At 35.8% G+C, this 57,671-nt stretch carries 47 protein-coding genes, 1 tRNA gene and 3 pseudogenes (1 of these 51 only partly in view); 28 read left to right on the plus strand and 23 right to left on the minus strand.

What is annotated here, in order from left to right; all coding sequences use genetic code 11:
• The 3 genes from P700755_RS08170 to P700755_RS08180 form a co-directional block, all read right to left on the minus strand.
• Positions 1-1,750 carry the 5' portion of a TonB-dependent receptor gene (locus P700755_RS08170; RefSeq protein WP_015024219.1) on the minus strand. 605 nt of this gene lie to the left of the window's left edge, so 1,750 of the gene's 2,355 nt are visible here — the first part of the coding sequence; the start codon lies at positions 1,748-1,750; its stop codon lies off the left edge, out of view.
• Between the two features lie 74 nt (positions 1,751-1,824).
• The gene (locus P700755_RS08175; protein ID WP_015024220.1) at positions 1,825-2,274 is read right to left on the minus strand and encodes a hypothetical protein; all 450 of its coding nucleotides are present in this window, start codon (positions 2,272-2,274) and stop codon (positions 1,825-1,827) included.
• 3 nt (positions 2,275-2,277) lie between these two features.
• Complete coding sequence (locus P700755_RS08180; RefSeq protein ID WP_015024221.1) at positions 2,278-2,865, minus strand: superoxide dismutase; 588 nt, start codon at positions 2,863-2,865, stop codon at positions 2,278-2,280.
• 296 nt (positions 2,866-3,161) lie between these two features.
• Between P700755_RS08180 and P700755_RS18725 the strand changes: the two genes are divergently transcribed.
• Entirely contained in the window at positions 3,162-3,635 is a 474-nt protein-coding gene (locus P700755_RS18725) for a metal-dependent transcriptional regulator (protein WP_281015275.1), read from the plus strand.
• Between the two features lie 599 nt (positions 3,636-4,234).
• Here P700755_RS18725 and P700755_RS08190 read toward each other — a convergent pair.
• Positions 4,235-5,473: pseudogene (locus tag P700755_RS08190) on the minus strand (IS4-like element ISPto3 family transposase); the annotation flags it as partial.
• A 40-nt stretch (positions 5,474-5,513) separates the two neighbouring features.
• Here P700755_RS08190 and P700755_RS08195 point away from each other — a divergent pair.
• Complete coding sequence (locus tag P700755_RS08195) at positions 5,514-6,545, plus strand: IS1595-like element ISPto1 family transposase (protein ID WP_015022784.1); 1,032 nt, start codon at positions 5,514-5,516, stop codon at positions 6,543-6,545.
• Positions 6,546-6,553: 8 nt separating this feature from the next.
• On the opposite strand, the pseudogene P700755_RS08200 reads toward P700755_RS08195, so the two are convergent.
• A pseudogene (locus tag P700755_RS08200) lies at positions 6,554-6,757 on the minus strand (IS4 family transposase); the annotation flags it as partial.
• 116 nt (positions 6,758-6,873) lie between these two features.
• Positions 6,874-6,975 (minus strand): annotated as a pseudogene (locus P700755_RS21260) (IS30 family transposase); the annotation flags it as partial.
• Between the two features lie 225 nt (positions 6,976-7,200).
• On the opposite strand from P700755_RS21260, the gene P700755_RS08210 reads away from it, so the two are divergent.
• Entirely contained in the window at positions 7,201-7,542 is a 342-nt protein-coding gene (locus P700755_RS08210; protein ID WP_015024223.1) for a hypothetical protein, read from the plus strand.
• Between the two features lie 50 nt (positions 7,543-7,592).
• On the opposite strand, the gene P700755_RS08215 is transcribed toward P700755_RS08210, so the two are convergent.
• The 4 genes from P700755_RS08215 to folB all read right to left on the minus strand — a co-directional run bounded on the left by P700755_RS08215 (position 7,593) and on the right by folB (position 12,449).
• Entirely contained in the window at positions 7,593-9,026 is a 1,434-nt protein-coding gene (locus P700755_RS08215; RefSeq protein ID WP_015022725.1) for an IS4-like element ISPto3 family transposase, read from the minus strand.
• Positions 9,027-9,731: 705 nt separating this feature from the next.
• Positions 9,732-11,525: a BspA family leucine-rich repeat surface protein gene (locus P700755_RS08220; protein ID WP_015024224.1), complete on the minus strand. Its 1,794-nt coding sequence runs from the start codon at positions 11,523-11,525 to the stop codon at positions 9,732-9,734.
• A 397-nt stretch (positions 11,526-11,922) separates the two neighbouring features.
• Positions 11,923-11,993, minus strand: a tRNA-Cys gene (locus P700755_RS08225).
• A 63-nt stretch (positions 11,994-12,056) separates the two neighbouring features.
• On the minus strand, positions 12,057-12,449 hold the full coding sequence (gene folB, locus P700755_RS08230; RefSeq protein ID WP_015024225.1) for a dihydroneopterin aldolase: 393 nt from the start codon (positions 12,447-12,449) through the stop codon (positions 12,057-12,059).
• A gap of 123 nt (positions 12,450-12,572) precedes the next feature.
• Here folB and P700755_RS08235 point away from each other — a divergent pair, with 123 nt between their 5' ends.
• From P700755_RS08235 to tsaB, 6 genes are read left to right on the plus strand one after another with little or no spacing between them, the layout of a single operon-like run.
• Positions 12,573-13,274, plus strand: coding sequence for an ABC transporter ATP-binding protein (locus P700755_RS08235; protein WP_041758256.1), 702 nt, complete (start codon positions 12,573-12,575; stop codon positions 13,272-13,274).
• Positions 13,267-14,508 (plus strand): ABC transporter permease, encoded by a 1,242-nt coding sequence (locus P700755_RS08240; RefSeq protein ID WP_015024227.1) that lies wholly within the window; start codon positions 13,267-13,269, stop codon positions 14,506-14,508. The genes P700755_RS08235 and P700755_RS08240 overlap by 8 nt, the downstream gene beginning before the upstream one ends.
• A gap of 1 nt (position 14,509) precedes the next feature.
• A complete protein-coding gene (locus P700755_RS08245) occupies positions 14,510-15,769 on the plus strand; it encodes an ABC transporter permease (RefSeq protein WP_015024228.1) in 1,260 nt (419 codons plus the stop codon).
• A gap of 29 nt (positions 15,770-15,798) precedes the next feature.
• Positions 15,799-16,920 (plus strand): efflux RND transporter periplasmic adaptor subunit, encoded by a 1,122-nt coding sequence (locus P700755_RS08250; protein ID WP_015024229.1) that lies wholly within the window; start codon positions 15,799-15,801, stop codon positions 16,918-16,920.
• 9 nt (positions 16,921-16,929) lie between these two features.
• A complete protein-coding gene (locus tag P700755_RS08255) occupies positions 16,930-18,381 on the plus strand; it encodes a TolC family protein (RefSeq protein WP_015024230.1) in 1,452 nt (483 codons plus the stop codon).
• A gap of 11 nt (positions 18,382-18,392) precedes the next feature.
• Complete coding sequence (gene tsaB / locus P700755_RS08260) at positions 18,393-19,055, plus strand: tRNA (adenosine(37)-N6)-threonylcarbamoyltransferase complex dimerization subunit type 1 TsaB (protein ID WP_015024231.1); 663 nt, start codon at positions 18,393-18,395, stop codon at positions 19,053-19,055.
• Positions 19,056-19,059: 4 nt separating this feature from the next.
• Here tsaB and P700755_RS08265 read toward each other — a convergent pair whose 3' ends face one another.
• From P700755_RS08265 to metG, 3 genes are read right to left on the minus strand one after another with little or no spacing between them, the layout of a single operon-like run.
• The gene (locus P700755_RS08265) at positions 19,060-19,818 is read right to left on the minus strand and encodes a hypothetical protein (RefSeq protein ID WP_015024232.1); all 759 of its coding nucleotides are present in this window, start codon (positions 19,816-19,818) and stop codon (positions 19,060-19,062) included.
• A 32-nt stretch (positions 19,819-19,850) separates the two neighbouring features.
• Positions 19,851-20,696 carry a mechanosensitive ion channel family protein gene (locus tag P700755_RS08270; protein WP_015024233.1) on the minus strand — a complete coding sequence of 282 codons (846 nt, stop codon included), beginning with the start codon at positions 20,694-20,696 and terminating at the stop codon, positions 19,851-19,853.
• A gap of 30 nt (positions 20,697-20,726) precedes the next feature.
• The gene (gene metG, locus P700755_RS08275) at positions 20,727-22,787 is read right to left on the minus strand and encodes a methionine--tRNA ligase (protein ID WP_015024234.1); all 2,061 of its coding nucleotides are present in this window, start codon (positions 22,785-22,787) and stop codon (positions 20,727-20,729) included.
• Between the two features lie 138 nt (positions 22,788-22,925).
• Here metG and P700755_RS08280 point away from each other — a divergent pair, with 138 nt between their 5' ends.
• The 9 genes from P700755_RS08280 to P700755_RS08320 all read left to right on the plus strand — a co-directional run bounded on the left by P700755_RS08280 (position 22,926) and on the right by P700755_RS08320 (position 29,054).
• Positions 22,926-23,441 (plus strand): hypothetical protein, encoded by a 516-nt coding sequence (locus tag P700755_RS08280; protein WP_015024235.1) that lies wholly within the window; start codon positions 22,926-22,928, stop codon positions 23,439-23,441.
• A 76-nt stretch (positions 23,442-23,517) separates the two neighbouring features.
• Positions 23,518-24,129 (plus strand): hypothetical protein, encoded by a 612-nt coding sequence (locus P700755_RS08285; protein WP_015024236.1) that lies wholly within the window; start codon positions 23,518-23,520, stop codon positions 24,127-24,129.
• A 106-nt stretch (positions 24,130-24,235) separates the two neighbouring features.
• Positions 24,236-25,132 carry a S66 peptidase family protein gene (locus tag P700755_RS08290; RefSeq protein ID WP_015024237.1) on the plus strand — a complete coding sequence of 299 codons (897 nt, stop codon included), beginning with the start codon at positions 24,236-24,238 and terminating at the stop codon, positions 25,130-25,132.
• Positions 25,133-25,134: 2 nt separating this feature from the next.
• On the plus strand, positions 25,135-25,497 hold the full coding sequence (locus P700755_RS08295) for a YraN family protein (protein WP_015024238.1): 363 nt from the start codon (positions 25,135-25,137) through the stop codon (positions 25,495-25,497).
• Between the two features lie 13 nt (positions 25,498-25,510).
• Positions 25,511-26,530 carry a pirin family protein gene (locus P700755_RS08300; protein WP_015024239.1) on the plus strand — a complete coding sequence of 340 codons (1,020 nt, stop codon included), beginning with the start codon at positions 25,511-25,513 and terminating at the stop codon, positions 26,528-26,530.
• A 109-nt stretch (positions 26,531-26,639) separates the two neighbouring features.
• Positions 26,640-27,035: a hypothetical protein gene (locus P700755_RS08305; RefSeq protein ID WP_015024240.1), complete on the plus strand. Its 396-nt coding sequence runs from the start codon at positions 26,640-26,642 to the stop codon at positions 27,033-27,035.
• A gap of 175 nt (positions 27,036-27,210) precedes the next feature.
• Complete coding sequence (locus P700755_RS08310; protein WP_015024241.1) at positions 27,211-27,999, plus strand: TIGR04255 family protein; 789 nt, start codon at positions 27,211-27,213, stop codon at positions 27,997-27,999.
• A gap of 2 nt (positions 28,000-28,001) precedes the next feature.
• Positions 28,002-28,505, plus strand: a complete 504-nt coding sequence (locus P700755_RS08315) for a hypothetical protein (protein ID WP_015024242.1) — start codon at positions 28,002-28,004, stop codon at positions 28,503-28,505.
• The gene (locus tag P700755_RS08320; protein ID WP_015024243.1) at positions 28,506-29,054 is read left to right on the plus strand and encodes a hypothetical protein; all 549 of its coding nucleotides are present in this window, start codon (positions 28,506-28,508) and stop codon (positions 29,052-29,054) included.
• Positions 29,055-29,159: 105 nt separating this feature from the next.
• Here P700755_RS08320 and P700755_RS08325 read toward each other — a convergent pair whose 3' ends face one another.
• Positions 29,160-30,833: a glutamine--tRNA ligase/YqeY domain fusion protein gene (locus P700755_RS08325; RefSeq protein WP_015024244.1), complete on the minus strand. Its 1,674-nt coding sequence runs from the start codon at positions 30,831-30,833 to the stop codon at positions 29,160-29,162.
• A 253-nt stretch (positions 30,834-31,086) separates the two neighbouring features.
• On the opposite strand from P700755_RS08325, the gene P700755_RS08330 reads away from it, so the two are divergent.
• The gene (locus P700755_RS08330) at positions 31,087-32,040 is read left to right on the plus strand and encodes a S41 family peptidase (protein WP_245536027.1); all 954 of its coding nucleotides are present in this window, start codon (positions 31,087-31,089) and stop codon (positions 32,038-32,040) included.
• Between the two features lie 343 nt (positions 32,041-32,383).
• Here P700755_RS08330 and P700755_RS08335 read toward each other — a convergent pair whose 3' ends face one another.
• Positions 32,384-33,136 (minus strand): DeoR/GlpR family DNA-binding transcription regulator, encoded by a 753-nt coding sequence (locus P700755_RS08335; protein ID WP_015024246.1) that lies wholly within the window; start codon positions 33,134-33,136, stop codon positions 32,384-32,386.
• Positions 33,137-33,332: 196 nt separating this feature from the next.
• Between P700755_RS08335 and P700755_RS08340 the strand changes: the two genes are divergently transcribed.
• From P700755_RS08340 to P700755_RS08355, 4 genes are read left to right on the plus strand one after another with little or no spacing between them, the layout of a single operon-like run.
• The gene (locus tag P700755_RS08340) at positions 33,333-34,910 is read left to right on the plus strand and encodes a glycerol-3-phosphate dehydrogenase/oxidase (RefSeq protein ID WP_015024247.1); all 1,578 of its coding nucleotides are present in this window, start codon (positions 33,333-33,335) and stop codon (positions 34,908-34,910) included.
• A 57-nt stretch (positions 34,911-34,967) separates the two neighbouring features.
• On the plus strand, positions 34,968-36,464 hold the full coding sequence (gene glpK, locus P700755_RS08345; RefSeq protein ID WP_015024248.1) for a glycerol kinase GlpK: 1,497 nt from the start codon (positions 34,968-34,970) through the stop codon (positions 36,462-36,464).
• Positions 36,465-36,466: 2 nt separating this feature from the next.
• Positions 36,467-37,198 (plus strand): MIP/aquaporin family protein, encoded by a 732-nt coding sequence (locus P700755_RS08350; protein WP_015024249.1) that lies wholly within the window; start codon positions 36,467-36,469, stop codon positions 37,196-37,198.
• A gap of 11 nt (positions 37,199-37,209) precedes the next feature.
• The gene (locus P700755_RS08355; RefSeq protein ID WP_015024250.1) at positions 37,210-38,007 is read left to right on the plus strand and encodes a hypothetical protein; all 798 of its coding nucleotides are present in this window, start codon (positions 37,210-37,212) and stop codon (positions 38,005-38,007) included.
• 254 nt (positions 38,008-38,261) lie between these two features.
• Here the strand turns inward: P700755_RS08355 and P700755_RS08360 are convergent, their stop codons facing one another.
• The 6 genes from P700755_RS08360 to P700755_RS08385 all read right to left on the minus strand — a co-directional run bounded on the left by P700755_RS08360 (position 38,262) and on the right by P700755_RS08385 (position 47,816).
• On the minus strand, positions 38,262-41,714 hold the full coding sequence (locus P700755_RS08360) for a pyruvate carboxylase (protein ID WP_015024251.1): 3,453 nt from the start codon (positions 41,712-41,714) through the stop codon (positions 38,262-38,264).
• 851 nt (positions 41,715-42,565) lie between these two features.
• Positions 42,566-43,369 carry a 3-keto-disaccharide hydrolase gene (locus P700755_RS08365; protein WP_015024252.1) on the minus strand — a complete coding sequence of 268 codons (804 nt, stop codon included), beginning with the start codon at positions 43,367-43,369 and terminating at the stop codon, positions 42,566-42,568.
• 22 nt (positions 43,370-43,391) lie between these two features.
• The gene (locus tag P700755_RS08370) at positions 43,392-44,447 is read right to left on the minus strand and encodes a sugar phosphate isomerase/epimerase family protein (protein WP_015024253.1); all 1,056 of its coding nucleotides are present in this window, start codon (positions 44,445-44,447) and stop codon (positions 43,392-43,394) included.
• Positions 44,448-44,449: 2 nt separating this feature from the next.
• The gene (locus P700755_RS08375; RefSeq protein ID WP_015024254.1) at positions 44,450-45,592 is read right to left on the minus strand and encodes a Gfo/Idh/MocA family protein; all 1,143 of its coding nucleotides are present in this window, start codon (positions 45,590-45,592) and stop codon (positions 44,450-44,452) included.
• A gap of 3 nt (positions 45,593-45,595) precedes the next feature.
• Complete coding sequence (locus tag P700755_RS08380) at positions 45,596-46,822, minus strand: MFS transporter (protein ID WP_015024255.1); 1,227 nt, start codon at positions 46,820-46,822, stop codon at positions 45,596-45,598.
• Between the two features lie 16 nt (positions 46,823-46,838).
• Positions 46,839-47,816 carry a sugar phosphate isomerase/epimerase family protein gene (locus tag P700755_RS08385; RefSeq protein WP_015024256.1) on the minus strand — a complete coding sequence of 326 codons (978 nt, stop codon included), beginning with the start codon at positions 47,814-47,816 and terminating at the stop codon, positions 46,839-46,841.
• Positions 47,817-48,030: 214 nt separating this feature from the next.
• Between P700755_RS08385 and P700755_RS08390 the strand changes: the two genes are divergently transcribed.
• The gene (locus P700755_RS08390; protein ID WP_015024257.1) at positions 48,031-49,785 is read left to right on the plus strand and encodes a GMC oxidoreductase; all 1,755 of its coding nucleotides are present in this window, start codon (positions 48,031-48,033) and stop codon (positions 49,783-49,785) included.
• Positions 49,782-50,384: a gluconate 2-dehydrogenase subunit 3 family protein gene (locus P700755_RS08395; RefSeq protein ID WP_015024258.1), complete on the plus strand. Its 603-nt coding sequence runs from the start codon at positions 49,782-49,784 to the stop codon at positions 50,382-50,384. The genes P700755_RS08390 and P700755_RS08395 overlap by 4 nt, the downstream gene beginning before the upstream one ends.
• A 17-nt stretch (positions 50,385-50,401) precedes the next feature.
• Here P700755_RS08395 and P700755_RS08400 read toward each other — a convergent pair whose 3' ends face one another.
• A complete protein-coding gene (locus P700755_RS08400) occupies positions 50,402-50,650 on the minus strand; it encodes a hypothetical protein (protein ID WP_015024259.1) in 249 nt (82 codons plus the stop codon).
• A 261-nt stretch (positions 50,651-50,911) separates the two neighbouring features.
• A complete protein-coding gene (locus P700755_RS08405) occupies positions 50,912-51,868 on the minus strand; it encodes an NAD-dependent epimerase/dehydratase family protein (protein ID WP_015024260.1) in 957 nt (318 codons plus the stop codon).
• 114 nt (positions 51,869-51,982) lie between these two features.
• On the opposite strand from P700755_RS08405, the gene P700755_RS08410 reads away from it, so the two are divergent.
• From P700755_RS08410 to P700755_RS08420, 3 genes are all read left to right on the plus strand, one after another.
• Positions 51,983-52,516 (plus strand): hypothetical protein, encoded by a 534-nt coding sequence (locus P700755_RS08410; RefSeq protein WP_015024261.1) that lies wholly within the window; start codon positions 51,983-51,985, stop codon positions 52,514-52,516.
• A 12-nt stretch (positions 52,517-52,528) separates the two neighbouring features.
• The gene (locus P700755_RS08415) at positions 52,529-53,014 is read left to right on the plus strand and encodes a nuclear transport factor 2 family protein (RefSeq protein WP_015024262.1); all 486 of its coding nucleotides are present in this window, start codon (positions 52,529-52,531) and stop codon (positions 53,012-53,014) included.
• A gap of 185 nt (positions 53,015-53,199) precedes the next feature.
• Complete coding sequence (locus P700755_RS08420) at positions 53,200-55,254, plus strand: M13 family metallopeptidase (protein WP_015024263.1); 2,055 nt, start codon at positions 53,200-53,202, stop codon at positions 55,252-55,254.
• The last annotated feature ends 2,417 nt before the right edge of the window (positions 55,255-57,671 follow it).

Below are 57,671 nucleotides of genomic sequence, written 5' to 3' on the forward strand. Positions count from 1 at the left end.
TGGTATAAAACCCTTCTACCAAGAAATTGGTTTGGGTCTTGTTGAAATCTTTTGTGTAATTGAAGGATGCGGTAAAGGCGTTTGAAAATTCACTTTCAAGATCATCAGAAACAATTACAAAACGCTGTTCTCCACCTACCGATGAAATATGCAAATCTTCATTAAAAGCTTGCGGTGCTCTAAATCCACGGGCATAACCTCCTCTAAACTGTAAATCTTCATTAATATTATACAAAATAGTCAATCGTGGATTTAGTACCGTTTCACTAACGTTAGATGATCGCGCCACATCTTGTATGGTATAGAAACCATCTACATCAACGTGGTCTAGACGTGCACCGACTAATGCCGTAAATTTTTCAGAAGGTTTCCACTCGTACTGCGCGTAGAGACCAATGCTGCTTACCTTTTGATCAACCAAACGGTTATAACCTGGTATGGCATCTTTGGTATCATTGAGTTGATACTCTAGACCTGTTGTGAAAACATCCCTTTTAAAATTACGTGTGTATTTTGTTCCTGCAACAAATGCAAGGTCGGTTGTTTTTCCAAATGCATTGTTCGCAACAATAGAATCCGCGGCGGTACGTCCACCACCTAAACCACCATAATAACTGTCACGGTCTGTATTCTGTACGGAAACATAAGCAGTACCAGAGTTTTTACGGGCATCGTCAAACAGTTCATAATCCACACCTGTAAAGATGGTGTTGTGGTCAAGGTCTTCTGTAATATCGGTAAATTGTGGGGCAAGGTCAAGACGGTCTCCACCACGTCTATACTCTTTAATTCCTGTAAAATCTACACCTATACGGCTATTATCGTTAGGTCGCAAAAAGGCTTTTGCACCTAATGAATTGTTAGTCAATTTTGTGATCTCGCTAAAACCATCATCATTGGCATCAAACGCATCACGGTTACGGAATATACCATAAACAGTTACGCCGCTAGTTAAATCTTCGCTTACTGTTGAAGCGTTTAAGTTTACGTTGCGGTCTAAAGCTTCACCACCTATAATTCCTAAATTGGAACTTATTTCCCAACTGTCATTAATAGGCTCTTTGGTAATTACATTTATAGTTCCTGCAATGGCATTAGAGCCAAAAAGTGCAGAACCACCACTTCTAACCACTTCCACGCGGTCTATAATGCTTACAGGAATTTGTTCCAGACCATATACACCGTTGAGCGCACTAAAAACAGGACGACTGTTTACGAGTATTTGTGTATACTGACCCCCAAGCCCGTTAAGGCGTACCTGGGTGAATCCACAGTTTTGGCAATTGGTTTCCACCCTAACTCCAGGCTGGTAATTAAGCCCGTCTGCCAGCGATATTGACTGGGTGGCCTGAAATAATTTTGAACTGAGAACATTCACAATTACAGGGGCCTCTTTCTTACTGATGCGGTTTCTGGTAGCACTCACGACAACTTCTTCAAGACCGAGTACATCTTCTACAAGGGAAAAGTTAACTTCTTGTGTAATTTCTGCTTCACTGCTTATTTGCTTTGTTTGAGTTCGAAATCCTTGTGATTGTACCACAATAGCAATAGTTCCCGACGGAACGTTTAAAGTGAATTTACCGTCAATATCTGCACTTGTGCCATTCGTACCATTTTTAACATAAACATTTGCAAAGGGAACAGGGTCGCCATTGTAGGTTACAGTTCCAGATATTACGGCCTGTTTGTCTTGAGCAATAGCGGTAGTTATGGAAAATAGTGATAGTAAAATAAGTATAAATTTCATTTGTTCTAATTTTATTAATAGTTGATTTAAAGGTTAGTTAAGCTTAATTTATTTTAAATTTGAAAATGGTGAACTCAATCAATCAATGTGAGGTGCTCTTCTACATCCTCACGTACTTTAGTAATGTTTTGTGTTTGTAGACTATTCCGCTCAGCATAATTCGTATAGTTGAGCATCGCTATTTTCAGCTCGCTTTGGATTTCATCTGAATTTACCGTGCTATTCCCACCGAGCGTCAACAAGAAATAAATTACCCTTTTGAGCATTTTGCTTCCCTTTTTCTTCATTTTCATTTCTTCATAGGTAAAAGCAATGTTGTTGCACGAAATCGCAAACAGTTGTACAAATGGAATATTAAGTCGAGTAGCTTCTTTATTATAGGTGTTCAAAATCTTGGCATGGTCTAGTGCGTCCCGATATCCATTTAAGGATTGTTCATAATCGCCCTTTCTAAACAAAGCGTTCGATACTTCAGTCTTTGCTTTCCAGTGATTTTCAATATGCTTTAAACGGCTTTCACACATTACCTAGTTGTTTAGATTTATATTGTCAATATTATGGTTGACGATATTCCAAAAACGCTCTACAAACTTGGAACGTGCATTACGATAGTCTATGTAGTAGTCATGTTCCAAAGCAACTGAGGTAAGAATCGGTTCTTTAGACTCCGTTAGTGTTGTATATAAATCTTTCATTGGAATACGTTTCAATTTGCCCGCATCATTTTGTGCCAACCAAGCCCATCCAGCTCCAAACAATTTTGTAGCCAGTGTTAAAAATTGAGCTTTAAATTTGTCAAAACTTTGAAAATAGTGTTTCGTAAGTTCCTTGATGCTTCTACCGAGTCTACCGCTTCCATTTGGCGAGAGGCAACTCTGGCTCCAATGTTGTGAAGTGTTGCTAAACAATGCTGTGTCTTGCTTTTTATGTCTTTCTAAAATGAGTTCTTCAACCGTCTTTTCTTCAAGTTCGGCGTCTTGATTAAGACTATTTAAATTTTTAACGTAAACGGCCTGATGCTTACCGAAATGATAATCAAACGTTTCTTCCATTACAAAGGATAACAAGGCTTGCTTATTATACGGTAGATCTGGGAGTTTTTTTGAAACGTTCATAATAATCTTCTGTTTTTAGTTTTCTAAAATATTATTTAGAACTGCAAAACTAATAATTTAGACTTGTCTAAACTAATGATTCGATAATTATTTATTTTTTTGTTAAAAATTATTTTATGGCTTCAGATATTTAATAGAATTATGTTAAGCCTTTGTTCTATTTACATCAAAAGAACGAGGATATTTCTTTGTCTGATTTAGGAAGAATTGCAGGTAAGTAAGCCCACTGCAAACGATATGATAAAAAATTACAAACTGAAGGGGTTATAATTTCAAAAAAATGCAAACCGATAAGAATAACCGAAAAAGGTAAACAACGGGCCGCTGAAATTATCAGAAAGCACCGATTGTCTGAAATGTTTTTAATGAAAATAATGAAATTTGGTTGGGAAGAGGTTCATGAAATTGCGGAAGAATTAGAGCATATTAAAACAGATAAATTTTTTAACCGAATGGATGAGTTGATGGGATTTCCAAGAATAGACCCACACGGTTCGCCACTAACTGATAAAAACGGAAATTTCAATAGACCTAACTACAATCGGCTTTCTCAAATTTCCGTACAATCAACTATTATAGTAAAAGCATTACGGGATAGTTCCAACGAATTTTTATTGTTCTTGAATAACAAATCAATCCAACTCAATACAAAAATTACTGTTGACCATATTGAAGTTTTTGATGGAAGTTTAACTGTTTCGTTTGATGGTTATACAGATGTGGTTTTAGGCAAATCCATTTGTGACCGAATTTTGGTTGAAGAGGTTTGATTTTTTTATTAGCTCTAATACCAAATTAGACCTATAATGGCGCAATAAATCGTTTTACCGAAATGAATTCGGCACAGGCTTTCTTCGCCTGCTTTTCATTAAAAATAATTACCGTAGCTAAGGCTATGCTAGTTATTTTTGATTTCAATCAATCAAAAAACCTGTGCTGAGCTACGTCATAGCATAATTCAATTTATTCATACGGCATTATAAATATAATTTGGTATAAATCAATTTATAGGAGAACTAAAAAAATGGTAAGAATATCATAGCTGGTAATTCTTAAATGTGTGGGGGATGGCAATAAACAGCTCTTTTATTTTTAGTGGTCGTGGCTTATTATGGTTGTGGGAAAATAATTGTGCTGTTTGCAGGGTCGGGTTTTAGTGGTAGTTCGGATTTATTTAGCATCCACTTAAAGTTTAGGATAGGAATATGTAGCCAAATGAAAGAGTAAAAAGCTAGCTTTAATCGCCGTAGCCAAGAAGATACTCAAAAACTGTTTTGCCGTTGCAAAAACAGGCAAGCCTTATGTTGAAAGTTACATTTCTGTGTTACCTAGATATATAGAAGAACTCAAGTTTCGCACCTAATCAATTTCACTTAACACCTTGATGATTAAAGCTATGGGTATTTGTTAGAAACCCATAACTCTCAATATCCTCTATTATTTTGGATGTAATAAGTTCAATATCAATTGATTCTACTAGTTTTTCCAAATTGGTTAAAATTAAGTTGACAACTGCCAATATTCTGATATTCAGCTTATTTTCAATATAATCCTGTTTTAAATCTTTAAATAATCCGCCTATGGTTTCATAAGCCTCCATTCTGTACCGAATACTTGTGAGCAGATATTGGGTCATTGCAATTGTTATTTGTGCAATCTGGACATCAAAATTGGTAGACTGACACTTTCCAAGACCAAAGAGCTGCTTGGCTTCTTTAAAAAAGACTTCAATTGACCATCGAATACTATATACTTCAATTGCTTTTACAAATTTGAGTGATGTATCAGTGGTTATTAAGGTGTGCCATTTGCCGTTCTTCCCACGCTTCGAAATAAAGAGAGCAACCTTGAGCCCATCAATTTCAGCTATGTAATGATGGTAGTAGTAATTGAATTTACGACAGCGCTTGGGCTTTGCTTTCTGTTTTTTAAGTTGTGCTAAAGTTTTGACCTTTGATCTGACTTCAATTTTACTATTGTATTTATACATCCCAATAATATGGGTCGAACTGCAAATACTTCGTAACTTTTTAAGTAATCCCACACTTGTAAACCAGGTATCTATTAAAATATAGTCTACAGAAATTTTACGCTTTACAACCCTGGAAAACATTTGCACTACTAGGTCTGTTTTCTTTTTATTGAGTTCCCTATACCTCTTTGCCGCAACTGTTTTACTACATCTTGGTGTCTTCTTTTGGGCCTTACGCTGCTTTGCGGTTAGACCATATTTTAATCTTGATGTTTTGCTCTCACGGTGCAGACTAAAATCAATGGGGATAAAAACACTTCCATTCCAATACCCAGCCACAAGTAGCTTGAAACCTAAATAGTAGGTCTTTGACACATGGTTGTAGATCTTTGAGACTCCTTCAATAGTCTTTCCTGTTTTTGAAAGATCAGTATCATCAAAGATCAAGCATCTTGTAGGGTCTGCTGAGGGGGTGAAGAGTTCATCTTTCAATAGATATTGCTTTACAAACTGGGCCAAAAAAGCTCTCCAATTAATTTTTTGATTTGCCAAGATTCGATAGTATGAATCTTTTCCACATTTATTAAGTTCTGGATCTTTGTCAGTTGTAAGTCCATAAATAGAATTAATTCCAATGGCTCTAGTTTAATACAGCTATTATATGTATATTTAGATTATGAACATAGATAATCTAAAAGAGGAAATACTATCACTATCCACTCTAGATCGTGATAATCTGTTAAAGGATATTACAGATTCACTTGAGCATAATCAATTGGTTGAGCGGGCTTCCCGTCGCCATATTTTAGATAATAAAATGGGCGGATGCCCACATTGTTTACATGAAAAATATGTTCGTTTTGGAGTTGACAAAGGCTCGCAGCGCTATAAGTGCAAGTCTTGCAATAGAAGCTTTACTGAATATACTGGCACTTGGATGGCGGGACTTCAAAGAAAGGATATGATTTCATCTTATTTAAGTCTTATGGTTCAAGAAAAAAGTTTAGATAAAATAAGTTCAGAATTAGGCATCAATAAAAAGACAGCCTTTGATTGGCGTCATAAGATATTAGCTTCATTCGATACTAAAAATGACGATGACCAAGACAACTTTACAGGTATTACAGAGAGTGACGAAACCTTTTTCCTAAGATCAGAAAAAGGTATGGAGGTAAAAGATAGGGAATCAAGAAAAAGAGGCGGTAAGTCTAAAAAGAGAGGTATAAGTAAAGATCAAGTTGCGGTAATTGTAACACAGGATAGAAAATCAACATTAGACCTTAGCGTGGCTAAACTCGGTCGAATAGGAAAAGTAGATATAGAAAATGCTATCGGTAAACGTGTTATAAAGGATATAACCATATTGTGTAGCGATGCCCATCACAGTTATAAAGGGTTTGCCAAAGATAGCGAAACAGAGTTCCACATCGTAAATGCATCAAAAGGAGAAAGAGTAAAAGGAAAGTATCACATACAACACGTTAATTCTACTCACAATAGAGTTAAAAAATGGATTGAAAATACCTTTTGGGGAGTATCAACAAAATATCTACAACAATATATGAATTGGTATCGAATAAAGGAAAATATAAAGTCTAGAAGCGATAGAGCCAACGCCTTTGTGGAAGAAACAATTGCTCTAGGTACATTGAAACGGTATAATCAAATCGAATCTAGATATGAAAACTTAATATCAACGCAGACCTAAACTAGAGCCATTCCAATAAGGGGCAAAATCAAGAGTGTAGCGATCAAATCCTCAAATGAAAAACCCGCCTTTTTGCACCAACTGAATTGTTTTTTTATTCTATTGAAGCCTAAAATATTTAGATGTGCCCGTAAATAGTCTGAATTAAACCAAACCTTATTAAACTTCCCTTTTATTTCTTGAACTTTTGCAATATATTCGTGTTGTAGCATGTTTTGTACTTTGTGTTTAGTTACTTAAAGATACAGTAAAACCAGGGGTTTCCCTTGGTTTTCATGCTATTTTTTTCCAATTAAACCCTGTAAATAATGGGTGCGAAACTTGAGTTATTTAATAATCTTTCAACTTCTTTTATTCGTTTCACCGTAACTTTTCTTAGGTCTGTTTTCTTTTGGAAAAATCTCCTTATTACACCTATTCCATCACTCACTAATCTTAGTGATCAAACTATGCTCATGGCAGATAATAAGAATATTGAGGCTGATTATAATTTAGTTTCTGATGTTCCAGATGGCTTTATTACCCTTAGATCTGTAATGAAGAACGGAAACTTAAAAAAAATAACCAAGCATTTGAATATGCTTCTACAACTGCATTTACTAGATTGTGGGACTCTTATTTTTCTAGTAAATTCAATAATTATTCTGACAATAAAATGGATATAGAAATAGAGTTAGTCGACCTTTTGCTTATTAAGAGATCAGCCTCATCTATTGGGTCAACACTCTTGACTGGAAATAGTCAATACAATGTCAATGCAGTCGCAGTGATACACGTCAATACAACTTATAAGGGTAAGGATTATGAAAACGAATTTGAAGTAAATGCATCAGCTTATAATGAAAGTCAAAAAATTGGAAACGGCAATAGTTCATTCTCAATTACTGCATCCAACCCTATGCAACAAAGGGCTAAACTTCTTGAAAGTTGTTTAAACAAATCAATTATTCAATTTGATAATTTTGTGAGTAATGTAATCATGGAAAGCGAAAATTAATTAAAGTGTAAATACTTACTTAATTACTCAAGTTTCGCACCTAATCAATTTCACTTAACACCTTGATGATTAAAGCTATGGGTATTTGTTAGAAACCCATAACTCTCAATATCCTCTATTATTTTGGATGTAATAAGTTCAATATCAATTGATTCTACTAGTTTTTCCAAATTGGTTAAAATTAAGTTGACAACTGCCAATATTCTGATATTCAGCTTATTTTCAATATAATCCTGTTTTAAATCTTTAAATAATCCGCCTATGGTTTCATAAGCCTCCATTCTGTACCTAATACTTGTAAGCAGATATTGGGTCATTGCAATTGTTATTTGTGCAATCTGGACATCAAAATTGGTAGACTGACACTTTCCAAGGCCAAAGAGCTGCTTGGCTTCTTTAAAAAAGACTTCAATTGACCATCGAATACTATATACTTCAATTGCTTTTACAAATTTGAGTGATGTATCGGTGGTTATTAAGGTGTGCCATTTGCCGTTCTTCCCACGTTTTGAGATAAAGAGAGCAACCTTGAGCCCATCAATTTCAGCTATGTAATGATGGTAGTAGTAATTGAATTTACGACAGCGCTTGGGCTTTGCTTTCTGTTTTTTAAGTTGTGCTAAAGTTTTGACCTTTGATCTGACTTCAATTTTACTATTGTATTTATACATCCCAATAATATGGGTCGAACTGCAAATACTTCGTAACTTTTTAAGTAATCCCACACTTGTAAACCAGGTATCTATTAAAATATAGTCTACAGGAATTTTACGCTTTACAACCCTGGAAAACATTTGCACTACTAGGTCTGTTTTCTTTTTATTGAGTTCCCTATACCTCTTTGCCGCAACTGTTTTACTACATCTTGGTGTCTTCTTTTGGGCCTTACGCTGCTTTGCGGTTAGACCATATTTTAATCTTGATGTTTTGCTCTCACGGTGCAGACTAAAATCAATGGGGATAAAAACACTTCCATTCCAATACCCAGCCACAAGTAGCTTGAAACCTAAATAGTAGGTCTTTGACACATGGTTGTAGATCTTTGAGACTCCTTCAATAGTCTTTCCTGTTTTTGAAAGATCAGTATCATCAAAGATCAAGCATCTTGTAGGGTCTGCTGAGGGCGTGAAGAGTTCATCTTTCAATAGATATTGCTTTACAAACTGGGCCAAAAAAGCTCTCCAATTAATTTTTTGATTTGCCAAGATTCGATAGTATGAATCTTTTCCACATTTATTAAGTTCTGGATCTTTGTCAGTTGTAAGTCCATAAATAGAATTAATTCCAATAAGGGGCAAAATCAAGAGCGTAGCGATCAAATCCTCAAATGAAAAACCCGCCTTTTTGCACCAACTGAATTGTTTTTTTATTCTATTGAAGCCTAAAATATTTAGATGTGCCCGTAAATAGTCTGAATTAAACCAAACCTTATTAAACTTCCCTTTTATTTCTTGAACTTTTGCAATATATTCGTGTTGTAGCATGTTTTGTACTTTGTGTTTAGTTACTTAAAGATACAGTAAAACCAGGGGTTCCCCTTGGTTTTCATGCTATTTTTTTCCAATTAAACCCTGTAAATAATGGGTGCGAAACCTGAGTTAATTACACAATTTAAAATATTTATTACATCAGCCTAAAGTAAATAATTCACTTTAGGCTGTTTTTGATTAAACAAGTTTATTCAAGTCTAAATTTAATCATCAAAGGATATGAATCGTAAAATGGAAACCTAAAAAATATTCATTACTCGACAAATTAGACACCATAAAAGAGTTAGTGTTAACTTATAAACGGGTAAAGTGAAAACCGAAATCTTTATTATTACAAAAATTACATACTATAAAAGAGCAAAAGGGAAACAATACGCGCGCGCGAAGAATTACACAAGTTAAAAAGACTAAAACCATACGAATCGTACTACCCTAAAAGAAAGTATTTTTAAAGTAATTTTTTTTTCGACATTAAAAAGGGAAGCTGAATCAAGTCATAAATGCAACTTGAGCATTAAATAACAATTGATTTATTAAAAATTTAATATTCTTATTAAGAGTTTATAGGCCCAATTATATTAATTCTTAAACAGTTTTTCGATATTCAGTTTTAAAGGGTTTGAAATCTCTTCAACTAACTAAAAAGCCTCTACAGTTTTTGTAGAGGCTTTAATAATTAAAATATTTTACAATAAATAATTACTTCACAATTAATCGCCTTACAAATTGTTGGTTATCTACTGTTGTAAACTGAACAAAATAATTACCCGCATCTACTCCTGAAACATCAAGACCATGAGTTATTTGACTTGCCGAGAAGATCTTAATGTCTCGACCTAACATATCAATCAATTTAATTTTAGAAAGAATTATTTGCCCATCATTTTCTATAAACACTTTTGAATTTGAGGGGTTAGGATATATTAGAATATTAAATCCAATAGCGTCTGGGTTTGTTGTTGATAAGTTACACTCTGCACCCCAATTTGGGAAGAAGTCGTCTTGCAAAGCAGAGTTAAAAGCAAAACCTTGGGGTTCATTTGGTATTTGCTCTACGCACCATCCTAATAGATCTTGGTTAAATGAAGTTGCGCTTAAAAACATACTTCCCATTCCAGTTACTTGACTTATATCCCAATTATTTAGGGGTTGGTCAAATGATGATGCGCCTCTAAACATAGAATACATAGCAGTTACCCCACTTATATCCCAATTATCGAGAGGTTGGTTAAATGACTCTGCATTTTGAAACATAATCCTCATATCAGTGACTTGGCTTACATCCCAATTATTTAGGGGTTGGTTAAATGACTCTGCATAAGAAAACATAGCTTCCATAACCCAAACTTGACTTACATCCCAATTATTTAGAGGTTGGTCAAAAGATATTGCAAGATAAAACATAACAGCCATATCTGTAACATTACTTACATCCCAATTATTTAGAGGTTGGTCAAATGATTCTGCACCATAAAACATAAACTTCATGTTAGAAACATTACTTACATCCCAAGAATCGAGAAATTGGTCAAAAGATTTTGCACCATCAAACATAGATCCCATATCTATAACATTACTTACATCCCAAGAATTAAGGGGTTGGTTAAAAGATGCAGCCCTATTAAACATGCCCTCCATATTAGTAACACTACTTACATCCCAGCTGTTTAAAGGTTGGTTAAATGGAGTTCTCGAAAACATACCTATCATATTTTTAACCTTACTTACATCCCAATTATTTAGGGGTTGGTTAAATGAAGTTGCATTAGCAAACATACCACTCATATAAGTAACATTACTTACATTCCAATTATTAAGGGGTTGGTTAAATGAAGCTGCATTAGCAAACATCGAAGCCATAGAAGTTACTTGGCTTACATCCCAATTGTCAAGGGGTTGGTCAAATGACTCTGCACGATTAAACATGCTTCGCATATTAGTAACATTACTCACATCCCAAGAATTCAAGGGTTGGTTAAAAGAAGTAGCGTTATAAAACATAATATTCATACCTGTAACATTACTTACATCCCAAGAATCGAGAGGTTGGTTAAAAGATGTTGCATAAAACATGCTTTTCATATCTGTAACATTACTTACATCCCAAGAATCGAGAGGTTGGTTAAAAGATGTTGCACCATAAAACATAGCAGCCATATCTGTAACATTACTTACATCCCAATTATTTAGGGGTTGGTCAAATGAAGTTGCATTATAAAACATAAATCCCATATCACTTATACCACTTGTACAGGTTAAGGTGATATCGGGATTTTGTTGATCATTATAATAAAAGAATGCAATAAGTTGTGCACGACTCCTTTTTGTAAAGGTTTTGGCTTCACCGTTAATGGTTAAGGTTCCTGTGTCTCCAAATTCAGCCTCTGGACATAGGCAAGTCATCCCATTGGGGGCAAGATAAAAATCTGGGTTGTCTTGGGCGTAAAATGTAAGTGTAAAAAGAAATGTGGTTATAAGTAATAGTTTTTTCATAATAAAGGGTTTTACTTGGTATTTGGATTCAAGTCATAAATGCATCTTCAGCATTAAATAGAAATTGATTCATTTCAAATATAAGATTTTCATAATTAAACCTTTTTCTAGGTCTTAGATATAATTTCTCTTGTATCTGTTTTATTTGGCAATCAGTGATTTCTGTAAAGACTGTTTTAAAAAAAATCTATAATGATTAAATCTAAAAGTTGCATTTAATAGTTGAATTCAAAGAATTAATAGAGAGAAAGCAACAAAAAATTCAATGCAAGTAAATAACTTATATTAAACCTTAAAGAGGGGTTATTTTAATTTGTGGGTTACAAATGTGGGTTACAAGTTGATAAACAAAAAAGCCTAACTATCTGATAGTCAGGCTTTAATCTATGTATTGTTGAGGTGTCGAGCGGATTCGAACCGCTGTAGATGGTTTTGCAGACCACTGCCTAGCCACTCGGCCACGACACCTTTTTTGAAGACTGCAAATTTAAGAATTTTTTTTTATTCCCAATGCTAATCTATCAATTAGATTCAACCTCTTTTTTTAGATAAAGTAATATTGACATCCTCCACATCGCCTCCCAATGGAGGATTTAGTTTAGCAACTTTAACTTTTGCCTTTTTCACTATCTCGAGTTCAGCGAAGATTCTATCTAAAATACGCTTAGCGACATGTTCCAGAAGTTTAGAAGCTATAGCCATTTCTTCCTTTACGATTTTATTGAGATGAACGTAATCTACTGTATCAGATAGCTCATCGGATTCCGCTGATATATCCAGATTTGCATCAACACTTATATCCACTTTATAATCACTTCCTATCTTAGTTTCTTCTGGTAAACACCCGTGATAGGCATAAACTCTAATGTTATTTAAATTGATTGTGTCCAAAGGTTTTTTAAACAAAGATAACCCCACTTTCATTTTATCTAAACTTTAAACATTATATAGTTTCATAAAAATTATTTAAATTTTAACACTTTAATAACAAGGTGCTCTGTAACGTTTCTAACATTTACAAGTCTTAATGGAAGTAACTACTCAATTATGATAGAAATTAAAAATTTGCATAAGTCCTACAAAATGGGAAAGAACTCTCTTCACGTGTTGAAGGGAATCAATTTTAATGTTGAAGAGGGAGAATTGGTTGCTATTATGGGATCTTCTGGGTCTGGCAAGTCTACGCTTCTTAACATTCTTGGAATGCTTGATGAAGCAGACCAAGGTTCATATACGTTAGACGGGGTGCCAATCAAAAATCTTAATGAGAAGCTTGCCGCTCAATATAGAAATAAGTTTTTAGGTTTTATTTTTCAATCTTTCAATTTAATCAATTACAAGTCTGCTATAGACAATGTCGCTCTTCCTTTGTTCTACCAAGGTATGAAAAGAGCGAAACGGATGGAAAGGTCTATGGCTTATCTTGAAAAAGTAGGCCTTGCAGATTGGGCTACTCATAAGCCTAATGAACTTTCGGGAGGACAAAAACAAAGAGTTGCCATTGCAAGAGCATTAGCGAGTAATCCAAAAGTGCTACTTGCAGATGAGTTAACCGGAGCTTTAGATTCCAAAACGTCTTATGAAATCATGGATTTAATCCAAAAAATAAATGATGAAGGCAGGACTGTTTTAATAGTTACCCACGAGAAAGATATCGCTCAAATGACTAAGCGAATAGTGAATCTAAAAGATGGTGTCATTATAGAAGATAAAAAAATAACCCAAGTAAGAGCAATGCAAAATGTTTAGTTTAGAACGTTGGCAAGAGGTTTTCGAAACCATTTCAAAGAATATGTTAAGGACTTTTCTTACGGGGGTTTCAGTTGGTTCTGGGATTTTTATTCTTATTATATTGTTAGGAGTGAGTGTTGGCATGCAAAATGGCATTGAAAAACAATTTAAAAACGACGCATCAAACATTATTAATATTTACCCAGGTACTACTAACTTAGCATACAAAGGCTTAAATCCTGGAAGAAGAATTCAGTTTACCGATGAAGATTACGAACTGGCTTTAGGAGGTAAAGATGAAGTAGTTTATAAATCTTCGGTTTATCAAAATAGAGGTGGATTAATTTCCTATAAAAAAGAATTTGGAAGCTATCGTGTGCAAGGAGTTATGCCTGATTTTCAGTATTTAGAGAATGCATCCATCATAGAAGGAAGATTTATCAATCAAAACGATGTTGATAATTCTGAAAAGTATGTGGTTATTGGAAATCAAGTTAAAAAGGATTTATTTAAAGATAAATCGCCCTTAGGAGAATACATTATTATAAGAGATTTAAATTATAAAGTGGTTGGAGTATTCACGGACCCAGGTGGAGATAGGGAAGAATCTCGTGTATTTTTGCCTATAACCACAACGCAAGTTGTCTCTGGTGCAGGAAATAAAATCAGATCTATGGGATTTACTTTACCTAAAATAGATGATTACGACGAAGCTTTAGCTATATCCAACAAATTTACAGCTCAAATTGAACGCCAACTCAAAGCTAAATTACTGATTAGTCCTTTAGATACAAGCGGAATGTCTTTCAGTAATAACATTGAAAACACCAAAAATATTTATCAACTTATATCTGCCATGAAAATATTTTTCTGGTTTGTTGGTATTGCCACTCTGATGGCAGGAATAATTGGGGTGAGTAATATTATGCTCATCATTGTTAAGGAACGCACCAAAGAAATTGGCATCCGAAAAGCTTTAGGCGCTAGACCCATGTCTATCATTGGGATGGTTTTACATGAATCTATTTTTGTGACTGCTTTTTCTGGAATAATCGGTTTAATTTTAGGCTTAGGTTTATTAGAAATTGTAGGGCCTATGTTTGAATTAGATTTTATGGTAAATCCATCGGTAGACTTCAGCATTGCCTTGACCACAGTTGTTATTTTGGTTGTAGCAGGAGCTTTTGCTGGATTTTTCCCAGCATGGCGCGGAGCAAAAATTAAACCCATAGATGCATTAAGAGACGAATAATATGTTTAATAGAGACAAATGGAATGAAGTAATTGAATCACTATCCTCTAATATATTTAGGACGGTGCTTACCGCCTTTGGTGTATTTTGGGGAATTTTTATTCTTGTACTTTTACTAGCAGCTGGAAATGGTTTGGAGAATGGTGTGAAAGGGATATTCTCAGGTATATCAACCAACTCCATGTTTATGTGGACTCAGACTGCTTCGAGACCTTACGATGGTTTGCCGAAAGGAAGACGTTACAACTTTGACGTCAATGATATAACGGCTATTGAACAAAAAGTGAATGGTTTAAAATATGTCTCTCCAAGAAACCAACTTGGTGGATTTGGAGGATCTAACAATGTAGTTCGAGGCTTAAAAAACGGAGATTTTTATGTGTCTGGAGACTATCCTGAAATCTTGAATCAGGAATCTTTGAAGATTTTAAGAGGGCGTTTTATCAATCAAAATGACATAGAAAACAAGCGTAAAGTTGCCGTTATTGGCGAAGGTGTTTTGAATGAACTTTATGAAATTGATGAAGATCCACTGGGTACTTACATCAAGGTCAATAGTGTAAATTTTATGGTGATTGGCGTTTATAAAAAACGTGGATTTGGCGGTGGTGATGCTGAGGAAGAACAAAAAAAAGTTTACACTCCTTTTACAGCTTTCTCTCAAGCCTTTAACTATGGAGAGGTTGTAGGCTGGATAGCCATTACAGCAGAAGATGATTTTTCGATTACCAGTTTAAAAGAACAAATTTTTAGCATCATCAAAACCAACCATCGAATTCATCCAGAAGATGATCGTGCAATTGGCAACTTCGATTTATACGAACAATTTTCAAAAATACAAGGTTTGTTTATTGCCTTAAATGCAGTTGCCTATTTTGTAGGAATTTTGATTTTACTCTCCGGAGTAATCGGTATTAGCAATATCATGTTGATTGTGGTAAAAGAACGTACCAACGAAATTGGTGTAAGACGTGCCCTTGGTGCAACGCCATGGGAAATTCGTGGACAAATTTTATTCGAATCCGTTTTTTTAACTATAATTGCTGGAATGGCAGGAATTGTTTTTGCCACAGGAATTCTAGGACTAATTAATCAATTTTTACCAAAAGATAGTGATATCCCATTTGTGAATCCAAGCGTAGATTTGCAAACCGTTATTATTGCCTTAACCATATTAATCATTACTGGATTGTTAGCCGGATTTATTCCTGCCCAAAATGCAATAAAAGTAAAACCAGTTGATGCCTTACGTACTGAATAAAAACTAAAAGAACTAATACCTAAATAAAAATGAAGAAAGTCGTTACCATTGTTGTTATATTAATCATCGTTTCGCTCTTTGGTGGATCCCTGTATTATTTGTATCAAAAAAATCAAGAGAGTCTATTAGTTTTTCAAACTGAGCAATCTACTGTTGAAACTATAATTAGGAAAACAGTTGCTACGGGAACTTTAAAACCACGTGAAGAGGTAGAAGTAAAACCCAACATCTCAGGAATTGTAGATGTATTATTGGTTAAGCCTGGTGATATGGTTCAAGTTGGAGATTTAGTAGCTCAACTGAAAGTAGTGCCAAATATAACTAGCTTGAATTCTGCTAAAAACCAATTGCGACAAACTAGAATTAATTTAGAAAACGAAAATAAACTGTTTAATCGTCAAAAGGAATTATTTGAAAAAGGTGTGATTTCTGCAAACGATTTTGATTTGGCTAAAAATGCTATGGACAATGCAAAGCAAAACGTAGCTGCTGCTGAAGAAAATTACGAAATCATTCAAACGGGAACAACTCAAGATGCAGGTAACGCTGCAACAACCGAAATAAAAGCGCGCATCTCTGGAATGGTACTCAATGTGCCTATTAAAGTTGGTAACCAAGTAATTGAAGCCAACAACTTTAATGAAGGAACAACCATAGCTACCATTGCCAAAGTAGACGATATGATTTTTGAAGGCAAAGTAGATGAGTCTGAAGTTGGAAAAATTAAAGAAAACCTTCCTCTTGAAATTACAGTAGGTGCTATAGAAAACACAACTTTCGATGCCATTTTAGATTACATCGCTCCACAAGGAGTAGAAGAAAATGGTGCTGTACAATTTGAAATTGAAGGCAGCTTAAAAGAGACCAAAGGCATATTTATTCGTGCAGGTTTAAGCGCAAACGCTTCTATTATTCTTGAAAAAGCAGAAGATGTGATGGCTATTAAAGAAGCCTTAATTCAATTTGATAGAGAAACCAAAGCTCCTTTTGTGGAAGTAGAAGTAGGCAATCAAGAATTTGAACGTCGTGATATCGAACTCGGCCTTAGTGACGGTATAAACGTTCACGTAAAGTCTGGTATAGTTAAAGATGATAAAATAAAAATTTGGAACAGAGTTGAAAGACCAATTTCTAAATCGTCTAGAAGATAATTAAAGATTATGAAAATGAAATTTACCTTATCAATATTAAGTGTTATACTCTTAGGATGTTTTTCTGGTCTTAATGCGCAAAACGATATACCTGCAAGATGGACTCTTGAGGCTTGTGTAAAATATGCCATGGATAATAATATATCCATTAAGCAATCGATGCTCGATCTAGAAACCGCAGACATCAGTAGAAGTGAAGCTATAGGAAACTACCTGCCTTCACTTAATGGAAATTCTAACAATACCTGGAACTCTGGTTTAACTCAAAATATAACCACAGGAGTTCTGGAGAGTCAAGTGACTCGTAACTTTTCTGTAAATGCAACCTCAGGAATAACCATATTTGACGGTTTACGAAATTTAAGAGTATTCCAGAGAGCTAAACTAGAGCAACTGGCAAGTCAGTATTCACTTCAATTGATGAAAGATGATATTGCGTTATTTGTAGCAAATGCTTATTTACAGATCCTTGTCAATAAACAGCAACTTGAAGTTTTAATAGAGCAAAATAATGTAACTCAGGAGCAAATTGAACAAACACGAAAAACTGTAGAGATAGGAACTGCCCCTCAGGGAGACTTGTTAGAAATTAAGGCCACAAATGCAGATGAAGAACAACAAATCGTTGTCGCTGAAAATAATTTAAGAATCTCTAAAATCAGCTTAGCGCAAACACTACTTATAAAAAATTATCAAAATTTTGATATTGCAGATGAGGAGTATAACGTCCCTATCACAGATATCATGTCTAAAACACCTGAAGAGATTATTGCAAAATCAAGGGAAGAGCGTTACGAAGTTAAAGTGGCAGAGCAAAATGTAGACTTAGCTGTAAAAGATGTTCAAATAGCTAGATCACAGCTTTACCCGTCATTAAGCGGATTTGTCAACTACAACACCAGAGAAACAGATAGAGACAGAACAGTTCAAGGCGGTCTAGATCCAAACAGTCCCACCAGACAAATTGGAATTCTAGAGTCTACAGGAGGAGCTGTAGTCGTTCCAAATTTTCAATTCCAAACCATAGGGCCGAGAAATTTTATAGACCAATTGTGGAGAAATGACGGTTTAACTTATGGTGTACAACTTGATATTCCGGTTTTCAATGGTTTTGCAACAAGAAACTCTATTAAGAGAGCGGAAGTGAATACCAGACGTGCAGAATTTCAGCTGGAGCAAGCTGAATTGGATTTGGAATCCAATGTATATCAAGCTTATGTTGATGCTCAGGGATCGGCCAAAGCTTATGAAGCAGCCTTAAAAGCTGTCGAGTCTCAAGAACTAGCTTTTGAGTATGCTCAGCAACGCTTTGAAGTTGGTGTGTCTAATGCTTTTGAACTAAGTCAATCTAAATTTAGATTAACAAATGCAGAAAACAGATTAATTAATTCTAAATACGACTATATTTTCAACTTAAAAGTCTTAGAATTGTTTTTTGGAATTCGAATTATTAACTATTAAACCCTTATTTATTGAGTTTGATTCTTTGTATTGAAACCTCTACAACTAATTGTTCTATAAGCATTGGAAAAGAGGGACATCTGCTAGCCTTAAAGGAGATAGACAATAAGAACTTTTCACATTCTGAACAGTTACATACGTTTATTAAAGAGCTACTACACTCTGAGAATATATCTATCAAAGAACTTAGTGCCGTTTCTATAAGTAAGGGTCCTGGCTCTTATACAGGTTTAAGGATAGGCGTTTCTGCAGCGAAAGGTCTAGCCTATGCCCTAGACATTCCTCTCATTTCTGTATCGACCTTGTTGTGTTTAGCAAAGCAGATCGATGTCGATAAAGCGGTCATCATCCCAATGATAGATGCTAGAAGAATGGAAGTCTATTCTGAAATTTTTAATGCTAGTTTTGAAAGTAAGCGAGGAATTAAGGCTGAAATATTGGAGGAAACCTCATTCCATCAGGAATTAGATACAAATGAAGTTCACTTTATAGGAAATGGTGTGGAAAAATTTCAAGCGATCTGCAGCCATCCCAATGCTATTTTTCACAAAGAAAAACTCCCGTCTGCAAAGGAGCAATGCCCTATAGCGAAACGGAAGTTTGATAATGGTGATTTTGAGAATGTGGCTTATTTTGAGCCTTATTACCTCAAAGATTTTGTGAGTAATAGTTAATTAACTAAAGAGAATTATAATAGGATATAGTTCGTTTTAGTTCGTTTTCAAGTTCTTTATCGGTTCCTCTAAACTTGAATTTGTTAGATTTAATAAAATCTTTCATTACCTCTTTTTCGTTATTTTCAAAAGAATCTAAAATATCCCATCTATCGGCTTCTATAGAAGAAAAGGTTTGACCTGAATCTTTAGAAATATAATAAGTAAAATTTGTAATCAACTGAGGAGGAGTATCTCTTTGGTAGGTGGTTGACGCTCGTTTTGCTGATATATAATTCTGATAGTATTTTTTGAATAAAACAATTTTTTTATCTTCACTGTTTAAGACCTCTAAATAGCCGCTATCGCCATCAAAAAAGATTTCATCATTAAAATAGAGCTTGAACAACTTTCCTTCAACTAAGTACTCGTAAATATCTACTCTTTTTAGAACCATTGTTTGTACTAGGTCCATTTTCAATTCATTCTCATACTTTACCTCAACTTGATCATAAAAGATATTATATCTCAAATTGGCCTTAATTTTTGATTTTTCTTTGGAGTTATTGATAATAACTCCCGACTTGAATTCTTCAGTAAGAAACGGAGAACCTTCAATGTCTTTTAAATTCATTTGTCCATCTTCGGTATCGATAGTGTATATATCGCCAGATTCACGGACGACTAGTTCTCGGAGAAATTCTCCCTGACCAGCGTATTGAGCATTAACTTCAGAAGAAAATAGAACCAAAATTAATAGACTTAAAGAAACATAATTTTTCATAATAATTTTTTTCTTAATAAATATAACAAAAATTATTTAACTTTCTTATTCATATCGTATAAATGTACATCGCGTTGTGGAAATGGAAAGGAAATTCCTGCATCTTCAAGTTCCATTTTTAGCTTTTCAATCGTATCAAAGTGTAATTCCCAGAAATCGTCTTGATTAGCCCAAAATCGTAAAGACAAATCAACGGAATTATCTCCTAAACCTCCTACAAAAACAACGGGAGCAGGATCTTTTAAAACGCGTTCATCAGAATTAACGATGTTTAATAAGACTTCTCTAGATTTTTTAATGTCACTATCGTAGGAAATTCCAACGGTCATTACATTTCTGCGAGTAGGCTCATAAGAATAATTGGTCACTTTATTATTGCTTAATTGACCGTTAGGAATAACAATGCGCTGATTGTTTGGAGTTGTTAGAATCGTATAAAAAATACTGATCTCGGTCACTGAACCTGATTCCTCCTGAGCTTCAATAAAATCGCCAACCCGAAATGGTTTCAGTATAATAATGAGAACCCCTCCAGCAAAGTTGGAAAGCGATCCTTGTAAAGCAAGACCGATAGCTAAACCCGCTGCTGCCAAAATTGCTGCAAACGAAGTGGTTTCTACACCAAGTTTTGTAATGATGACAATAAACAAAAGGATTTTGAGCACTATGCCCAAGATACTTAAGGCAAAACCTCTTACGCCTCGGTCTACCTCGCGTTTTTCCATTATTTTTCTTAAACGACCTATAATCAATTTTATGACCCATAACCCTAGGATCAAGAGAACTATAGCAGCGATGATACTTGGAAGATAGGTTAAGATGCTGTCTAGCAAATAATTTGCATATTCGCCAACACTGTCAGTTGAAATGTTTTCCATGAGCAATGATTTTTTAATAATATAAATATATCAATTAATTGTTGAACCATTTTCAACGTCTCCAGACGGATCTGGGTTCACAAAGGTCAATTTTCCAGAGGAATCTTCAGTCATTAAAATCATCCCTTCGCTTAAGGTGCCTTTAAGTGTAATAGGTTTAAGATTGACGACAACACTTACTTTACGACCAATAAGCTCTTCTGGCTTATAATGTTCTGCAATTCCAGAAACTATAGTTCTTTGATCTAAACCAGTATCTACGGTGAGTACCATTAATTTTTTGGTCTTTGCCTTTTTCTCTGCCGTTATTATGGTTCCTACTCTAAGATCGAGTTTGGAGAAATCTTCAAAAGTAGCTACTTCTTTTTGGGGTTCTAGTTCTTTCTCTTCATTTTCTATTTTGGAAGCTTCAAGTTTATCTACTTGCTTTTGTATCTCCTCCTCTTCAATTTTACTAAAAAGGAATTCAGCTGTATTGATGTTATGATGAGAAGGAAGCAATTCATCTAGTTTCGAAATATCATTCCAAAATGGATGAGAAAAGCCTTCAAAATTGAGCATGGTTTTCAATTTTAAAGCGGTAAAAGGTAAAAAAGGCTCACTTAAGACTGCTAAAGCACTTGACACTTGCAAAGCCACATACATAATCGTAGATGTTCGCTCAGGATTTGTCTTTTGCAGTTTCCAAGGCTCTTCATCAGCTAGATATTTATTGCCAAGACGCGCCAGATTCATCATAATCCCTTGGGCTTCCCTAAAGCGGTATTTCTCGATAGAAGCTGAAATTTGTGAGGGAAATGTTTTAATATCCTCAAATACTTTGAGATCAGTTTCGCTAAAGTCAAAGGCTTTTGGCACTACTCCTTCATAATACTTATGCGTTAGAACCACCACTCTATTGATAAAGTTCCCATAGATGGCAACTAACTCACTGTTATTTCGGGTTTGGAAATCCTTCCACGTAAAATCATTATCCTTGGTTTCAGGAGCATTTGCTGTAAGCACATACCTCAACACGTCTTCTTTACCTGGGAAATCTTCTAAATAGTCGTGTAACCAAACTGCCCAATTTTTAGAAGTGGATAGTTTACGGCCTTCTAGATTCAAAAATTCATTGGCAGGTACATTATCTGGTAAGATATAGCTGCCTTCTGCTTTCAGCATCGCAGGGAAAATAATACAATGAAACACAATATTATCTTTGCCTATAAAATGAACAAGCTTAGTGTCCTTATCCTTCCAATAAGGCTCCCAATCTTTGCCTTCCCGTTCTGCCCATTCTTTGGTAGAAGAAATATACCCAATTGGAGCATCGAACCAAACATAAAGGACTTTACCTTCACCTCCTTTTACAGGAACTGGTATACCCCAATCTAAATCTCGAGTAACTGCCCTAGCTCGTAAACCTTCATCTAGCCAAGATTTACATTGTCCATACACATTAGCTTTCCAGTCCTTTTTATGATCTTTTAATATCCAATCTTTCAAAAAGCCATCATATTGATCTAACGGTAAAAACCAGTGCTTGGTTGACTTTAACGTAGGTACATCTCCTGTGATAGCAGATTTTGGATTTATTAAATCAGTAGCATTCAGAGAAGAGCCACATTTTTCACATTGATCGCCATAAGCTTCTTCATTGCCACATTTTGGGCAAGTCCCTGTTACAAAACGGTCGGCTAGAAATTGATTGGCTTTGGCATCGTAGAGTTGTTCTGTTGTTTCTTCAATAAATTTTCCCTTATCGTACATGGTCTTGAAAAACTCAGTCGCCGTATCATGGTGGATTTTAGCAGAAGTTCTTGAATAATTATCAAATTGAATCCCAAAATCTTGAAACGATTGCTTGATTATAGCGTTGTATTTATCGACAACATCTTGAGGACTTATGCCTTCCTTCTTGGCTTTGATTGTAATAGGGACACCATGCTCATCACTTCCGCAAAGAAAAGCGACGTCTTCTCCCTTCAGTTTCAAGTAACGAACGTAAATATCTGCTGGTACATAAACCCCTGCCAAATGTCCTATATGTATAGGCCCGTTGGTATAGGGCAATGCTGCGGTAACTGTATAGCGTTTTGGGTTCTTCATGAGTCTAAAATTTCTAAAGCACAAATGTAATAAACCCCTTTACATAAAAAGACTAAGGCTATTGTATAATATGTGTGAAAAAGCCATTGAACTATACAGAAATAAATATATTAGAACTTAACCAAAAAACATCCTATTATGAAGCTTATCTCAAAACTTTGCCTTACGGCGCTAATCCTTATGTTCTTTTTTTCATGTAGCAGTGATGATGATTCTGCTCCTCCCATTGAAAACGAAAACTTTTTAAAAGTTGGAAATCAAGAATTTGAACTCAAGTCTGGGTCATATGGAACCGATAGCTTAGAGGAAGGACTTTATGCTTTTGGAATTACTTTATACGACACCAATTTAAATATAGTAGATGGTGAGCCAACACCAGAAGACAATATAGTTAATGGTATTTCTTTTGGAATTTATACAGATAATAGTACTAAGCCAGACCTTGGTGAATACATTTTTACAGGAGCTTCCAATCCAGGTGAAGATTCACTTGCCGCAGCATTAATTTTATCTAACATAAATGTTGAAAACCAAACAGGGCAAACTATTGAAATTGAAGTTGGTATATTAGAAATTGTAGAAAATGAAAATGAGTATGTACTTAATTTTACGGGTGTTGACGAGGAGGACAATGAAATCTCAATGAACTATTAGAGGTCCTCTAACTTTAGTTGAAAATTAAACTATTGTGTCTTAATTTTTAAATTTCATCAATAATACCTCCCTTATTATGAAAATAATTTTTTTAGCATTTTTTAGTCTCTTTTTTGTATCACAAGCATCCGCTCAAGATCAAAATAACTCAACCACTGCAAGCGTAGAAAAATCAATTTATGGCATCCAAACTGGGTTCTTAGGGACTTGGCTGTATAACGAAAGCCGGCTTAATAATGAATTTGCCCTAAGAAGTCAAGTGGGTTTTGACTTTAGAGTAGAAGGCATTAGAGAATTTGAGTCATTTGGACCTAATAGTGACTTTTACGGCATCCTCCATTTAAGCTTAGAGCCCAGATGGTATTATAATTTAGACAGAAGATTAAAAAAAGGAAAAAACATCGATCGTAATAGCGGGAACTTTGTTGCTTTACTAGCCTCTTTAAACTTGGAAAGTGTGTCTTTTACGAACAATGATAGGATAAGAAGTTTAGATCAGATCAGATTTGTTCCGAAATGGGGCATTCGTCGTAGTTTAGGAAAGCATATTTCTTATGAAGCTGGTTTTGGTTTTGGCTACGCTTTCTTTTTGAATAACACAGAAAAAACTGGGTTTTTTCCATTTAGGAATGAAAGAACTGGTGATTTTACAGCAGATATTCACTTAAGAATTGGGTTTGATCTATAAAATTTATTACTTTTAAATGATAGATTTATAACTTCTTGATACTTTTCTATGGCTTTAATGAAACCATAGAAGCACTAGAAGTTATAAACAATTTACAAATCCGATTATGAGTCTTCCACCTCCACTCCAAACTGGCGACCAAGTCGCTATCATAGCTACCGCAAGATATATTTCTAAAGCAGAGATTCAGCCTGCGATTGACCTATTAAAAAGCTGGGGGCTCAAGCCTATTTTAGGCTCTAGCATTGGTCAACAAGAACACCAATTTGCAGGAAGCGACCAAGAGCGGGCAAAGGATTTTCAAAACCAACTGGATCATCCAGACATCAAAGCTATTTGGTGTGCAAAGGGTGGTTATGGTTCTGTAAGAATCATTGACCATATTGACTTTTCTAGTTTAAAAAAACAACCCAAGTGGATTATTGGTTATTCGGATGTGACGGCTATTCATATGCATTTACAGAGTATAGAAATTGCCAGTCTTCATGCACAAATGGCATTTGACATTGAGGCTAAATCAAACTCTACCTCAACTCAGCTTCAAAAAGTATTATTTGGAGAAAATGCCGGTATCTCCTCACAAAACATTCATCCCTTACAAAAAAACGGAACAGCTTCTGGCGAAATCATTGGAGGAAATTTATCTGTGCTCTATTCCCTATTAGGGAGTTCATCTGCTCCTAGCTTTAAAGGGAAAATCTTGTTCCTTGAAGATCTCGATGAATACCTCTATCATATCGATAGAATAATGCAAAACTTAAAACGCAGTGGTATTTTGAAGGTGATTAAAGGTCTTATTGTTGGTGGCATGACACAAATGAATGATAACACCGTACCCTTCGGGAAAACCGCCGAAGAAATCATTTCTGAAGCTGTGCAAGTTTACGATTATCCTGTCTGTTTTCAATTTCCAGTGGGACACACGCAGGATAATTTGCCTCTCATTTTTGGTAAAGTCGCAAGACTTGAGGTGTCTTCTAGTCAAATTCAGCTAACCTATTAACCATGGCAGAGCACAATGAACTTGGAAAAAGTGGAGAGAAAGAAGCGGTAGAGTTTCTTCGAGCAAAAGGCTACACTATTTTAGAAATTAATTATGTCTACGATAGAGCAGAAGTCGACATTATTGCCAAAACTGGTAAAACCTTAGTCGCTGTGGAAGTCAAAACCAGAAGTACGCCAGAGTTTGGTGACCCTCAAGATTTTGTGAAACCTGCGCAAATCAAACGGTTGGTAAAAGCCGTTAATTTTTATATTAATGATAAAGACCTCGACCTAGAGGTAAGGTTTGATATTGTGGCTATTATTAAAAATAAATTAGGAAAACGTATAGAGCATTTGGAAGATGCTTTTTATTACTTTGAATAAATATAAAAAGAGAATGAGTGATGTTATTTTAAGAATTAAGGAGCTTGGTTTTCAATGGGAAACCAAAGATCCTTTTTTGTTTTGTGCTTTTCATGAGGATCAATTTCCGAAGGGAGGAACCAAACTTGGTCCTTCCAAGGAAAGCTTAAAAGATCGGTTTTTGGGGAATGATTTTAATAAAAAAGACGGCTGGCGGATGTATCATGGACAAGAAATACCTGGGTTTCCTTACCATCCCCATGCAGGTTTTGAAACCATTACTTTAGTAGAAAAAGGCTTTGCAGATCACTCAGATTCTATGGGGGCCAAAGGGCGATTTGGCCAAGGTGACGCACAATGGATGACCGCAGGAAAAGGCATTTTACATTCTGAAATGTTTCCACTTATAAATCAAGACAAAGGAAATCCTCTTTTACTATTTCAAATCTGGTTGAATTTACCCAAGCGTTCCAAAAAAGTAGAACCTCATTACAAAATGCTTTGGCACGAAGATATTCCTATTATTGAAGAAAAAGATAAGCATGGAAACGCTATGAGTATCAAAATTATCGCTGGAAAATACAAGTCAGAAAAAGCGTTGGATCCCACTCCAGATTCTTTGGCAGCAGAAGATAATACCGATATCCAAGTCTGGAGAATTAGCTTAGCATCAGGTGCGGAGTTTACACTTCCTCCAGGAGAGGCAGAAAGTAACCGCGTTTTGTTTTTTTATGAAGGAGATCAAATTAAAACCGAAGGGTCTGAGATTCCTGCTGGTCATTCCTTAGACCTTGAGGGGTCTCAAGAACTCAAACTTGTAAATGGTAATAAAAAAGCTGAGCTACTTTTGCTACAAGGGAAGCCCATCAACGAACCTGTTGTTCAGCAAGGCCCTTTTGTGGCCAATTCTACTGAAGAAATGAACAGCATCATAAGAGAGTACCAACAGACCCAGTTTGGAGGTTGGCCATGGCCAAAAGCAGAATTTACGCATGGAAACAAAGGTCGTTTTGCTTTATTTTCCGATGGAAATTTGGTAGAGAAGCCTAAGTAAAAACTGCCTTAACTATCAGTTTTGACCAAGCTCGACCCATAAAGAAAATCTCTGCAAAGAGGAGACAAGCATATCAATATCATACTATTAAGAAATTAAACCCTTTATAATGAAAAAACTAGTCTTCCTTTTAATTGTTAGTCTAAGTTTAATCTCCTGTGAGGACTTATGGAATAATGATGATGACGGTCTTTATTATCCTTTTCCTGAAGAACCCATCACTTTGTTTGAAATCAATATAGGGAGTTCAGGTGATCGTGTCGCGGAAACTAGCTTAGGCAATTTCGAGGACAACAGAAGTGCCGTTTTCCAAATTAGGGGTCAGCATTCCAGGGTAAGTGAGCTAGACCAAAATCCAGATACTGGAGAAATTATTTTTAGATACCAACCACGTCGAGGCTTTGTAGGCGAAGATTATGTTGAAATCATCGCTCCAACAGATAAAAGTGGGAATCAAATTTTTGAAAGTAAAACTCTTGAATTTTATATTAAAGTGCATGATTAAATAAAAAAGCGAGATAGAAGCCCGAAAGGACATTTAAAACTAAGCTAGCATTGGCATTTTGTTTTTTATATTTTACCAAGTTGCTAATTTATAGGTTTGCTAAAACTCACAGAAATTGTTTATTTAGACTCAAATAATAATCTACATTTGTTGATGAATTTATTTTTTAAATTAAATGTTAGAATTTTTAAAGCCTATATCTGAAAATCATTCGATTAGTAGAGCTGTAGCATCTGTTTTCATTCCACAAGCTTTTCTAAAGCCACAGGATATCTTTGAAAAAACAAAAGATGTTATAGGTTTTAAAAGTTATCCTAAAAAAGGAATGTTGAAGGCAACAACTATTAATATTAAAAATAACAATTTAGGAATAAGTAATGAACAAATTAAGGGCTTTATATTTGAAAGTTATGATGATGAGGGTTCGATAAATAATGTTTTTAAGTTAGAAAACAGCAAAGAAAATCAATCGATTCTGTCATTAGAGAATAGAAAATATAAGAATTGGAATACATTTAAAGTTCAGTTAGACTCTGATTTAAATTCATTTTCTGGTATAAACGATTTTTATGTTGAAGCGATTAGTTTAAATTACAGGGATGAATTTATATGGATGGATAGAGATTCATCTATCCCTGTTGCTGAAATATTTAATAATGATTCAGAACTTCTAAATAAGAAGTTTTTGTCATCTAAAAATGGAACCTTAATTTTAATTTCTCAGGGCAATGATGAAAACGGTTTTGTTTACGAAGAAAGAACAGAAATTTCTTTTAATAATGATATTAAAAGAATAATAATTGACCATCAATACGTTCAACGCTTTGGTAATATCGAATTATTTAGTATATTAAATAAAAATAAAAGCTTTAGCTTACTTTACAATAAAGCTCATACAGAAAACAAAAAAATTCTTAAAGACATATTAACAGTAAATAGTCAGAACTTAATAAAATTGAAGTGATTATGGCATTATTAACAAGTTTTTTTGCTTTAAATCCGGAAGTTGAAAAATTCAATTTTTTACACAGAAACAATATTGAAATGGAAAATGTATATCTTGAAGAAGAAATACTTGACTTGAAGCACACTTACCATTTTACAGAATTAACAAGTAATGATAAATCAGATTTATTAAAAAGTCAAATCTTAGACTTCTTTAATTCGACTGATAAGAATATCAAGATATCCTCAGAAGTACTTTCTCAATGCTATTCCTTTATAGAAAATCTTTATCCAAGTATCTTGGAACAATTAGAAATTGATGAGGTATACAGCACACCTTACGGTACTGTTATTTTTGATTGGGAAAAAGATGTAGATAATGCTTTTTCATTAGAAATTGGCGCTAAAGAATTTGGTTATTTTATAGAAATAAACGGAACTGATGCTAAACAAGTGGATTCTTTAATATTAGACTTATCAAAAAATGAATTACTTCAAGATTTATCTAGCTTCTTATCAGTTTAAATGTCCTTATTAGTTCCAAAAAAAATTGCAGACGATGAAATCTTGGTTCACTATATATTTGATCGAAATTTCAAGAAAAAAATCATATCAGAAAGAGAATTAGTTTCGAAAGATATCTTTTTACCTAACAAGGGTGGAGTCTCTTTACAAAGAAGTTTTTATTGTAATGAAAATAAATGTAAACAACTTGCAAAAGATATTGCTATTGGTAAAGTTTATATAGGCTTTTTTGTCTTTAGAAAATCAGATTTTGAAAGAGTTAAGCAAAATTATGTTCTACATGAAAGAAGCGAATTTGATGCAGATATTATTTCAACACCTTTAGATGAATCTTTTGCATCTATAAAATCTAAGGTTTATATTGATTCTACTGGGAATCCTGCTCACGCCGATTTAATTTATAAAAACCCTGCTCTAAGAGAAAGTGAAAGTCCAAATACTGCAATTAGGTCTTTTTCCAGAAAACTTTCTAAAAATTGTAAACTTATAATTGATACCAATCCATCTTCAAAATCCTTTGAAGATATTGAATTTAAAAAAGTTATCTAAAATTTTCGCAAAATTTTATTTTGTAATTATCATTCCAGTTACTAAAGATTCCCGACCTATTTATAGCGTTAGCTAAAAAAAGCGAGACTCTCATCTCGCTTTTTTCTACTTATTCTTCCAGCTGTCTCTTAAGGTCACCGTTCTATTAAAAACAAGCTTATGTTCTGTAGACTCTCTATCCACACAGAAATATCCAATGCGTTGGAATTGGAATTTGTCTTCCACTTTTGCAGACTTTAAGCTAGGCTCTACATAAGCTTTGCCGATCTGTAAAGAATCAGGATTCACAAAATCTAAAAAGTCTTTGTCCTTATCTGCTGAGGGATCTTCCACAGAAAACAACCGATCATAAAGTCTCACCTCTACTTCTTCAGCATGAGGAATAGAGACCCAGTGAAGAGTTCCTTTTACTTTTCGTTGAGAAGCCTCTGTGCCACTCCCACTTTTGGTGTCTGGATCATAGGTACAATGCACCTCTAAAATAGTTCCATCTTCATCTTTCACTACCTCTTCCGCTTTAATGATATAAGCACTTTTCAAACGTACCTCTTTGCCTAATTTTAAGCGAAAAAACTTGCGGTTAGCTTCCTCTTTAAAGTCTTCTTGTTCTATATATAGTTCTCTAGAAAAAGGAATTTCGCGTTCTCCAGCAGACTCATCTTCTTGGTTGTTCTCTGTAACAAGCCACTCTTCTTTCCCTTCAGGGTAATTGGTAATAATCACTTTTAAAGGATCCATCACCCCCATTACTCGTGGTGCTTTTTTGTTAAGATCATCTCTCACACAGAATTCCAGATGCGCTACATCTATCATATTTTCTCGCTTACCTATCCCTATACTCTCGGCAAAATTGCGGATAGATTCTGGAGTATAGCCTCGTCGTCGCAAGCCAGAAATAGTTGGCATCCTAGGATCATCCCAAGAATTAACGATGTTTTGCTCTACCAGTTGCGCTAACTTTCGTTTACTAACCATGGTGTGGCTCAAGTTACGTCGTGCAAATTCTCTTTGTTTTGGAATGAGCTGACCAGGTTGACTTACGCGATCGACGAACCAATTGTAAAGCTCACGGTGAGGTAAAAATTCTAGGGTACAGAAAGAATGAGAAATAGATTCTATAAAATCTGATTCCCCATGAGCCCAATCGTACATAGGATAGACTTTCCAGTCATCTCCTGTGCGATGATGTGCCTTATGTAAACACCTGTACATCAAAGGATCACGCATAATCATATTGGGAGACGCCATATCAATTTTAGCGCGAAGTACATGAGCTTTTTCTGCAGTTCCCCCATTTTTCATCGCTTCAAAAAGCTCTAAATTTTCTCCTACAGAACGCTGTCTATACGGACTGGCTGTTCCTGGCTGAGTAGGAGTTCCTTTTTGAGTCGCAATATCTTCAGACGATTGGCTGTCCACATAAGCATCACCAGCTTTAATTAACTCCACCGCCCAGTCATATAGTTTCTGAAAATAGTCTGAAGCATAACATTCCTCTGCCCATTCAAAACCAAGCCATTTCACATCGGACTTGATAGACTCTACGAAAACCGTTTCCTCTTTAATAGGATTGGTATCATCAAATCTTAAGTTGACAGGCGCTTTATACTTTAACCCCAAACCAAAGTTCAAACAAATTGATGAAGCATGACCTATGTGCAAAAATCCGTTAGGTTCTGGAGGAAACCTGAATTTAAGATCACTTACTTTATAGTCGGTTTTCAAATCTTCTTCAATAATCTGCTCGATGAAGTTCAATGATTTTTTTTCTTCAGACATAATTCAAAATTAAGTTGCAAATTTACTTAAATTCGGTTGGCTTCTTTAGGGAGCTAATAAGATTTAATCAGATTTATTTAGGGACGAAATACAGCATTATAAATGAACTCAAATGCACTAGGTTTATACTACAACTTGACTCTGGTATTTAAGATTATTATAGTTGAGAGATCTAAATTTAATAGAATATTCGTGTAAAAGTCTTATTTTAATGTGACGCTAACCAATGGAAATTAATTTTAAAAAAAATGACATGAAAAATCTAAAACCCCTACTCATCATCGTTTTATTCTTATTTATTTCTTGCAGTTCTGATGATGATTCCCCTGAAACAAATATTAGAGTTACCAATTTCATAAACGAGGTAGTAGATATTATGGAGGTGAATTCAATTAATAGAAATACCATTAGCTGGGACGATTTTAGAACTCGGGTATTGACTAGGGCTCAAAATGTAACTGGAACAGATAATCCACTCCGCTTAGCTTTGCAATTACTTGAAGACAACCATAGCTTTATAAGGAAGACAAACGGTACATTTATTTCTGGATCATCTATATTTTGTCCGCCCTCAGATTTATCTCCTGTCCCAACACCAGATAATGTAGGGTACATTAAGATTAATTCTTTTTCTGGTAACGATCAGAGCGAAAGTTTAGCTTTTGCCGAAAATATTCAAAACGAGATAAGAGTTCAGGACAGTGAAAATATATCGGGTTGGATTGTAGACCTAAGAAATAACCCTGGCGGCAATATGTGGCCCATGCTGGCAGGAGTAGGACCAGTTTTGGGGGAAGGTATAGCGGGGTACTTTATTGGTCCAGACAATGAATCCACACCATGGTCTTATGCTAATGGAGCAGCCATTTTAGGGCAAAATACTATCGCTAATGTAACATCTGCTTATACATTACTCCATTCAGACTCCAAAGTAGCAGTTCTGTTGAATCGTGCAGTAATTAGTTCTGGTGAAGCTATAGCTATATCATTTATCGGACGGAGCAACACGGAAACTTTTGGCGAAGCTACCTGTGGATTATCTACCGCAAATGCTGGTTTTTCATTAAGTGATGGCTCTACATTGTTTCTTACAACTGCATTTATGGCTGATCGAAATCAGAATGTGTATGGCGAGTCAATTCTTCCAGACAATGTTGTGAGCGATGGAGAACTCATTCAGGCAGCGATAGATTATATAAATAATTAGAACCTATACTCATCATTTATATCTACCAAGTACCTAACACTATCCTTGAAGAATTTTTAAAAGCACCCAGTAAATAAAAATTCATGAACACACACATTTCCTAATGCCTGATGACTGTAAAACACACTATCATATTTTAAATGACCATTATAGGATTTGTAAATACTTGTAAACAATTCATAGGATAACACCTGTGAATTCAAACACTCTATCCATATCTTCAGATTCTAGATTTCGTTGAATTCCAAGTTTAGAATAGTAGATTTTACATCAAGAGAATCATTTCAATCTAGGGCTAGATTTTGTTCTGCCACTTAAGCTTTTGAGGTAAATTTTAAAGCTGTTATACCAAAGTCAATTGGATACCATGGTCTCTGATTTCTTGAGCTAAGGTACTACTGATTGCGGAATCGGTAATGATATGATGAATTTCAGAAATATCACATATCTTTCCAAAGCCCTTTCGGTTGAATTTGGAAGAGTCTGCTAGAATAATTATTTTTTGAGCCGACTCAATCATCTTCTTATTCAGCATCGCTTCGCTTAGACTTGTAGTAGTACACCCATAACTCATATCGATACCGTCTACGCCAAGAAATAATAAATTACAGGAAATATTTTCCAAGATCGCCTGAGAAAAATGACCAGTCACCGATGAAGAGCTATGCCTTACATTTCCTCCCAACTGTAGGATATCATAATGAGGAGACTTGGTGAGCTCTAACGAAACATTAAGCGAAGAAGTGGTTATATTTAGATTGCCCTCAATATTAATAGCTTTAGCAAGGGATTGCATACTTGTCCCAGAACCTATCATAATAGAGTCCTCTGGCTTGATTAATTTTACAGCAGCCTCTGCTATTGCATTTTTTTCTTTAACATGAATTTTTTCCTTTTCACTAACGTTCCTATCATTAATATATGGATTTTCGAAAGTAGCGCCACCGTGATTCCTAAAAAGAAGACCTTTGTTTTCAAGCAGTTTCAGATCCTTTCTTATCGTTACGGCTGATACACTAAACATGTCACAAAGTTCGGAAACACCTATATAACCTTCCTTCTGTAATAAATCTAAAATAGCTTGATGTCGTTTCATTTGCATTTCACTTAAGTCACAAATATAAGTGATATTAAAACACTAAGGTCGGCTAGGCTTGTATTTATAGCTTCACTTGTAACATTAAAATTATCAATATAGCTTCATTATGTTTCGTTTTACAGTAATTATTTCACTTATTCTTTCGTTTTATTATAATTTTATTATATTTGGTTTATATTAGAAATAAAACAAAATGATAAAACAGCTACTTTTTGACAGAAAACATCTCATTGAAAACGCAAAAAAAGTAAAGGAGTGGGATGTCATTGTAATCGGGGGAGGATCCACTGGTCTTGGAATTGCATTAGATAGCGTCACTAGAGGTTATAAAACTCTTCTTCTGGAACAGTTAGATTATGCCAAAGGAACGTCAAGCAGAAGTACTAAGCTTGTCCATGGTGGTGTCCGATATCTTGCACAAGCCAATTTTTCCCTAGTTACAGAAGCCTTGAAAGAAAGAGGCTTACTAGAGCAAAATGCTCCACATCTAGTTAAAAATCAAACCTTTTTAATTCCAAACTACACTTGGTGGGAAGGTCCTTATTATACGCTAGGTTTAAAAGCCTACGACTTTCTTGCTGGGAAATTAAGTTTAGGTGCTTCTAAACATCTGAATAAAAGTGAAACCATTCGTAAGTTAAAAACGATTAAAAAAGATAAATTGAGAGGGAGTGTTAGTTATCAAGATGGTCAATTTGACGATTCTAGACTAGCAGTAAATATTGCACAAACTGCCATTGAAAAAGGAGGCTCTTTACTCAATTATTTCAAGGTCAAAAATTTAACAAAAGACACTGATAATAAAGTATCTGGTGTTCTAGCCATCGATCAAGAAACCAAAGAGGAACATCTCTTTAAAGGAAAAGCTATTATCAATGCCACAGGAGTTTTTGCAGATGATATTTTGCAAATGGACGAGCCTGGCTCCAAAAATATAATACAACCTAGCCAAGGAGTTCATTTGGTTTTTGATAAAGAGTTTCTTCCTGGAGAAGATGCTCTAATGATACCAAAAACTGATGATGGGAGAGTTCTCTTTGCAGTCCCTTGGCATGATAAAGTGATTGTGGGGACTACCGACGAAATGGTAGATTCTCATACCACAGAGCCTAATGCCTCAGAGAAAGAGGTTGAGTTTATCCTAGAAACCTTCAACCGTTTTATAGAAAGGAAAGCCACACGAGCAGATGTGAAAAGTATATACGCCGGTCTTAGACCACTTGCTGCACCAGAAGATGATAGCGGAAAGACAAAAGAGATTTCCAGAGGACATAAAATCTTCGTTTCAGATACTGGTCTTGTTTCTATTACGGGTGGTAAGTGGACTACCTACAGAAAAATGGCAGAAGATACCCTCGATAAAGTAATCGCTTTAAATAAACTTCCTAAAAAAGAATGTGTCACAGAACGTCTTTTGATACATGGCGCGATGGAAACAGAGGAAAGAGGGAATCACCTTTACGTTTATGGTACTGATCAGGTCCATCTTAAAACTTTACTAATAGAAAACCCTAGCCTAGGAGAAAAGATACACCCAGACCTGGAGTTTCAAAATGTAGAAGTTTTGTGGGCGGCAAGGCATGAAATGGCAAGAACTGTTGAGGATGTCTTAGCAAGAAGAGTGAGAGTCTTATTTCTAGACGCTAAGCGTTCTATTGAAATGGCTCCTAATGTTGCAGAAATTTTAGCAAAAGAGCTCAATAAAGATAAGTCGTGGATATCCACGCAAATTGAAGACTATACTCAACTCGCTAAAGGATACCTCATGTAATCTTTTAACAAATCTAAAATACCAACCTTAATTAATAACCCTAAAACATATAATTTGATGGAGAAATACATTTTGGCATTAGACCAAGGAACAACAAGTTCAAGAGCAATTGTGTTTAACAAGAAAGGTAAAATCTATTCTGTTGCTCAAAAAGAAATCACTCAATACTTTCCAAAACCAGGCTGGGTGGAACACGACCCTTTAGAAATTTGGTCTAAACAAGCAGGTGTTGCTGCTGAAGCAACAACCAAAAAAGGACTAAATGGTAAAAATATTGCTGCCATAGGAATCACCAACCAAAGAGAAACAGTGGTCATATGGGATAAACACACTGGAGATCCTATTTATAACGCAATTGTTTGGCAAGATAAACGGACCTCTGACTATTGTGACCAGCTTAAAGCAGACGGTAAAGAAAAGATGATACAAGAAAAGACAGGTCTTGTGATAGATTCCTATTTTTCAGGAACTAAGGTCAAATGGATTCTCGATAATGTTGAGGGAGCAAGAGAAAAAGCAAACGCTGGTGATCTTATTCTTGGAACAATGGATTCGTGGTTAATTTGGAACTTTACCAAAGGGGAACTCCATGTAACTGACGTGACCAACGCTTCTCGAACCATGCTTTTTAATATTCATACCATGGACTGGGATGATGATCTCTTGGAATTATTTGACATTCCAAAAAACATGCTGCCAGAAGTTAAAGATTCAAGTGAAGTGTATGGACATACCAAAACCACAGTATTTGCTTCCAAAATTCCTATTGCGGGTATTGCTGGAGATCAAATGGCTGCCTTGTTTGGTCAAATGTGTACAGAAAAAGGAATGGTGAAAAGCACTTATGGAACAGGCTGTTTTATGCTGATGAATATTGGTGATAAACCTATTATTTCAAAGAACAAATTATTGACTACTGTTGCTTGGAGAATTAATGGTAAAACTGAGTATGCACTAGAAGGTAGTATTTTTATAGGTGGTGCTGTGGTCCAATGGCTAAGAGATGGATTGGGAATTATTAAAAGATCCCAGGATATTGAAAACTTAGCGATGTCTGTAGAGTCTACAGACGGTGTATATTTTATTCCTGCATTTGCTGGTATTGGTGCTCCATATTGGGACCAAGAAGCGAAAGGGACTATGTTTGGAATTACAAGGGGAACCACTGATGCTCATATTGCAAGAGCTTCTTTAGAAGCTATAGCTTATCAAACTATGGACATCTTAAAAGCAATGGAGGCCGATTCCGAAATCGATATAGGAGAATTACGTGTGGATGGTGGAGCCACTGTTAATGACATGTTGATGCAATTTCAATCTGATGTTTTAAATACCACTACTATAAGACCAAAAGTAACTGAAACCACTGCTTTGGGGGCTGCCTATTTAGCGGGATTGGCGGTTGGTTTTTGGAAAGATATGGAAGAAATTCAGGCCACCTGGAAAGAAGATGTCAAATTTCAACCAACAAAAGACCAAGATAAAATTCAAGACGGTATCAAGGGTTGGTACAGAGCGATTAATGCCCTCCAATCTTGGAGTAAATCTAAATAATTATGACACCATTTATAGCAGAAATATTAGGGACAGCTATACTCATTCTTCTTGGAGGAGGAGTGGTTGCTAGTTGCGTATTAAAAGAAACCAAAAGCAGCGGCTCCGGGTGGATCGTTATTACCACAGGATGGGCTATGGCTGTTTTTATAGGGGTGCTTGTTGCTGCGCCTTATAGCGGAGCGCATATTAACCCAGCAGTAACTTTAGCATTAGCTCTTGAAGGAAGCTTTCCTTGGAAAGAAGTGCCAGTGTATATTTTAGCTCAACTTATTGGAGCAATGATAGGCTCTGGAACGGTTTATGCCCTCTTTAAAGATCATTTTGACGCCTCAGATGATGCTGCAGGTAAGCGCGCTATCTTTTGTACCGATCCAGCGATTTCGAATACATTTAGGAATTTATTAAGTGAAATTGTGGGCACTTTTGTACTCATCATCGCTGTATTTTATATCTCTGGAGCAGAGTTGCATGGAGAAAATAGTGCTCCCGTTGGACTTGGATCTGTTGGTGCAATTCCTATTGCGTTTGTCGTGTGGAGTATCGGTTTATCCTTAGGGGGACTTACAGGTTACGCCATTAATCCTGCAAGAGACTTAGGCCCTAGAATTATGCACTTCCTCCTTCCTATTAAAGGAAAGACTCATAGCAACTGGTCGTATGGATGGATCCCCGTTATAGGACCGTTTATAGGCGCAGTACTAGCCACCTTACTTCATTTAATGCTTAGCTAAAAACTAAAATAATGATACCTTTTATAAAAATAATAGGACTTTTTATAGTCCTAAACACTACTGCTTTGTCTTATGGTCAAAGAGATTATGACAGAATTCCGAATTTACCTAAAGAGAATTTAGAGACCAAAGAGGATAACGACTCCTATCGCCCATTTAATTTTAACTTAACGGTAAAAAACATGCACTTATGGCGAGGGTATCGTGTGACAGATGAAGCTATGACTGCCGCTAATGTATATTATGAATCCAAGAATAGAAAATTTAAAGCTGGTCTTTGGGGAGGAGTAGGATTTGCAGGAAATTATACTGAATTTGACTACTACCTGTCTTACGAGCACAACAACTGGACGTTTGCTATTTGGGATATCAATAATTACACCGATTTTCCAAATGCTAAAATTTTCAACTACGACAGAGCAGTAACCTCACACTTTATAGATGTTTCTATAACTCATAAATTAGAACAAATCCCATTACAGTTTTCTTGGAGTACGATAGTTCAAGGTCGGGATACCTATATAAATTCCAATGGTGACTTACGAAATGCTTTCACAAATTACGTAGAAGCTTCCTACAGTATTGCCGATGGTAAAAACTGGAATTTAAGTGCTTATGTTGGCGCAGCATTTTCATTTGTAAGTGATGCTCACTTTTATGGAGAAAAAACCGGTTTCAACAATTTTGGACTATCTTATACAAAAGATTTAAAGATCCTAGATAAGTATACTATTCCTGTAGCCGCTACTGCCGTGTGGAACGATTTACAAGATTATGGTGCTTTACAAATCGCTGTTGATCTATTTTAACCCAGCTCAATAGATCAGAATATTACGTTAGATCTCTTTTGATTTTGGGTTTCGAAAAATTTCAAGTGTAGAATAAGTTAGCTTTAAACTTAGCATTCTCTTGAACCCTTAGCTGGGCCTGTAAGATCCTAATTGAAGGCACTAGGAAACGATTTGAAAATTATTTTTTTGCCGTTTTCACGTCTCTGCATTAAAAAAATAAAAGTCCCTTTCTACAGTTGAAAGAGACTTTTACTTATTAAAATAGTAGATATTTATTTCAATTTCACTACCAAATCATCTGAATATACCATTATTCCTGAATTTAGTATAATGTCACTAACTTCTCCCTCAGCATTAGCGGTTACAGTAGTTTCCATTTTCATAGCTTCAATAATGAATAAAGGCTGGTTCTTTTTGACCTTGTCTCCTTTCTTCACTAGAACTTCAGTCAACGAACCTTGTAGCGGAGCGCCTACATGTTTTTCGTCCGATTTATCGACTTTTTGATGAGCTACTTTTTCGACCTTAACATTGTTATCTCTAACAAGGATGTTTCGAGTTTGACCGTTAACCTTAAAGAATACAGTGACCATTCCATCTTCATCCGTTTCCCCTATTGAAACTAAAGTAATCAATAAGGTTTTTCCTCTATCCAACTCCACCACAATTTCTTCACCAGCTTCCATTCCGTAGAAGAAATTTTTCGTTGGAATATTGTGTACACTTCCGTACTTCGTATGATGGTTATAGGCGTCTGTGAAAACTTTAGGATAGAGTTTATAAGATATAAAATCTTCAAAATCTAAGATTCTGTCAATTCCATCAGAGAACATGTCTTGGAAATCTTTAAATTCTTTTTTAAAATCTACAGGATCTAAATGGGCATTAGGTCTATCTGTATAGGGCTTTTCTCCTTTTAAAATTATTTTCTGAATTTTCTTTGGGAAACCACCAACGGGCTGTCCTAAGTCTCCTTTAAAAAAGCTAACGACCGATTGAGGGAAAGATAAGTTTTCACCATTTTTCAGCACATCTTCAATAGTCAAATTATTGCTCACAAGGTATTGAGCCATATCGCCAACCACTTTTGAACTTGGGGTCACTTTAATTATGTCTCCAAAAAGCAGATTTACTTTGGCGTACATATCTGTAATTTCGTGGAAACGATCTGATAACCCTAAAGATTCTGCCTGTGGTTTAAGATTGGAATACTGTCCACCTGGGATTTCGTGAGTATATACTTCGCCTGTTCCAGATTTTAAGCCAGACTCAAACGGATAATAATAAGTTCTCACTTGCTCCCAATAAATAGAATATTCATTCAACTTCTCATTATTCATTTTATTTTCTCTAGGATGGTATTTCATGATCTCAACCAGAGAGTTAAAATTAGGTTGGGACGTAAGCCCAGATAATCCCCCAAGCGCCACATCAACCACATCTACTCCTGCTTCTATAGCATTCATATAAGTGGCCCCTTGCATGGAAGAGGTATCGTGAGTATGTAAATGGATTGGGATTTTAATTTCAGATTTTAAGGCCGAAATAAGCTCTGTTGCTGCCTTTGGTTTTAATAAACCAGCCATATCTTTAACGGCAAGAATATGAGCACCAGCATTTTCAAGATCTTTGGCTAGTTGTATGTAATACTTAAGCGTATACTTCGTTCGGTTTGGATCCATGATATCTCCTGTATAACACATGGACGCTTCTGCCAGACCACCCGTGTTTTTTCTTACATACTCGATACATGGGACAATAGATTTCATCCAGTTTTGAGAATCAAATATTCTAAAAATATCCACCCCATTATTCCAAGATTCGGTAACGAAACGTTCTATCAGATTGTCCGGATAGGCCGTATAACCAACCCCATTGGAACCTCTCAGCAGCATTTGTAATAAAATATTGGGTACAGCTTCTCTAAACATACGAAGCCTTTCCCAAGGATTTTCTTTTAAAAATCGCATGCAAACATCAAAGGTTGCTCCTCCCCAGACCTCCATACTAAAAACTTCGGGGTGATCTTTAGCAAAATTGGCCGCTACTTTTTGCATATCAAAGGTTCGCATTCTAGTGGCCAACAAGCTTTGATGCCCATCTCGCATGGTCGTATCTGTGTAGTGAATTTTCTTTTCGTTGGTTAACCATTTAGAAAATTCTTCAGGACCCAATTCGGTTAATAAATCTTTAGTCCCTTTTTGATAGGGTCCTTTTAGTATACTCTTAGGCACTTCTGGGATTAAAAACCTTGGGTTTTTAATCGTATTCTTGACATCTGCATTTCCATTCACGGTAATATCTCCTAGAAAATTCACCGTTTTGGTCGCTCGGTTTCTTGGCTCTTTGATATCGAAGAGCTCTGGAGTATTTTTGATGTAGTTGACCGTGACTTTTCCTTCTCGGAAAGTGGCATCCTTTAGAATGTTATCTAAAAAGGCCATATTAGTTTTAACACCACGCACTCTAAACTCCGCTAGGGCACGACGCATTTTCTTACACGCATCGTCCAAAGTTCTGCTACTTGCCGAAACTTTTACCAGCATAGAATCGAAGAACGGAGAAATCTTAACCCCCTGGTAAACACTCCCTGCATCTAGTCGTATCCCGAAACCTGAAGCACTCCTATAGGTAGAAATAATTCCATAATCTGGTTTGAAATCATTTTTCGGATCCTCTGTAGTGATTCTACATTGTACAGCAAAACCAGTGATGGATACAGATTCTTGATTGGGAATATTAATTTCTTCATCCGATAGTTTATAGTTATCAGCTATGTATAATTGAGTTTTGATGAGGTCTATTCCTGTGACCACCTCTGTAACTGTGTGCTCCACTTGCACCCGAGGATTGACTTCTATAAAGTAAATGCTTCCATCATCATCTACAAGAAATTCTACCGTACCAATATTGTTATAATTTACAGCTTTACAAATTTTTATAGCATAGCTGTAAAGTTTGTTCTTAACGGTTTCATCCAAGTCTTTAGATGGTGCAAATTCAATAACTTTTTGATAGCGCCTTTGCACAGAACAATCTCTTTCAAATAGATGTAGGGTATTTCCAAAATTATCTGCGACAATTTGGATTTCAATATGCTTTGGATTTTCGATAAATTTCTCCAGAAACACGGTTTCATCACCAAATGCATTTTTGGCCTCTCTCCTAGATTCACCATAAGCTTTTTCAAGCTCTCCCATGCTTCTCAACACTCTCATACCTCGTCCACCACCACCAGAAGCTGCCTTGAGCATTAAAGGAAAACCTATTCGCTCAGCTTCCTCGGTCGCAATCTCCAAGGTGTCTAAATCTTTTTTATTGCTTTCTATAACAGGGACATCACTTTTAATCGCCACTTTTTTGGCGGTTATTTTGTCTCCTAAAGACTTCAGCACATCCACTTTAGGCCCTACAAATATGATATCATTATCGGCACAGGCTTGAGCAAATTTTGAATTTTCAGAAAGAAAACCATAGCCAGGGTGGATAGCGTCTACGCCGTTCTCCTTAGCAACCCGAATAATCTCCTCTATATCTAAATAAGGTTTTAAAGGTTCCTTATCATCTCCAACTTGGTAAGATTCATCTGCTTTATATCTATGTAAAGAATACCTGTCTTCGTATGTATAAATTCCAACAGTTCTTATACCAATTTCTGTACAAGCGCGAAAAATTCTTATAGCGATTTCGCCTCTGTTAGCAACTAAAACTTTATTGATGTTCATTCTATTTATCTTTAATTTGAAAATATTTCCGCTTGGCTTTAAAGTTATTAAATAAATTGGTGAGCCCTACTTTATTGCTAATTTTTAAGAAAAAAAAGATGAACTATTTCGTATATCCCTTATGAAAGACTCCTTATTTACCTTAATTAATAAAGAACTCACGCTTTCTCAACTCACCAAAAAAGAAAAGACCGATAATTTGTCTTATTCTACGAAACCTATCGCTTAGGTTGCACAGGAAGAACTATTCCATTTGCCTTCGAGCTTTTTCTTCAGTTTCCTAAACTGAATTTAATAGTTATACATACTCATTTTGGGAACCAATCGTTTTCCAAGGTCGAAATTTGAGACCTATTTACATCTAAGGCTTCCCCTTTTGAAGATGTTTGACACTGTTTTTTATTTATAGAAACTTCCAAGGCTACAAAGTCTTTATGTAATTAAAAAAATGCCGCCGCACAATTAAGAACTCGAAAAAAACAAATGCTTTATTTCGGGGCTTATACCAAATTAGACCTATAATGATGCAATAAATCGTTTCTTTTTAGCCTGCTTTTCATCAAAAATAATTACCGTAGCTAAGGCTATGCCAGTTATTTTTGATTTCAATCAATCAAAAAACCTGTGCTGAGCTACGCCGTAGTATAATTCAATTTATTCATACGGCATTATAAATATAATTTGGTATTAGACAAAGTTCTGATATAATTATCATTGATTTTTAGAACTATTTACCTTAAATATGAATGGAAACAAACATGATTAAGGGCTTTATTTTGTGTTTAAGCATGATAATTAGAGAGAGAGAGAGAGAATTGTTTTGCTTAACTTATAATAAGTTAGAATAAATATTAAAGTTCACGTACCCAAATATTTTGAAAACTCACTCCACTCTTGTCTTGGTGATCTTGTAATTTGATTGGTGCTTTCCCGTGTGGTTTGTTTATTGGCAGACCAATGTATTCTGTAGTGCCTAATATCTCAAAATGATCCTGAATGAGCACTCCATTATGTAATGCCGTAATATAAGCTGACTTTATTTTATTACCAACGGAATCAAAAATGGGTTGGCGATAGATGATTTCATAAGTGTTCCACTTACCAGTTGGTGCAGAAACCCTTGCAAGAGGAATAGATTGTTTATAGACAGACCCGACTTGGCCATTTACATAAGTTTCGTTGTTATTATTATCAAGTATTTGTAACTCGTAACGATTTTGCAAAAACACACCACTATTACTTTTATTTTGACCAGTCACACTACTTTCTGGATTAGAACGCCACTCAATATGTAATTGAACATCTCCAAAATTTTGCTTGGTTTGGATATCGCCTGTTTTGTCTTTTACCGTCATACTCCCGTCATCATTCATTATCCATTTTACAGCTGTGGAATCTACAGATGATGTCCATCTGTCAAAGTTTGAGCCATCAAATAAAACGAGAGCATCTGAAGGAATTTTTGAAATAGGATCAACGTTTATTTGTTTGGGTTTGGGTTCCCACACTTCTGTTTCTTCAGGTTTTGTAAGTTCTTTTTTTTCTACAGCTGAAGTTTCTTTGCTTTGTTTGTCTTGGGTTTTGGTTTCTGAATTTTTGTTTTGGCAACTTGTTAATCCAATACAAAACAGACCTATCCAAATGTATTTGTTCATAGTTTAATGGTTTAAAAAAATATTAAATACCTAATATGCGTCTCAAATAAGCTTCATCAGTTTGGGAGCCTCCTGCAAAGTCATCAAAAGCTTTAGTGGTTGCCTCGATAATATGCTTATTGATAAAAGGAGCGCCTTCTCTGGCGCCTTGTTCAGAGCTTTTTATCACACATTCCCACTCCAAAACAGCCCAGACATCGCAACCATACTCCGTTAATTTAGAAAAAATGGTTTTAAAATCAACTTGTCCGTCACCAGGTGAACGGTATCTACCAGCACGATCTTTCCAATCGTTATAACCACCAAAGGCACCCTTCTTACCTGTTGGATTGAACTCAGAATCTTTGACGTGAAAAGCCTTTATAAATTCATTATAGTGATCTATAAATGCTATATAATCTAACTGTTGAAGAACAAAGTGTGAAGGATCATATAAAATATTTACTCTTTTATGGTTACCCGTGGCAGCTAAAAAACGTTCAAAGGTATCCCCGTCATGAATGTCCTCTACTGGGTGTACTTCATAACAAACATCAACACCTGCATTATCAAAAGCATTAAGAATAGGTTTCCAGCGTTCTGCAAGTTCTTTAAAACCTTCTTTTACTAAACCTTTAGGTTGTTGTGGCCATGGGTGCATCATAGGCCATAAAAGTGAACCAGAAAAAGTGGCATGTACATTTATTTTTAAGCGTTGGCTAGCTTTAGCGGCATATTTAAGTTGTTGAACAGCCCAAGCGGTTCGCTCCTTTGGCTTACCTTTTAAGTAGTCTGGAGCAAAGACATCAAACATCAAATCGTGTGCAGGATGTACAGCAACTAATTGCCCTTGAATATGGGTTGATAGTTCTGTGATCTCTAAGCCATAACTATTTATTTTTCCTTTAATTTCATCAGCATACGTTTGGCTCTTGGCCGCTTTTTCTAAATCGATGAGGCGGGTATCTGTAGTTGGTATTTGTATGCCTTTATAGCCTAAATTACTAGCCCATTTACAAAGGTTGTCCAAAGTATCAAATGGTGGTTTATCGTCCATAAATTGAGCTAAAAATATAGCTGGACCTTTAATAGTTTTCATGATTAAGTGTTTTCGATTTTAATCCATATGTTTCCTTTATGATGAGACTCTACAGCTTTTTCAATAAAATTCATACCTCGTGTGCCGTCTAAAATAGTTGGGAATTCTGCAGGATTGTAAGGTTCGTTGGAAACAGCTTTGGCTACGCCTTTGTAGATGTTACCCATCGCGTCAAAAATACCCTCTGGATGTCCTGGTGGAAGTTTGGTACCGTCTAAAGCCAATTCAGAATTATAAGTGTGTCCTGGTTTAAGAACTTGCAGAGCTTTTCCTTCTTCCATCAAAAATAGGTAATTAGGATTTTCTTGCTCCCATCTCAATCCAGCCTTATCTCCATAAATTTTCACTATAAAACTATTTTCTTCTCCTGTAGCTATCTGGCTTGTACAAATAACACCTTTGGCTTGCTTGTTTAAACGAAGAAGGACAGTGGCATCTACGTCCATTTTATTATCCTTGTACACAAAATTTAAATCAGATAAGACAGATTCTATCTTAAGATCACTCACATATTCAATCATGTTAAAAGCATGCGTGCCAATATCTCCTAAACAACAACTTATACCAGATTTATCTGGGTCTAAGCGCCAAATGCTCGAACGCTGTTTTGCATCATGAATGATGGGATTTATCCAGCCTTGATAGTATTGAGCATCTACTTTTTGAATTTTTCCAATGGCACCGCTCAAAACCATTTCACGCATTTGTCTAACCATCGGGTAACCTGTATAGGTGTAGGTTACAGCAAAAACGCTCTTTGTATTTTGTAAGGTTTTTTGTAAGATTTTAGCTTCTTCAATAGTAGTTGTCATGGGTTTTTCGCAGATGACATTAAACCCATTTTCTAACAATTTTTTAGCCATGGGGAAATGCAAAAAATTGGGAGTGAGCACAGATACCACTTGCATCCGTTCAGACTGAGGAAGCTTTAGCTCTTTATCTACTAAAGTATCTAAGTCTTTGTAAACACGATGACTTGGCAAGTCTATTGATTTGGCAAAAGCGAGGCTATCAGCATGATTTACATTAAAAACTCCGCCTACAATTTGATATTTATCGTGCATAGCTGAAGCAATTCGGTGAAGGATACCTATAAGAGAATCGCTACCGCCACCCAAAATGCCTAGCCTTATTTTTTTTGACATAAGTTATGCTTTATATTTAATGGTTTCATTTTTAAAGAATATTCCAAATAATATGAGAACGCCAACAGCAAAAATGGCAGGAAATAACCAAACGTCTTGCCAAGTGTGTGTTCCATCTGCTAAAGCGTTCTTATCTACAATTTGTCCAGCGACCCAAAATCCGATCAACATTCCAATGCCATAGGTGGCTAAAGTGATGAGGCCTTGCGCTGCATTTTTGTACTTTTCTCCAGCTTTGGAGTCGGTATAAATTTGACCTGAAACAAAGAAAAAATCATAGCAAATTCCGTGTAGAGCAATACCTAATATCAGCATGAAAAATAAATCACCTGAATTGCCAAAGGCAAAAAGGGCATAGCGAACACCCCAAGCTAACATTCCAAAAAGCAAAGTCTTTTTAAACCCATATTTTTTAAAGAAAAAGGGCAATAAAAGCATAAAAAACACCTCAGAAACTTGACCTAAGGAAGCCCAAGCTGTAGAATTTTCAACCTTTAATTCTGTCAGAAAAGGGCTGATGTTTTGGTAGTAAAATGCCAATGGAATACAAATAAGCACAGATGACATAAAGAATACTAAAAAGTTTCTATCTTTTAAAAGTTTGAGTGCATCTAAGCCTAAAATTTCAGATAAACTTAAAGCACCCCCTTTATTTTGGGGTGGAGTTTTGGGTAAGGAAAAACTATATAGCCCTAAAACTGCAGAAGCAATAGCTACCATCATAAAGGTATTGGATAGCATACCATTTGCAATATTCTCTGCGGCATCCCATTTAAACACAAAGCTGATAATTAAGCCAGCAACAATCCAACCCAATGTTCCAAAGACCCTAACATAAGGAAAGTATTTGGCAGGATCTTTCATTTGGTAAAATGAAATTGAATTGACTAGTGCTAAAGTAGGCATGTACACAATCATATAGCCTAAGATATAGGGATAAAACTCTGAAAAACCACTGGCTTGAGACATTTGATACATCAAAACAGCACCCATGAGATGAAGTACCGCTAAAATACGTTCAGCATTAAAAAACCTATCGGCAATAAGTCCTATGATAAATGGCGCAACTATGGCTCCCCATGATTGTGTAGAGAAGGCCATAGCTGTCTCGGCTCCAGAAGACTCTAAGTTATTTCCCATAAAAGAGCCTAAGGTTACGAACCATCCGCCCCAGATGAAAAACTCCAAAAACATCATTATAGACAATTGTATGAACCTAGATACTTTCATAGTGGTTTAAGTTAAGTTAGTTTATGGATTCAGATGATTTTAATAATAAATTTTTAATGGCCTCAACGCCATCTTTTTCACTTAGTCTATCCCCCTCATACTCAACGCCAATATAGCCAGTGTATCCAGAATCTTTAACCATTTTTAGGATACGCATAAAATCTAAAGTGGTTTCGTTTCCATTTTCATCAAAGTCATATGCCTTAGCACTTACTGCTTTTGCTTCTGCCAACATCAATTCAATACCTTGATATTTATCAGGAAATTCTTCAAGACACTCCCCCCAATTTTCTCCTGCTTTTCGTTTTGTGCACCAATTTCCGAAATCTGGTAAGGTTCCACAATTTTCCATATCTACCTGTTCGATAGCTTCCATCAACAAAGGAGCATCAGAAGAAAGCCAGCCATGATTTTCGCAAAGTATATTGATGTTTTTGGTCTCAGCATATTTTGATAGTTTTTGGAGACCATCAACCACAGAAGGTAACCATTCCTCTGGGTCATTTGTTCCGAAAGTATTAACTCGGATAGAATGACAGCCAAGTTTTTGAGCGGCATCTACCCATTTTTTGTGGTTTTCTACAGCTTGATTTCTAATGGCTGTAACTGGGCTTGCTAAATCACCTTCGCCATCAACCATAATAAGCACATTGTCCATACCCTGTTTTTCACTCAATATTTTAAGTGAATCAATCACAGCCATAAAACCCAAAGAATCGATTTGTTTGGCATAGATATGATTGACATATTCTAAACCTTCAAAGCCCATATTTTTTGCTATTTCAGCAAATTTAAAGGGATCTACTCCTTGTTCATTAAAAGAACGATGAAGAGACCATTGGGCTAACGAGAGCTTAAAAAAAGGTTTCGTCTCGGCCTTTACAATCCTAGTTTCTGAATTTTCATCAGAATTATTTTTGGACTTATTGCAACTTGTCAATAAAGTAATAAACAGAAAACAAAAAACAGAATGGAGTAAAATAGAACGTTTCATTAAAATTAAATTATTTGGTTTTTAATATCAAAAGATCATATTTAAAATTGTGTTGAAGTTTATCCAATCCAAAAAATTAGGTAAATTTCAATTAATCTATTTAATTCATTTTAAATTAATCTAAAAAATACAACCGCAAAATAGTAAAATAAGCTAAAAAGTGTATTTTTATTCCCAAGTAATTAAAGAATGATTATTTATTCAAAAAAAATCTATGGCTGCTAAAACGATTGATATTTCTAATGAACAATTTGATGCTATTGTTGTAGGAACTGGTATTTCTGGAGGTTGGGCTGCTAAAGAGCTCTGTGAAAAAGGTCTTAAGACCTTAGTTTTAGAAAGAGGCCGTAATATAGAACATGTAAAAGACTACCCCACCGCCCATAAGGATCCTTGGGATTTTCCAAATGGTATAAGTGCAACAAGAGAAACCAAAGAAAGAAAATTCAAACAACATCGAACAGGTTATGTAACTCGAGAACCTCATCAACATTTTTTTGTTGATGATTTAAAACACCCCTATAACGAGGAAAGGAGGTTTGATTGGATTCGTGGCTATCACGTTGGTGGTAGATCTTTGATGTGGGGACGACAAAGTTACCGCTTAAGCGATATAGATTTTGAAGCTAATAAAAAAGAAGGTATTGGCGTAGATTGGCCTGTGCGTTATAAAGATATTGCCCCTTGGTATGATAAAGTGGAGGAATTTATTGGTATAAGTGGAGAAAATCTAGGTTTACCGCAATTGCCAGACCAAAAATTGCTGAAACCTATGGATTTAAATTGCGTAGAAGAGCATTTAAAAGCTCGAATGAGCGAAGAATTTGATGACGGACGCTTATTAACCATTGGTCGTACAGCTCATATTACAGAGGGAACTAAGCCAGGTTTAGGACGTGTGCAATGCCAATATAGAAATAGGTGTATGAGAGGCTGTCCTTACGGCGCCTATTTTAGCAGTAATTCTTCTACATTACCTGCAGCTGATGCTACGGGTAATATGACGCTTAGAACACATTCTGTTGTTTATGAGGTCATTTATGATGAAACCACACAACTTGCAACAGGCGTTCGAATCATTGACGCAGAAACAAAAGAGAAAATAGAATTTAAAGCCAAAGTAATTTTCCTTTGTGCCTCTTCAATGGCCTCGGCCTCAATTTTACTTCAATCTAAGTCTAGTCGTTTTCCCAAAGGCCTTGGAAATGATAGTGGTGAATTAGGACAAAATATTATGGATCATCATTTTCATGTAGGTGCCTTTGGTATTGCAGATGGTTTTGAAGACAAGTACTATAAAGGGCGACGTCCCAATGGTTTGTATATTCCGCGTTTTCGAAATTTAGGTGGTAATACTGATAAAAAAGAATTTTTAAGAGGCTACGGATATCAAGGAGGCGCAAGCAGATCTAGTATTTCTGAGATGGTCGCAGAGTTGAAATATGGTCCAAAACTTAAGGAAGCTATACTTAAACCGGGGCAGTGGAATATTGGCCTGTTAGCTTTTGGAGAAACCTTACCAGATAGCAGTAATCGTATGTATATGAACTACGATATAAAGGATGAATGGGGCTTACCAACTATAACTTTCGATGCTGATTTTGGGAAAAATGAATTAGCAATGCGAAAAGATATGAAAGAGCAAGCCGTAAAAATGCTAGAAATAGCAGGTTTTAAAAACGTAGAAGGATACGACCTTGAAGACCGACGAGCTATGGGGCTGGGCATTCATGAAATGGGTACAGCTCGTATGGGAAGAGATCCTAAAACGTCTGTGCTGAATGAACATAACCAAGTTCACACCTGTAAAAATGTGTACGTCACAGATGGTGCTTTTATGACCTCATCAGGTTGTCAAAACCCGTCGTTGACTTATATGGCATTTACAGCTAGAGCAGCTCATCATGCTGCAGGGCAACTCAAAAAGAACTTAACTCAAAAAAAAGTTAACTTAAAAAATATCACATGAAAAGAAGAGACGCGATAAAACGCATGGGGTATGCCGCTGGATTTGTGGTGATTACTCCAACTATTTTAGGGATTTTGAACAGCTGTACAACCGAAGTTGCTAAATGGACTCCTAAATTTTTAATGCCGGAACAAGCTGAAGTTTTAATCAAATTGGTAAACGTATTTTTACCTAAAACCAGTTTGCCTTCTGCTACAGATGTCAATGTACCCGAATTTATAGACCGTTATGTTGATGAAGTTTTTACCATAGAAGATCAACAACTCTTCAAGGCTGCTTTTAGCAACACCATGACAAAAATCGGTAAACACCAAGGCGTCGAAGTATTAAGTGAGGTTGAAGACTCTCAGCTCAAAGCTTTTCTAGATGAACATTTGATGGTTAAAGATGAGGTTGATACTGAACGTGAGGCTAATCCAGATTTTAAAGGGAAAACGACCTCAGAATTTCTCAATACTATCAAAACTATGACAATACAAGCCTATCTTACCAATGAAAAAATAGGTGAAGAAGTACTATCATATGACCCAGTTCCTGGTGCTTATTATTGTGGTGATTTGGAGTCTCTCACAGAGGGTAAGTCATGGTCTTTAGATTGATTTATTTATGTTTAAATTCAAATCTTGCTTATAAAACCAAGTGCGTGAGGTGTGAGAAGAATAAAAACCGAAAGATTCATGAGAAGGCTTAGACAATGTCCTGATGTAAAAATATTTTTTAATTGGTCATGATCAGTTAAAATAGCTTCCTCTATAGATTTCAAATCCCGCTGCAATTGCCTTTGAGATACACTACTATTTTTTTCATTCAGAAGCTTAAGTAGCTCTCCAGAGGTATAAATATTTGCCTTTAATATAGAAATCATAATTGATAGGAATCTTGTACCAATTGAAACCTATAATGTCGCAATAAATCGTTTTACTGACACAAATTCGGCACAGGCTTTTTCGCCTGATTTTTATCAAAAATAATTACCACAACTAAGGCTATGCTAATTATTTTCAACTTCGATCAATCAAAAAACATGTGCTGAGCTACGTCGTAGTATAATTAAATTTTCAGCAAAAGATATTATTTGCTGAAAACTCAATCTGAAGTTAAGAGTAGCCTATCCGTATTTATTTCGTTAGTTGACATGCTCAAGCGATTTCACACCTTCTAGCATTTCTTTAACAATCATGTTCAAGTCAAAATTATGTTTCCAATTCCAATCTTTTCTAGCTTCAAAATCATCTATACTACTTGGCCATGAATCGGCAATATCTTGACGAAAATCAGGCTCATAATCAATTTCAAAATTCTCAATGTGCTGCTTAACCAACTTGGATAAATCATCTGGGGTAAAACTCACTCCAGACAGATTGTATGAGGATCTCACCTTTATGTCTTGACTAGGAGCATCCATAATGGAAATTGTCGCTTTAATAGCATCATCCATATACATCATAGGAAGCGCTGTATCTTTAGATAAAAAAGAAGTGTATTTAGAGTTTTTCAAAGCCTCGTGGAAAATTTCTATCGCATAGTCTGTCGTTCCTCCTCCTGGCGGCGTTTTATAACTTATGAGCCCTGGATACCTAATACTTCTTACATCTACTCCGTAGCGTTTGTGGTAATACGCACACCAACGTTCTCCAGCTTGCTTACTAATACCGTAAACCGTGGTCGGTTCCATAATTGTGCGTTGAGGAGTATCATTTTTGGGAGTTGTAGGGCCAAACACAGCAATACTTGAAGGCCAAAACACTTTTGAAATCAACTTGTTTTTAGCAAGGTTCAACACATTAAATAAGGAAGTCATATTAAGATCCCATCCTTTGTCTGGAAATTTTTCAGCAGTACCACTTAACATAGCTGCCATCATATACACTTTATCTATCTGATGAGTTTTTACCACGTTTTCAAAATCTGAATAACTGGTGGCGTCAAAGATTTCAAATGGACCTGAGTTTGACTCTGGAGATTTTGGGCGTTTTATATCACTGGCAATGACCATATCATTACCGTGAATTTCTCTAAGGGCAAGGGTTAATTCTGAACCTATCTGTCCGCAAGCACCAACTATTAGTATTTTTGATGACATAAATAATATTTTTCAGCAAATTTAAGCTTTGAAAAGCATTTAAAAATAAAATATCCGTAATTATGAAAAACTTAGCCTATCAACCTCTAAATTTGATATTGAAAACATTTTATCATGTGTATGCGGTTTAAACTTAAAATAATTGGAATTCTCTTTTTTATACTTTCTTCTTTATCCTGTTCAGAGAAAAAGAACGGAAATGATACTAGCGAAGAGAAAGCTAACATCAGTCAAGATCTGGGTAAGAAAATAGAGTTAGACAGCATTAAGCTTATTAAATTATCTCCCCGCTCTAGAAAAGTAACCGATGATTGGATGATGTATGTTGCACTCAACTCTGAGATAGAACGTTTGGAGACCTATAGCATTCAAGATGTTATCGATAATTCAATGACAATTCGCTCAGTAACAGATTCTTTATCTGAAACTATCCCCGATATTTTTAAGACCAATGCCATCCTAGCGAGAGTAGTCACCTTAAAAACACATTCAGAATTATTAAGGGAAAACTCAACTAGAATTGAACCTATCCTTTCAGAGATTGAAGAATTAAGTGCAAAACTGAAGTTTGATTTTAGAAATCTCAATATTCAATTAAATGAAGTTTTTATCATACAAGATAATCTTGGAGAAAAAGACACTCCCTAAAAGCAATTGGTCATGAAACTACTCTTTACTTTTCTATTCGCTTGTCTAAGCTTTGTTTCTGTAGCACAAAAGAAGGCTATAGAACAGAGGATCAACCAATGGCACAAAGCAGCAGAAACGGCTGATTTTAAAACCTATTTCAATGTAATGACAGAAGATGCTGTGTTTGTTGGGTCTGATGCTTCTGAAGTATGGAATTATAAAGAATTTAAAGCTTTTGCGAAGCCCTATTTTGACGCTGGTAAAGCCTGGACATTTACACCTGTAAATCGAAATGTTTACCTAAGCCCCAATCAACAAATGGCTTGGTTCGACGAAACCTTAGATTCAAAACACATGGGAGTGTGTAGAGGATCTGGTGTACTGACAATGCAGAAAGATGAAACTTGGAAAATAGTACACTATGTCTTGTCTATCGCTATACCAAATCCAGATGTGGATAAGGTCGTAAAGCTTAAAGAGGAGTTGGATAAGGTCTACTTAAAAACGATCGATTAAGAATTTTTGAGCGAAAATAGTAAAGAATCCTCGGGGCAAGCTCACGAGGCATTTAGATGGTCGTTTTTGATTGATGAAAACCATCCGTTTTCAAACTTTCCTTAAAACACGAGGCAAGCCTCGGGGAATTAAACCCAATAGAGATTTAAAGACGTATTTTTAGCCAACATATTAAATAAACCATTATGAATAAAGTGAAAATACTGTTGATGTCATTCAGTGCATCAGCTTTGCTTTTTTCGTGTCAGGAGTCTAACAAAGAAGCCGATAACGAAGAGAAAGGGATTACCATGAAATACATGGACACAGCAGTGAACCCTCAAGACGACTTTTATAGCTACGTCAACGGAGGCTGGATGAAAACTGCAGAGATTCCAGATGATAGAACATCTTGGGGTGGTTTTCAAATCTTAAGAAAATCTACGGACAACGATGTTTTAGGGATTCTTAAAGAAGCTGAAAGTTCAGGAAAGTATGATGCAAATTCAGATCAAGGAAAAGCCATTCAGGTGTTTAACTCTATCATGGATACCGTTTCTAGAAACGCTGCTGGGGTAAGCCCGATCACTGGGAAGCTTGATTTGATTTCTGAAATTAAGGACAAGAAGGATATTCAAAAACGTCTTGCAGAACAACCGACTTCCGTGTCGTCCCCATTTTTTGGAGTTTCTTCTTACTCAGACCCAGATAATAGCGATGTGAATGTTGCTTACGTAGGAACTGGAAGTTTAGGTCTTCCAGACCGAGACTATTATCTTGAGGAGGATGACAATTCAAAAGAGATCAGAGAAAAATACAAAGAGCATATCGCAAGTATGTTGATGTATTTTGGAGAATCTCAAGACGAAGCTAAATTTAAAGCTGAAACTATTTTAGCTCTAGAAACTAAGCTAGCAGAACCTAGATTGGATAAAGTTGCTAGAAGAGATTTTAGAAATTTCAATAATAGATATGCTGTAAGCGATCTTGGAGAAGTCGCTAAAAATATCGATTTGAAAACGTATATGACCGATCTAGGCGTTGAAACCTTGCCAGATACCGTTTTGGTAATGGAGCCTAAATACATGGCCGCTTTGGACGAGTTGATGGTCGAAACTTCTCTTGAAGATTTAAAAACTTTGATGAGATGGTCTACTATTAACGACGCTTCAGATCAATTAAGCACAGACATCGCTACGACCAACTGGGAGTTTTATAGCAAAACCTTAAGCGGTGCTAAAGCTCAACGCCCACTAGACGAAAGAGCTCTTTCTGTCGTAAATGGAAGTATTGGTGAAGCTGTAGGTAAGCTTTATGTGGATCAAAAATTCCCGCCAGAGGCTAAAGAAAAGGCTGAAAAAATGGTAGCGAATGTCATTACAGCTTTCAAAAACAGAATTGATAATTTGGAATGGATGACTGCGGAAACCAAAACACAAGCCATTGAAAAGCTTAACAAATTCACTGTCAAAATTGGATATCCAGATGAGTTTGAGGATTACAGTGATCTTAAAGTGGTTCCTGAAAATACCTTTTACGAAAATATGCAAGCGGTATCTTACTGGAATTATTTAGATAATTTAAGTAAAATTGGTAAGCCTGTGGATAAAACAGAATGGGGAATGTCTCCACAAACGGTGAATGCATATTTCAACCCACTTTATAATGAAATCGTTTTTCCTGCTGCTATCTTACAGCCTCCTTTCTATGATTATGAGGCAGATGCTGCCGTAAATTATGGAGGAATAGGTGCTGTTATTGGTCACGAAATTTCTCATGCTTTCGATGATAGTGGGGCTAGATTTGACTCTGACGGAAACCTCAACAACTGGTGGACCGATGGAGATCTTGAGCAATTTACTGAACGAGGAAATAAACTAGCGGACTTATACAGCAGCGTAGAAGTTCTTGATAGTGTTTACATCAATGGTAAATTCACACTAGGAGAAAATATCGGGGATCTAGGTGGAGTTTTAGGCGCTTATGATGGCCTAATGTTGCATTATGAGAATGAAAAAAAGCCCCAAAAAATCAATGGGTTTACTCCTGAGCAACGCTTCTTTATGTCTTGGGCAACCGTTTGGAGAACCAAAGTAAGAGAAGAAGCTTTGAGAACACAAATCAAAACAGACCCTCATTCTCCAGGACAATATAGAGCGTATATTCCACTACAGAACGTAGATGCCTTCTATGAAGCTTTTGACTTGAAAGAAGGAGACGACTTATACATCGCTCCAGAAGATAGAGTGAGAATTTGGTAAGTCGATCATCAATTTAGCTTTTAAGCTAAGTCAATTCATAATAAAGCGGTTGCAAATTCATTTGTAACCGCTTTATTTATTTAAGCCAGTTAACCGCCTGTTATTAGAAATTTTTAAAATTGCCCTGTTGTATTGTTTGCGGGCTTCCCAATGACAAACTCCTGATTTTTATGTTGTACCTGACGGCACAATCTATTGATAGGATTATGCTACACATCATCCTTTTTTTGTCCTGACGGGACAATTAGGAGTGTTCTTCTCTTTTAAAAGGTAACCCTAAGCCCAATTTTAAACCCCTCAACTCACTTTGTCAATATGTCCCGTTAGGGACTAACTCTCGGTAAAAAAAGTGAACGAAAAAAACAGCGTGCCTTTAGGTACGCCCTATGATCTGAGTGTTGCTTTTCGACTTCCCTATACTAGCTCCGGATTTTCATGTTGTACCTGACGCCACAATCTGATGATATCATGATGCTTTGTGTTACCCATGTTATCTATATTTAGTCCCTAACGGGACAATTAGGGTTGTTCTTCTCTTTTTAAAGACACTATGGATTTTAATCTTTGTCCCGTTAGGGACTAACTCTCGGTAAAAAAAAAAAACGAAAGAAACAGCGTGCCTTTAGGTACGCCCTATGATTTTGAGTGTTGCTTTTCGACTTCCTTATAACTAGCTCCTGGTTTTTATATCGCACCTCACGGCACAATCTGATGATATCATGATGCTTTGTGCTACCCATGTTACCTATATTTAGTCCCTAACGGGACAATTAGGAGTGTTCTTCTCTTTTTAAAGACACTATGGATTTTAATCTTTGTCCCGTTAGGGACTAGCTCTCGGTAAAAAAAAGGTAAACGAAAAAACAGCGTGCCTTTAGGTACGCCCTATGATTTGGGGATTGCTTTTCGACGCCACTATGACTAGCTCCCGATTTTTATGTTGTTGCTAACGCCACAATATGGTGATATCATGATGCTTTATGTTACCCATGTTACCTATATTTAGTCCCTAACGGGACAATTAGGAGTGTTCTTCTCTTTTTAAAGACACTATGGATTTTAATCTTTGTCCCGTTAGGGACTAACTCTTGGTAAAAAAAGATGAACGAAAAAACAGCGTGCCTTTAGGTATGCTCTATGATTTGGGGATTGCTTTTGACTTCCTTATACTAGCTCCAGATTTTATGTTGTACCTGACGGCACAATCTATTGATAGGATTATGCTACATATCATCCTTTTTTTGTCCTAACGGGACAATTAGGGTTGTTCTTCTCTTTTAAAAGGTAACACAAAGCCCAATTTTGAACCCCTCAAATCACTTTCTCAATATGTCCCGTCAGGGACTAGATCTCGGTAAAAAAAAGGTTAACGAAAAAATAGCGTGCCTTTAGGTACACCCTATGATTTGGGGATTGCTTTTCGACGTCACTATGACTAGCTCCTAATTTTTATGTTGTTGCTAACGCCACAATCTGTTGGTATGATTGTACTTTGTGTAACCTATGTTTAGTCCCTAACGGGACAAATAGGAATGTTGTTCTCTTTTACGAGGTAAAGCTCAGCCCAATTTTAAACTCCTCAACTCACTTTATCAATATGTCCCGTTAGGGACTAAATCTCGGTAAAAAAAAGGTTAACGAAAGAATAGCGTGCCTTTAGGTACTCCCTATGATTTTGGGTGTTGCTTTTCGACTTCCTTATGACTAGCTCCTGACTTTTATATTGTACCTCACGGCACAATCTGATGATATCATGATGCTTTGTGTTATCCATGCTACCTATGTTTAGTCCCTGACGGGACAGTTAAGAATGTTGTTCTCTTTTACAAGATAAAGCTAAGCCCAATTTTGAACCCCTCAAATCACTTTCTCAATATGTCCCGTTAGGGACTAACTCTCAGTAAAAAAAAATAAACGAAAAAATAGCGTGCCTTTAGGTACGCCCTATGGTTTGCGTGTTGCTTTTCGACTTCCCTATGACTAGCTCCCGATTTTTATGTTGTACCTGACGGCACAATCTGGTGATATCATGATGCTTTGTGTTACCCATGTTACCTATATTTAGTCCCTGACGGGACAGTTAAGAATGTTGTTCTCTTTTACAAGATAAAGCTAAGCCCAATTTTGAACCCCTCAAATCACTTTCTCAATATGTCCCGTTAGGGACTAACTCTCGGTAAAAAAAAATAAACGAAAAAATAGCGTGCCTTTAGGTACGCCCTATGGTTTGCGTGTTGCTTTTCGACTTCCTTATGACTAGCTCCCGATTTTTATGTTGTACCTCACAACACAATCTGATGATATCATGATGTTACCCATCTTTAGTCCCTAACGGGACAATTGAAGTGTTTGTTTTTTTTTAAAAACACACTATAGATTATGATCTTTGTCCCGTTAGGGACTAACTCTCGGTAAAA

This window comes from Psychroflexus torquis ATCC 700755 (assembly GCF_000153485.2).
GTDB classification, from domain to species: domain Bacteria; phylum Bacteroidota; class Bacteroidia; order Flavobacteriales; family Flavobacteriaceae; genus Psychroflexus; species Psychroflexus torquis.

Coding starts and splice junctions, on each gene's coding strand:
- P700755_RS08175 (WP_015024220.1), bottom strand. CDS start 2,274: ATGTGTGAAAGCCGTTTAAAGCATATTGAAAATCACTGGAAAGCAAAG.
- P700755_RS08180 (WP_015024221.1), bottom strand. CDS start 2,865: ATGAACGTTTCAAAAAAACTCCCAGATCTACCGTATAATAAGCAAGCC.
- P700755_RS08195 (WP_015022784.1), top strand. CDS start 5,514: ATGAACATAGATAATCTAAAAGAGGAAATACTATCACTATCCACTCTA.
- P700755_RS08210 (WP_015024223.1), top strand. CDS start 7,201: ATGGATATAGAAATAGAGTTAGTCGACCTTTTGCTTATTAAGAGATCA.
- P700755_RS08215 (WP_015022725.1), bottom strand. CDS start 9,026: ATGCTACAACACGAATATATTGCAAAAGTTCAAGAAATAAAAGGGAAG.
- P700755_RS08220 (WP_015024224.1), bottom strand. CDS start 11,525: ATGAAAAAACTATTACTTATAACCACATTTCTTTTTACACTTACATTT.
- folB (WP_015024225.1), bottom strand. CDS start 12,449: ATGAAAGTGGGGTTATCTTTGTTTAAAAAACCTTTGGACACAATCAAT.
- P700755_RS08235 (WP_041758256.1), top strand. CDS start 12,573: ATGATAGAAATTAAAAATTTGCATAAGTCCTACAAAATGGGAAAGAAC.
- P700755_RS08240 (WP_015024227.1), top strand. CDS start 13,267: ATGTTTAGTTTAGAACGTTGGCAAGAGGTTTTCGAAACCATTTCAAAG.
- P700755_RS08245 (WP_015024228.1), top strand. CDS start 14,510: ATGTTTAATAGAGACAAATGGAATGAAGTAATTGAATCACTATCCTCT.
- P700755_RS08250 (WP_015024229.1), top strand. CDS start 15,799: ATGAAGAAAGTCGTTACCATTGTTGTTATATTAATCATCGTTTCGCTC.
- P700755_RS08255 (WP_015024230.1), top strand. CDS start 16,930: ATGAAAATGAAATTTACCTTATCAATATTAAGTGTTATACTCTTAGGA.
- P700755_RS08265 (WP_015024232.1), bottom strand. CDS start 19,818: ATGAAAAATTATGTTTCTTTAAGTCTATTAATTTTGGTTCTATTTTCT.
- P700755_RS08270 (WP_015024233.1), bottom strand. CDS start 20,696: ATGGAAAACATTTCAACTGACAGTGTTGGCGAATATGCAAATTATTTG.
- metG (WP_015024234.1), bottom strand. CDS start 22,787: ATGAAGAACCCAAAACGCTATACAGTTACCGCAGCATTGCCCTATACC.
- P700755_RS08280 (WP_015024235.1), top strand. CDS start 22,926: ATGAAGCTTATCTCAAAACTTTGCCTTACGGCGCTAATCCTTATGTTC.
- P700755_RS08285 (WP_015024236.1), top strand. CDS start 23,518: ATGAAAATAATTTTTTTAGCATTTTTTAGTCTCTTTTTTGTATCACAA.
- P700755_RS08290 (WP_015024237.1), top strand. CDS start 24,236: ATGAGTCTTCCACCTCCACTCCAAACTGGCGACCAAGTCGCTATCATA.
- P700755_RS08295 (WP_015024238.1), top strand. CDS start 25,135: ATGGCAGAGCACAATGAACTTGGAAAAAGTGGAGAGAAAGAAGCGGTA.
- P700755_RS08300 (WP_015024239.1), top strand. CDS start 25,511: ATGAGTGATGTTATTTTAAGAATTAAGGAGCTTGGTTTTCAATGGGAA.
- P700755_RS08305 (WP_015024240.1), top strand. CDS start 26,640: ATGAAAAAACTAGTCTTCCTTTTAATTGTTAGTCTAAGTTTAATCTCC.
- P700755_RS08310 (WP_015024241.1), top strand. CDS start 27,211: ATGTTAGAATTTTTAAAGCCTATATCTGAAAATCATTCGATTAGTAGA.
- P700755_RS08315 (WP_015024242.1), top strand. CDS start 28,002: ATGGCATTATTAACAAGTTTTTTTGCTTTAAATCCGGAAGTTGAAAAA.
- P700755_RS08320 (WP_015024243.1), top strand. CDS start 28,506: ATGTCCTTATTAGTTCCAAAAAAAATTGCAGACGATGAAATCTTGGTT.
- P700755_RS08325 (WP_015024244.1), bottom strand. CDS start 30,833: ATGTCTGAAGAAAAAAAATCATTGAACTTCATCGAGCAGATTATTGAA.
- P700755_RS08330 (WP_245536027.1), top strand. CDS start 31,087: ATGAAAAATCTAAAACCCCTACTCATCATCGTTTTATTCTTATTTATT.
- P700755_RS08335 (WP_015024246.1), bottom strand. CDS start 33,136: ATGAAACGACATCAAGCTATTTTAGATTTATTACAGAAGGAAGGTTAT.
- P700755_RS08340 (WP_015024247.1), top strand. CDS start 33,333: ATGATAAAACAGCTACTTTTTGACAGAAAACATCTCATTGAAAACGCA.
- glpK (WP_015024248.1), top strand. CDS start 34,968: ATGGAGAAATACATTTTGGCATTAGACCAAGGAACAACAAGTTCAAGA.
- P700755_RS08350 (WP_015024249.1), top strand. CDS start 36,467: ATGACACCATTTATAGCAGAAATATTAGGGACAGCTATACTCATTCTT.
- P700755_RS08355 (WP_015024250.1), top strand. CDS start 37,210: ATGATACCTTTTATAAAAATAATAGGACTTTTTATAGTCCTAAACACT.
- P700755_RS08360 (WP_015024251.1), bottom strand. CDS start 41,714: ATGAACATCAATAAAGTTTTAGTTGCTAACAGAGGCGAAATCGCTATA.
- P700755_RS08365 (WP_015024252.1), bottom strand. CDS start 43,369: ATGAACAAATACATTTGGATAGGTCTGTTTTGTATTGGATTAACAAGT.
- P700755_RS08370 (WP_015024253.1), bottom strand. CDS start 44,447: ATGAAAACTATTAAAGGTCCAGCTATATTTTTAGCTCAATTTATGGAC.
- P700755_RS08375 (WP_015024254.1), bottom strand. CDS start 45,592: ATGTCAAAAAAAATAAGGCTAGGCATTTTGGGTGGCGGTAGCGATTCT.
- P700755_RS08380 (WP_015024255.1), bottom strand. CDS start 46,822: ATGAAAGTATCTAGGTTCATACAATTGTCTATAATGATGTTTTTGGAG.
- P700755_RS08385 (WP_015024256.1), bottom strand. CDS start 47,816: ATGAAACGTTCTATTTTACTCCATTCTGTTTTTTGTTTTCTGTTTATT.
- P700755_RS08390 (WP_015024257.1), top strand. CDS start 48,031: ATGGCTGCTAAAACGATTGATATTTCTAATGAACAATTTGATGCTATT.
- P700755_RS08395 (WP_015024258.1), top strand. CDS start 49,782: ATGAAAAGAAGAGACGCGATAAAACGCATGGGGTATGCCGCTGGATTT.
- P700755_RS08400 (WP_015024259.1), bottom strand. CDS start 50,650: ATGATTTCTATATTAAAGGCAAATATTTATACCTCTGGAGAGCTACTT.
- P700755_RS08405 (WP_015024260.1), bottom strand. CDS start 51,868: ATGTCATCAAAAATACTAATAGTTGGTGCTTGCGGACAGATAGGTTCA.
- P700755_RS08410 (WP_015024261.1), top strand. CDS start 51,983: ATGTGTATGCGGTTTAAACTTAAAATAATTGGAATTCTCTTTTTTATA.
- P700755_RS08415 (WP_015024262.1), top strand. CDS start 52,529: ATGAAACTACTCTTTACTTTTCTATTCGCTTGTCTAAGCTTTGTTTCT.
- P700755_RS08420 (WP_015024263.1), top strand. CDS start 53,200: ATGAATAAAGTGAAAATACTGTTGATGTCATTCAGTGCATCAGCTTTG.